Origin of the sequence: Thalassotalea sediminis (genome assembly GCF_030295915.1) — a bacterium.
Classification (GTDB): Bacteria; Pseudomonadota; Gammaproteobacteria; order Enterobacterales; family Alteromonadaceae; genus Thalassotalea_C; species Thalassotalea_C sediminis.
This window is the reverse complement of the sequence record NZ_AP027361.1, coordinates 3,806,321-3,863,991: the sequence shown is the minus strand read 5'-3', so window position 1 is coordinate 3,863,991 and position 57,671 is coordinate 3,806,321. Positions and strand designations below refer to the sequence as shown.

Below are 57,671 nucleotides of genomic sequence, written 5' to 3'. Positions count from 1 at the left end.
GTTTTTTAGATAGGCCTCTAAATAATGACCAAGAGGCTTGATTGTCAGGCGTTATTGTTGTTTCTACAAAGGAGATTTGTGCGTTATTAGGTCTAGCTAATATGGCTAAAAGCATGCGTGTTGCTAAACCAAGTCCGCGTGCCTGTTTATCTATTGCAACCTGCCAGATAAACAAAGTTTCTGGTCTTTCTGGAATAAGGTATCCAGAGATGAAGCCAACAACATCGCCATCAAGTTTTGCAACGATGGATGTATCGGCGAAGTGACCACACTGCAAAAAATTGCAGTACAACGAATTTGTGTCCAAAGGTGGACTGTTGCTGATTAATTCGTTGACTTCTAACCCGTCAATCAGCTCGGGCTTTTTGAGTATTAATTTTTCATTTATGTTCAAAATAACCACGCTTATTTAGTTTTAGAACTAACTAAAGTTGAGAACATTCAAGTGTTTCATCAACTACAATGGTTAGTATACTAATGTTATTTTACTTATGTAACCCTCTTGTATTAAAGTTTTTGTCGTATGAGTGTATCATTAAAACATTAGACATCTAAATATATGTGATGAATGCTTTGCTAGTAAAGACATTAGTGGTCATTTAGAGGATTAAAAATTGAGCGAAAGTCAGTGGATAAGTTTTGAAGTTGCAACGGAACGATATTTACATCCGGTATCGTCAATCAAAGAAATTCTTCCCTTTGAATTGCCAACACCTGTGCCAGGTGCATTGGACATAACTTTGGGGATTCAAAATATTCGCGGTAGCATAGTGTCTATTAATTCCTGTCGTAGGTTGTTGCATGTAGATACTAGGAATGAAGGCAGTGAAGGTAGGATTATTCTTATTGAAAATGGCGATGATTTGGTTGGGGTTGCTGTAGATTCTGTTGGTGAGATCATTAGTGCAGAACAAGAAGAAGTAGATTATGAAAGCAATGAAATTCGTAGTGAGTTTATTAAAGGAACGCTAAATAAAGACGGCGAACTATATATAGTCTCTGACTTTAGTAAGCTTGTTTTTGCAGCAGAGTAATCATTAAAAAATAGCTGTGATGAAAATTTATCGTTATTTGTAATAACTGTTATCGTTTTAAGCAGATTTCTTATTATTTGCTAAAGTTAGAGTACTGTTAAGCTAACAAGTGCAAATTCGATGGATCGACGACATATAAAGTACTTATTTTTTATTATTTATTCTTTTTGCTTCTCTAGCATTGGTGAAACATTCAAAATTTATGGTGTTAATGAACCACCAGCAAGCTATATCTCAAACAATGGTGAAGTCGCTGGTTATGTTGTCGATATTACTAACGCATTACTGCATGAGCTCAATATAAAAGCTGACATTGAAATTCTTCCCGAAGCAAGGGTATTAAATTTTGCCAAGAATAGAAAAAATATTTTGTTATTTAGCTTTTCTAGAACGCCGTTTAGGGAAAAGCACTTCCACTGGATTGGTAAGGTGCTCACAAAAAAATGGCAAGCATTTGCACTCAGTAACAGTTTACTAGAAATAACGTCACTTTCTGATTTAAAGCAAGTTGACCACATTGGCGTTGTGCGTGGCGATGTGCGAGAAGAGTGGCTAGTTAATAGAGGCTTTGATAACTTATATTCAGTTACCTACCCAGATCAAAATGTTAGACTACTTGCTAAAGGTCGGCTGCCGGTCATCATCTATGAACAACAAGGTATGAGTTACCTTTGCCGTCAGTTAAATATTGAAAATAACTTTAAACCTTTATTTACCGTCCATGAATCTGACGTTTACCTACTTATGTCAAAACAAACGTCTATGGCTGTTGTTACTAGAGTAAAAAAAGCATTTGAGCAATTAAAACGAAGTGGACGGTTAGCAGAGATAAGTGAAAAGTGGCTGTCTCAACTCGCAATCGAATATCCAGACATGTATGCGATCAAGGATGATATTCTAACCTTCTAATGCCTTCCTACTGATTATTATGTGATGATAGAACAGAAAAGTACGCTTTTTATTTTAAAAAGGTGAGCTGATACTTTCAGCTTTTTGGATAATTATGCATAAATGATGTAAAAAAACTACAAAAAAGCGTTGTTTTCTAGCTTGAATACCATTGTTAATGTTATGATTACCGAAATAAGCCACAAAAGTGGTGTTTTTTTTCATATTCAAATTATGCTTATTAATCGCTATCGATTACGTAGTAAAATATAATGAAATTTGAGCTAGCAGAAGGATCAAATAGGAGTTAGTTATGTTAACAAATTCACCACAGTGGCAAGCGCTTTTATCGCATTTTCAAGAGATTAAATCGACTCATATGCGCGATTTGTTTGCTGCTGATGAGCAACGATTTAAAAAATTCTCTGTAACAGCTTCCGGTATCACCTTAGATTACTCAAAAAATCAAATTACGCATGAAACAATGGGGTTATTGATCGAATTAGCGAAAAATGCGGATTTAGAACATTATCGAGAGCGCATGTTTTCCGGTGAACCTATTAATATCACCGAACAACGAGCGGTATTGCATACGGCTTTACGCAATTTTTCAGGGGATGCAATCACCGTAGATGGTCAAGATGTTATGCCGCAGGTGCATGCTACGTTAGAAAAAGTAAAACAATTTGTTAATGCGGTATCGAGTGGTAGTAAGAAAGGATATTCTGGTAAAGCGTTTACAGATGTTGTAAGTATCGGTATAGGAGGTTCTTTCTTAGGACCTAAAATTATGTCTGAGGCCCTCAAACCATATCGCCAAAAGCATTTGAATGTTCATTTTGTTGCTAATGTTGATGGTTGTCATTTACAGGATGTGCTAGCGAATTTAGATCCTGAAACGACGATGGTCATTACCTCTTCTAAAACATTAACAACACAAGAAACACTAAGAAATACCGAATCTGCAAAAGATTGGTTTTTACAAACGGCTCGTCAAGAAGATGTACAGTATAATTTTGCTTGTGTATCGACAAACATAGAAGCAGCGCAAAACTTTGGTATTGACCCAGATAATATTTTTCCAATGTGGGATTGGGTTGGTGGCCGATATTCAGTTTGGTCAGCGATTGGGTTACCACTGGCTTTAGCCATTGGTTTTGAAAATTATCGAGAGTTTTTACAAGGTGCATTTGAGATGGATCAGCACTTTACAAGTGCACCGTTAGAAGAAAACCTTCCTGTTATTATGGGGTTACTTGGTATTTGGTATCGTAATTTTCATGGTGCTCAGTCTCAAGTTTTATTGCCTTATTATCACTATTTACGTGGCTTACCTGCTTACGTTCAGCAGTTAGATATGGAAAGTAACGGTAAATCGGTCTCGTTAAGTAATGAAGAATTAAACTATGATACTGGCCCAATTATTTGGGGGAGTGAAGGTACGAACGGGCAACATTCTTTTCATCAACTTATTCATCAAAGTAAAACCCCTATTCCAGTCGACTTTATGTTGCCGTTACATCCTCATCATGATGTTGCAAATCATCATGATATGCTCGCCTCTAACTGTTTTGGTCAGGCGCAAGCACTTATGGAAGGTCAGTCTGAGGAGCAAGTGACGGCGGCAATGAAAAAAGCTAAATGTAGTACTGATGAAATTCAAAATTTAGCAAGCCATAAAGTCATGAAGGGTAACAAGCCAAGTAATACGTTATTATTTGAAAAGTTAGATCCAAAAACTCTTGGAAGTCTCATTGCACTCTATGAGCATAAAGTGTTTGTTCAAGGTGTTGTGTGGCAAATTAACTCTTTTGATCAGTGGGGAGTTGAATTAGGAAAAGCACTTGGAAATCAGGTACTGTCAAAGCTGTCTGATCATGATGAACCCTTAACGATGGATGGCTCTACTAATGCATTAATACAGCTTTTCCGAGAAAGACATAGTTAAGCCTATATTTAGTGCAGACTTTGAAAATCGATGCTGTTAAAAGCGTCGATTTTTTTGTTTGATAGAGCTTGGTTTTCAACTGTAAGTGAGTAGATTTTCCTCGATAAAATAACTTGATGGACTTTCCAGGCTCTTGAATTGTTGCTTTATTTAGGCAGCTGATTATAGTTTAAGTATTGCATTGAATAACGTTGGATTTCAGCGGCTAATGAATGATGAAAAAATAATAAAATTACTGAAAATATCGATAGTTATCGGGATAATTTTATTATTATTGGGTCATTATTTATTAAGCTATGCCAAGTTACCTGAAATTATGGGCGTTAAAGGTATTGTTATCAGTGCTGCTTGTATTGCATTTGGTTTAATCTTTTCATTACCCACTAAAATGTATTTGACCTTTTTGATTATGAAGCGAGAAAACAAGGCAAACCAAGATCAACAGGGAAAATAGCACCACATTTACGGTTTGCATTAATATTCTTCATTATGCCTCAATATTCATCTTTTTATTCCTGATATGATATTCAAGAATTTCGCTTGAACAGCGCGAGTTTTGGTTATTAATAATCAACACTTAACGTTAATCGTATGAAACTTTGGCGTAAAGGAATTAAGATGAAATTAGGTGAAAAAATAAAACAACTGCGACAACAAGCAGGTTTAACGCAACCAGAACTGGCTGAAAAAGCAGGTATCGAGCAGTCATACCTTTCTAAATTAGAAAATGATAAAGGCTCGCCGTCTTTTGAAATATTACATAAGATAGCCTCAGCTTTCGAAACAGATGTTATGCTTTTAATTGCTTCACTCGATAGTGATTATGTACAAACGCAATTAGGTCATTTGCCTGAAGTAGCAGCAGAACTTGGACGCAAACAAGAGAAGGCGCGACATAAAATGCGCACTGGATACATTAAAGCGGCTTTTGCTATTGTGTTTGGTTTAGCGTTTGTCATTCTTTCAAACTCCTCAGGTATATTTTCTCAAACTGTGTTTCAATATAAATCTATGGGGTTAATTAAACCGAATGAGCTTAATAGCCATTATTCCCCTGGTTCTATACATGCTATTAATGAAACACGCGAACATAGAATGGAGCGCATCGCAAAGAATAAGCATCGTATAAATGAACTATTAGTGATGTCGGATCGTTATAGAGGGGAAGGATTTGTGCAGTCTTACGGAGAAGATAGGCGCTATTTTTCTTTGGTGTCTGAGCGTGAACAACAAAGCCCGTGGCCAAGTGTTTTTCTGCTCTTAGGAATGGCAAGTTTAGCCACCGGCGGGTTGTATATGATCTACGTTTTTAAATTTATCCGTATTAAATAATGTATTAACCGCGATTATATTGACGATATTCTGGGTAACGTTCAATATAATCGCACCAGGTGCTAAAATTCTGATAATTATATCGCTTGTCATAAACTGTTATCCATTGTGACGTTGTAAATTGCGGTAAACGAAATTTTTTCTTAAAACCGTCAATTGCAACCCAGCAGGCTAACTCTCTATTTGATTCATTTTTTACCTGCATTCTTGGAAACCCTTTTAAACTATAGCCAAAAATAGATTTTATTTTGGGCTTATTAGCGTATGCCGCCGGTGCGAAGAAGCATGCGCACAGCAAAAGTAACAAAAAAACAGAGAAAATATTTTTGTTACATTGTAGGTGAAAATATGGGGTAATAAACTTCATTATTTTTAGCGAGTTAGGATTAAATACATAAAATAGATATCTAAAGATTTAGCCGATAATTGTTAATATTACTATATTTTTGTTAATTAGCCATTGAAAGCCACGAAAGGTGTCTATATAACTACTTCACTAATAGAAGTTCTGCGACTTATAGATAAAGAATAATACGCAGTAAATAAATGCTTAGAGTGGAATAAACATGACAAATATCGTAGCAGTAAAAAAAGAGCAACACCAAAACGTTAAAGTTGCTACTAAACGTGACTTAAGACAATTTGCAGATCAGCATATTGCACCAATCAATGTACGTGAATTTGCGCAAGCAGCAACAAGTTACCCAATCGTTTTTATTAAAGATCCTGATTCTGGACAATACCGCAGTGTTGTAATGTTAGGTCTTGAATCTGGCGAAAACTTATATCTTGATGGTGAAAAATGGCAAGCCATTTATATCCCACAAGCGATCTCGCTTGTGCCTTTTTCTTTAGGCTTAGATCCTGAAAAAGAAAACACCTTAACGGCTTGCATTGATTTAGATAGCCCATTTGTTGGTGAAGACAAAGACAATGCAATGTTTGATGATAAAGGCGAAGAAACTGAGTTTTTCAAAAACATCCATGACCAGTTAGGTCGTTTGTATGAAAACGAAATGACAAGCCAAAACTTTGTAAAAGTATTAACAGATAACGACTTGTTGCAAGAGCTTGAATTAAATGTATCTTTCTCTGACGGTCAAAATAAAAAGCTTGTTGGTTTATATGGTATCAATGAAGAGAAGCTGCAAGGCTTATCGGATGAGAAAATCGTTGAACTATACAAAACAGGCATTTTCTTACCAATTCACGCTATGTTAGCTTCATCAGGCCAAGTAAATCGTTTAGCACAATTACGTAATGCTAGCAGTAATGGTCAAAAAGTTGCCAATATTCAATATAGTGTAAAGCAACCTGAAGAGAAGTAATTTTCTAGTCGGTTTGTATTAAGGGAGCATATGCTCCCTTTTTTATTGTTAATGGCTGTGCTAGTTTTAAAGGTGGTGTTGGGACATCTGGAATTTGCATGGCAGATAAAAACGAGAATTCACATAGCATTGATAAAAAGCTTCAGGCACTGGCAAGCAGCATTACGCAGCAAGTTTCCGCTATTATTGAAGAGTCTGCTACTGATCCCCTTACGCCACAGCAAATAGACGCATTACCCCAAGTAGTTGCCTTAAAAGAAAAAATTTCTGAATTACAACGACGTCAACAAGAAGATGCTAAAACTTTTGAGCAACGAGAAAATAACTTTCAACAGCAGTTAGCTGATTTATCAAAACAAATATCGTCACAGGCCGACAGTAACGATGTCAGTGCCCTGGAAGCAGAATGTAAATCACTCAAAGAACAATTGGCTGAACAGGTTGCGCTGCAAGAGACTATTGATAAGAATGCTCAGGCTAAAACGGCGACGCTCGATGTTCAAAATCAACAAATTTCCCAATTAAATAGCCAATTAAACGAAGTAACGGCTGAGTTTGAACATTTTCAAGCAAATACGGAGCAACAGCAAGTAATTCAGCAGCAGCAATTATCAGATACAACAGAAGAGCTAAGTAATTTTAAAAAACTTTATGCCGAGAAAGAGCAAGATTTAACAAAACACCTCACAAAGTTTAAGCAATATCAAAAGCAGCAACACGAAAAATTACAAGTACTTGAAAACAACAGTCAGTCGTTAAACGATGAGATAGCAAATAAAAATGAGCATATTGTTTCGCTCATGGCTGAGATTACGCAACATCAAGAAAATACTGAACAGTTAGAAAAAAAAGTAACTGAATTAACCAACGAACTGACAGAGGTTAATCAGCAGTTAGCAACAAGTGAAGATTCGTTAGTAAAACTGCAGCAAGAGGTCACACAACATCAAGAACGCATTGAAAGTCAGCAAGCGAAAAAACAGCAACAAGAAACTGAATATGCTAAAGCGCGCGAAACAATAAAATATTTAAGAGATGAAAACCAAGAGCTGTCGGCTAAATATACGCAAACCGTAAATGAGCTTGAGCAGCAGGTTACGGAGTATCGATTACGATTTGAATATGCGCAGAAAGAACTCGCAAAAAAACAATGATCAGTTTTGTAAACTCAGTATACTGTGCGCCTTTAACAGTAGGTAACATAAAATCATGAGACTTCCCATAAAAAACTTAACGCCTTGGCAACAAATGGCCTTTGCTGCAACACTTATCGAAAGAATGTTACCTAACTATAAAATGTTTAGTGAAGCCACGAAGGTAGGAAATAGCAAAGTATTAAGAAATCAGCTTGATCTTATTTGGCAGCGGCTTGATAAAAAACAAAAAATAAATATTAATTGCGAAGTGCAATTAGAAAAACTTGAGGAGCAAATTCCTGATCCTGAAGCGTTTGAGTTTTTTGGCGTTTTTCCAGCACTCGATGCATGTATGGCGTTGAACGCGTTGTTGCAATACATACAACAAAAGGATGAAGAGTTGATCACGCAGGTTTCTAGACTGTCGTTGAATAGCGTTTCAGCTTATGTAGAGTTGTGCATTCTCGAAGAGCATGAAGAAATGGAAGATGCTGATGAATTATTAATACAACAGCATCCATTGATGACATGGGAAAAAGAGATGCAGAATGCTTTGTTTGATTTGTTACAGGCATCTTCAGAAAATACCAGTACGATTAAAGCGCTAAAAGAAATGGCTCTTGGCCAAGGCTATTCGAGCTTAGGTATCGAGTTATAGTACATCACTATTGTTTGATTTTTTCGATTGTTGCTCGTAAACCTTGCAAAGCAGAAACAGCAAAACCTTGATCATAGAAATAGCGAATTACACCTTGTTCATCAAGTAAGATTACTCGAGCATTATTAGGCTTTTCGTTGCCGGTAAATTGTTGTAGTTTATCACCTTGTTTATAAACCGTAATGACACCGGCCCACAAATCTTTTGGAATGCCTCTGCGCATACCTTCATTAATTTGGGTTTTAAACATTCTTGGAAATAAACCTTGAATCGTCGGAATTTCAAGTGCCTGAATATTAGTTTCGGTCATCTCTAAACCTATAAGCCAACGATCGATATCAAACTGACTATCTTGCTTGTAGCCAAGCAATAAAACGACAGGTTTATGTGTTAAATCTTCAGGCAAGCTTACTGTTTCTTTGAGTAAATTGGTGCCAATAACACTAGGAAAACGCTGATTCGTTAATTCTTTATTTGGGTATGTATTTGAGCACGCGCTTATCAGTAGTGTTAGCAGAATAAAAATTGTTTTTCGAATAAACATAACGTAATACCTTTGTTTTACTGGGCAATACGTTATGAACCAGAGGTAGAGATCACCAGAACAAGTAGAATTAATCGTCGTTTAACTTTTGAAATAATTGATACTTCACTTGTCCAGTTATTTTTTCTTTTATTAACTGCCAATTTTTAGGGATATCGACATCGTTATTTTCGGCTTCTTGTTCAATATAAATTAACGCATTTTTAGTTAACCAACCCATTTCTAAAAGCGATATAACCTTGGGTAAAAGTTGCTGGCGAAATGGAGGGTCAATAAAAACGATATCAAATGCAGTTTTTTCCTGGGTTGTTAAAAACGATAACGTATCGGTATGATAAACCTTGCAAGGCGTTGCTTTTAATAGTGCTTTGTTATTATTGAGTTGCTGTGCTGCCTGCTTATTTAGTTCTAACATGCACACACTGCTTGCGCCACGTGACATTGCTTCAAATCCTAAACTACCTGCGCCAGAGAAACAGTCTAAACAATGACTTTCGTTGATATATGGCATTAACCAGTTAAAGACCGTTTCTTTGACTCTATCTGTGGTAGGTCGTAACCCTTGCGCATCAATCACCGGAAGCTTTCGACCTCGATGTTTGCCCGCAATAATGCGAATACTGCCTGAAGGTTTAGTGTTTTTAGAGTGATTTTTTTTGATGCGAGACATAGGTTCAAGCTTTTGTTTTTTGTCAGCTAGTAAGGTGTTAAACTATCGGCAATTTTATCCTTGTTTAACACGCAATAACAGCCGTTGTTGGTTTTTAAAAGAAAGAAGTTACGAAATGTCAGAAAAAAAAGGTATGTTTTCTTGGTTAGGTTTTGGCAAAAAAGCCGAAAAACCAACAACTGAAGAAGAGCAAGTAGTAGCAGAGCAAGCGTCTGAGGAGACGTCTGTAGAAGAAATCGAAGAAAAAGACTTGCCAACAGCACAGAATCAACAAAACATTGATGAGCCAGAGCCAGAGCCAGAGCCAGAGCCAGAGCCAGAGCCAGAGCCAGAGCCAGAGCCAGAGCCAGAGCCAGAGCCAGAGCCAGAGCCAGAGCCAGAGCCAGAGCCAGAGCCAGAGCCAGAGCCAGAGCCAGAGCCAGAGCCAGAGCCAGAGCCAGAGCCAGAGCCAGAGCCAAAAGTTGGTTTTTTTGCCCGGTTGAAACAAGGGTTAAGTAAAACACGTCAGAATATTGGTGGTGGATTATTCGATCTCTTTCGTGGCAAGAAAATTGATGATGAGCTGTTTGAAGAGTTAGAAACGCACTTATTAATGGCTGATGTTGGTGTTGAAACCACAATGAAAATTATTGAGTCGTTAACTGAGTCAGCATCACGCAGCCAGCTAAAAGATGCAGAAGCACTATACGACTTGCTCAAACAAGAACTGAATAAAATTATCGAACCGGTTAATAAGCCTTTAGATATTCCCAAGAGTGATAGCCCCCATGTAATATTAATGGTTGGCGTTAATGGCGTTGGAAAAACAACGACGATCGGAAAACTCGCGAAGCAATTTCAGGCGCAAGGCAAATCTGTTATGTTAGCAGCTGGCGACACCTTTCGAGCTGCCGCCGTTGAGCAATTGCAGGTGTGGGGGGAAAGAAATGATATCCCTGTCATCGCACAACATACAGGAGCAGATAGTGCATCGGTTATATTTGATGCGATTAGTGCAGCAAAATCTAGAGGGGCTGATGTACTTATTGCCGATACTGCAGGTCGACTACAAAATAAAGCACATTTAATGGAAGAGTTGAAAAAAGTGGTGCGAGTGATGAAAAAGCTCGATGAAAACGCGCCACATGAAGTGATGTTAACCATTGATGCAGGTACAGGACAAAATGCGCTCAGTCAAACACAGTTATTTGATGATGCAGTAGGATTAACCGGACTAACTCTGACAAAATTAGATGGCACAGCTAAAGGCGGTGTTGTTTTTGCCGTTGCTGATAAGTTTGGTATTCCTATTCGATATTTAGGTGTAGGAGAAGGGATTGATGATTTACGTCCTTTCAATGGTACTGACTTTATTGATGCGTTGTTCAGCCAAGAACATAACCAAGAATAAAAATAAATAAGAATCACCATGATCCGTTTTAATCAGGTAAACAAAACTTATCCCGGCGGCTTTATTGCATTGAACAATGTTAGCTTTAGTTTAGCGGCTGGGGAAATGGCATTTTTAACTGGGCATTCAGGTGCCGGTAAAAGTACCTTATTAAAATTGATGTCACTGATGGAAACACCCACTAGTGGTACAGTTCATATTAATGGTGTTAATTTATCTTCCGTTTCCTATTCGCAAATTCCGTATGTACGTCGAGGCATTGGGATGATTTTCCAAAATCATAATTTGCTTATGGATCGTACAGTCTTTGATAATGTGGCATTGCCACTTATCATCGAAGGATTTAGCCACAAAGAAACGAAGAAACGTGTAGAAGCGGCATTGGAAAAAGTACATTTAACCAGCAAGATCCGTTGTTATCCACATATGCTGTCAGGTGGTGAACAGCAGCGTGTAGGGATAGCGCGAGCAATCGTGAATAAGCCTCCTATCCTGCTTGCCGATGAACCTACTGGTAATTTAGACCCTAAACTCTCATTAGAAATTATTAAGCTCTTTGAAGAATTCAATGATTTAGGTGTTGCTGTATTGATTGCCACTCATGATTTAGGGCTTATAGCCCGGCTAAAATATCGGACCTTAACCTTAAAGCAAGGGGCGATGATTGATGATGGTTTAGTTGAAGGTTTGCAAGGAGTTCATGATGAATAAACGTAATACGTCATCAAAGTCTAACTCGTCAAAGCCTAATATTAATTTTTTACAGAAAATTATCGCTTACTTTGTCCGTCATCTACAACAAAGCGTCGGTAGTTTAGGTGATTTATGGCGCACGCCTTTTACATCGGTTATGACCATACTTGTGCTTGGTATTAGTCTTACATTACCGGCCACATTGCATGTATTTGTTAAAAATGCACAATCAGTATCCCAACAGTGGGAGTCGGCATCTGAAATCAGTTTATTTTTAAAGCTTTCGGTTACGGATAGTGCTGCTAATAATTTGGTAAAACGCATATCTTTATACCCTGAAGTTGCTAGCGTTACTTATATTTCCGCGCAACAAGCAATGGACGAATTTAAGGAGTCTTCTGGTTTTGGTCAGGCATTAGAATACTTATCGACAAATCCTTTACCTGCTACAGTGCTCGTGATCCCAACTCAACGTTCGAGTCAGCCACAGGCAGCGGAGGAACTTTTACAGAAACTAGAGAATGAAAGAGAAGTTGAACAAGGAAAGCTTGATTTAGAATGGCTAACTCGCTTACAAGCTATTGCTACATTAATTGAAGATATTGTTATTGGTATTGCCATTTTGTTGTGTGCATCGGTTGTCTTAATTATTGGCAATACCATTAGGTTAGCGATTTTAAATCAACGTGACGCTATTGCCGTTATGAAACTTGTTGGAGCAACTGACAGCTTTATTCAACGGCCATTTCTATATGCTGGTATGTGGTATGGTGTGCTAGGCGGCATGGTGGCAGTACTTTGCGTTGCAGCGTTAGTACATTATTTCTCGTTATCAATGATCGCACTTACCGATCTATATCAAAGTAATTTTCGTTTGATTGGTTTAAGTGGTAGTGAAATGTTGTGGTTGTTATTCTTTGCAGTAGTGTTAGGGTTATCAGGTAGTTATATTTCGGTACGAAAACATATTCGTGCTATTGAACCTACAGCAGAATAGATTGTCTTATTGTGTGCAGGGAAATGCTATTGTACTCCGATGTTATGTTTCTTCGCTAATTTCACAAAAAATTAATTTATCAATCAGTGAAAGATGTTAGCTTAATTCCCTGTCTATAATAGTAATGATCGTTAAATTAGCTATCGATCAATTAAATTCTTCGTGTTATTATCGCGAGCCAGGTCTAAAAAAGGGTGACTTAAATGAGTGATACAATGCAATCGATGGCGCTATCAGTGCCGCAAAGCGGCAGCATTGAAGCCTATGTACAATCAGCTTATAGCATTCCTATGCTTTCCGCTGAGCGGGAGCATGAGCTAGCGACTCGTTTACATAGTGAAGACGACTTACAGGCGGCGCAAGAGTTGATTATGTCGCACTTACGTTTTGTTGTTCACGTAGCAAAAGGATATGCAGGATACGGGTTAGCTCAAGCTGATTTGATCCAAGAAGGTAATGTAGGTTTGATGAAGGCAGTTAAGCGGTTTAACCCTGAAGTAGGTGTACGCTTGGTGTCATTTGCTGTTCATTGGATCAAAGCGGAAATTCACGAGTTTGTTTTACGTAATTGGCGTATCGTGAAGGTAGCTACAACCAAAGCGCAACGTAAGTTATTTTTTAATTTACGTAAAAATAAGAAACGTTTAGGTTGGTTTAGCAATGATGAAGTAAGTCATGTTGCTGAATCTCTTGGTGTATCTAAGAAAGACGTGATGGAAATGGAATCACGTATGACAAGCCAAGATCAAACGTTTGAAATGTCGAATGATGACGATGATAGTTCAATGGGCAGTAGTTTTGCTCCAGCTCAGTATTTAGAAGATGCTAGTTCAGACATTGCTCAGCAAGTTGAAGAGAACAATTGGGAGCAACACGCGAATAAGCGTTTGGCCAATGCATTAGTTGCACTTGATGATCGTAGCCAAGACATTATTAAAACACGTTGGTTGGAAGAAGATAAAGCAACACTTCAAGAGTTAGCTGATAAATACCAAATTTCTGCTGAGCGCGTACGCCAGTTAGAGAAAAATGCGTTAAATAAATTGAAAAACGGTATGGCTGCATAATTTGCCTACCGCTATAGAAAAAAACCGGCATTTGCCGGTTTTTTTGTTTTTAGCGAAAGGTGGTAGGATGCTTAGGTCTGGTTACCCTAAATAGGCCTTTCACTTCAAATACGCTGTTTTGAAAAGTGAGGCATATTTATAAAAAGCAAAAATGTCAGGCACTTATGTACGCTGAATAAGTAAAAAACGGGTTAATTGTAAATTAATGGTTGTTTTTTGTACTTTTACACTAGTCAAATCAAATAAATTTGATAGACTAAGTCGCACAATAATAATACAAAATAAATAGATGGGTTAGCCTTAGATGGATGTAAAGGCGAGTACAGATATTCAAGCAGCGCGCCAATTACCTAAATTGAAGTCGCTGTTAAAAAAATATCGACAAGTAAAAACGATGCAATCAGGATTGTTGCGACTGTCAGAGTTGGCAAGCACGGTAAATGATATGTCGTCGTTTTATTGTGCCCTAGAATCAGTGATCAGGTCGTTATTGATTACTGATAGTTTCCACATTGTATTATTGAATAAATCACGTCAACTTTCACTCGCCCATGCTCATAATATGAAAGAGCAAAGGCTACTAGAGCACTTAGAAAAAAACCATTGGCGTCAGAGTTTAAGTCATATTGTATTTGATGAATGTGATGCAATACATTGCAGCTCTGCAGAGAGAATGGCATTGGCAAAAGCTGAGAAAATAGCCCTTTATGGTTCATCTTGTGTGGATTGGTTAGGCGTACCATTAAAGCGTGGTCATCAAGTCATTGGTGTCATTGCCTTACAAAGTTATGATGAGAAGCTTTATTTTGATGACCGGGATTGCCAATTACTTGAATTCATTGCTGAACATCTAGTAACCGCTATTGATAGAGTGAGAAGTAGAGAAATACTCGAGCAAAATATACGTCAGCGCACACAAAAGCTAACGGAGACAAATCGTAAGTTACAACAGGAAATTGGCGAACGCCAAAAGGCGGTTAAACTTTATAAAGCGATGCTATCTATTTCCGAGTTAACTGCCACTAATCAAGATATTCAGTTGTTTTATCAGTCATTACATCAAGAAATAAATGCGTTATTACCTGCTGATAATTTCTATGTTGCGCTCGTAAATGAAGCAGAAAGGTCATTAAGTTTTCCATATTACGTTGATGAAAAAGTTACGCACCCACAACCGAGAAAAATAGGTAACGGCTTAACAGAATTAGCGATTTCTAAAGCGCAACCTTTGATGGTCACCAATGGCAGTATTTATGCTTTAACAGAACAGGGTGATATTGAACAAAAAGCCTTTACGATGCAGTATCCTGCAGATCGTTTACCTAAAGCTTGGTTAGGCGCACCATTACTAGCACAAGATCGTGTCATTGGTGTATTTGCTATTCAACATTATGAAAACCACCATGCGTACAGTCATCAAGATTTGGAGCTTGTTCGCTTTGTTAGTCAACATGTCGCTTCTGCAATTTTACGTAAGGAAGCCTTAGCTGCCTCACAACGTAGTCATGATGAACTTGAGCGCATGGTAAATCAACGTACCCAAGAGCTCCAAGCGACAAATTTAAATCTACGGATGCAAATTGAAGAAAGGCGTAAAGCTGAACAACAGCTTTATTTTGAGGCTCATCATGATGCACTTACTAGATTACCTAACAGAGCGATGTTTTCTGATCGACTTAACTATGCATTAAGTCATGTAAAACGTCATCCAAATCATAGGTTTGCTGTATTATTTATTGATTTAGACCGTTTTAAATTAATCAATGATACTTTGGGACATCATGCTGGTGATGAATTTTTAAAAGAAATTGCCAAAAGGCTGACTATTTGTGTTCGTGATAACGATATTTTAGCGCGATTAGGTGGTGACGAATTCGTGGTATTATTGGATTCTTTGCAGTCTCAAGATGATGTAGAAGAAGTCGCTACCCGAATTATTACCGCAATAGAACAACCATTTGATGTTAATGGGCATACACTATATTCAAATGCGAGTATTGGCATTGCTTTGTGTAATCACCATTATAATGACGCCAATGAAATTCTACGTGATGCTGATGCTGCAATGTATCAAGCCAAGAGCATGGGTAGAGGGCGTTACGTCTTTTTTGACGACAGTATGCGTGAACAATTAATCGCTAGCTTAACGTTAGAGCAAGAGTTACGTATTGCCATTAAACAGCAGCAATTTGAGCTGCATTACCAACAAATCAATGATTTACAGAGTACGAATACAATCGGCTTTGAAGCGTTATTGCGTTGGCAACATCCCACTAAAGGCTTGTTAACACCGAGTGAATTTCTTTTTATGGCAGAAGAAACTGGCATGATTTTAGAGATTGAAACCTGGGTTATCGAGCAAGTTTGTTTGCGCTTGAAACAATGGGAGTCTCATGCGCACTATGAGAATGCTTTTATCGGCGTTAATTTGTCTGGACGTCATTTAACCCAAGCAAATCAATTACACTTATTGATTGATTTGATCAAATTGAACACGGTTCAACCGGAACGTTTAATTTTGGAGTTTAATGAAAATGCGTTTGCACAACATACTGAGTTAGCATTGAAAGGTTTGAAAAAACTGAAGAAGTTTGGTGTAAAATTAGCGCTAGATGATTATGGCGCAGGGTTGTCGTCATTTAACTTTTTACATAGCTACCCTTTTGAGTTTATTAAGCTGGACCGCAGTCTAATTCATTCTATTGGTTGTAATAGCGATAATATAACCTTGGTTAAAGCGTTACATGATTTAGGCAGTCAGTTTGGTTATCGACTGGTGGCTGAAGGCATTGAATCACAGGAAATGTTAGACAAGCTTAATGATGTTGGCTGTGAATTTGGTCAAGGGTACCATATTGCGAAGCCGAAAAAATTTGCAGATGGCTGTGATATTGAAGAAAACGACTCGAAAGCGCGTGCTTAAGTTATCCTCGAGAGAAAAAACCTTCTATTCTTAGCGCAATACCGGGTGTGGTAGTATAATTTTCTTTCTCTGGCCATTCCAAAAAAGGCTCGATTTCAAAAAATATCCAACTGCGTAAAGCATTAAATCGATATCGATGGCTGAGGCGGTATTTATCGATGACAAACCCGCGTTCGCCATTACGTTCACCTTCTGCTTGAATCGTTGTGATAGAAGCCGATTTTTGATCTAGTTGGTGTAAATAATAAGCACCATGCTTCCACCTTAGGCCACTATATTCCGCTGAACCTCGAACACTATAATTAATTCTTAATTGTGTTTTCTTGTTCATTTGATAGTCATATTCTAATAATAATTTGGCACCTAGCCCATCATCGAGAAAATAATAGACTGAGGGTTCTATTTTAAAGCTGTTTTTTTCATTCCATGTAAAGCGCCTATTGTGTTTCACGCGAAAAAAAATATCACCACCAGATATACCGATACGGGACTCCAAGATACGATTTTTTGAACGACGGTGTGTATAACGAACTGCAGCTGAAAAGCTTTCATCTTCAAGGTCTTTTCGTGTGTCAGCTGACTCTAAAGGCAGAGAGCTTTGTGTGTTGTCATCATCATCTGAAAAAATTAAATCAACCCTATCTTTAAAATGCGGTAGTCGTACTTTTACTCTAAAACGAGTATCAAATTCTGCCCAGTCCCTCGCTTTTGGCTCCCACCCTAGCCTAATCCTAGCGGTTGTTTTTGGTGTTTCTTGTTCTAAACCTTCTTCAAGAAAAAAATTATCAAACCACAGTGCAGACTGATATACACTGTTGGAAACAGTGTGGTGGAAGCTTTCCATCCAATGTTCATTTTTTTGTGTGGGTAATGGCGGCTTAATGCAGTCTTGATCTGCAGGTGGTTTTTGTTGTTGCTCTTGTTTTGACGAGTCTGATTCTTGTGCAACACACCACTCAATTGGGTTTATTAACACGAACAAAATTAACATTTTTATGATTTTCAAAGACGCCAATTTAATCAAACGACTAATTCTCCCTAATTTAAAACAGTGAACTGATGCTTTTTTAAAATATAACTTTATAATGTCTGTATCTGAATTATAGGAGTTTTTTTTATGGGTGGAATAAGTATTTGGCAATTATTGATTGTTGCTGCAATTGTTATTTTATTGTTTGGTACCAAAAAGTTACGCAATTTGGGTTCTGATCTAGGTTCTGCTGTTAAAGGTTTTAAAAAAGCTGTAACAGAAGAAGAGAAAGAAGATAAGCCAACAGAGTCTCTTGCAAACAAGTCAGCCGCTGAAGAAAACGCTGAAACAACGAAAGAAAAAGATAAAGTTTAGCGCATGTTTGATATCGGTTTTTGGGAGCTTTTATTAATTTCCGTCATAGGGCTTGTGGTCTTAGGGCCTGAACGTCTACCTGTAGCTATTAGAACGGTAAGTGACTGGATAAAAGGCGTAAAGAGCTTTAGTCGCAATGTGCAAAATGAGATCTCTCAAGAATTACGTATTCAAGAACTACATGCAGATTTAAAAAAAGCTGAACAATCAAAGTTTGAAGATTTGTCGCCGGAAGTCGCTAATTCTCTTAAGTCTTTAAAGGAAGCGGCAGAGTCTGTTCAGCAACCATACCAAAAAAATGATGAAAACAAGGTGTTAGACGACGAAAAACCAAGTAAAACTGAAGATAAAAAAGAAGCTGATCAGTAATGGATAATACACCGCACTATACTTTATTTGATCACCTCATTGAGTTACGTGATCGTTTACTTCGAATGGTACTCGCTGTGCTCATTGTATTCTGCTCTATGGTTTATTTCGCCAATGACATTTACGAGTATGTTTCTAAACCTTTATTGGCCGTAATGCCAGAAGGTGGCCAAATGATTGCGACAGATGTGGCATCGTCTTTTTTCGCCCCTTTTAAGCTCACTATTGTACTCGCAGTTTTCATTGCCATGCCTTACATACTTTATCAAATCTGGGCATTTATTGCGCCTGGCTTATATCAGAAGGAAAAACGATTAGTTGCGCCGTTGTTATTTGGCAGTAGCTTTTTGTTTTATGCCGGCATTACCTTTGTTTATTATATTGTTTTCCCAATTGTTTTTGCCTTTTTCACTTCGGTAGCGCCCGAAGGCGTGAATATTGCGACAGATATCAGCAGTTATTTAGATTTTGTGTTGAAGCTGTTTTTTGCTTTCGGTTTGGCATTCGAAATACCCGTGGTGATTTTATTATTATGTTGGACTGGCTTTACTACACCAGAGAAGCTTAAATTAAAACGTCCTTATATTGTCGTCGGCGCTTTTGTCATGGGGATGTTATTAACCCCACCCGATGTTATTTCGCAAACCTTATTAGCGGTGCCGATGCTATTGTTATTTGAAGTAGGTGTATTTATCGCTGGTTTCTATCATACCGATGACGAGTCTGAAGAAGATCAACGAGAACCCGATGCAAAAAGTGAATAATATTTATTAATAAAAGTTGCAGATATTTTGATCGATATAGGTGTTAACTTAACAAGTAGTCGCTTTGATAAGGATAGGGCTGATGTAATTTCGCGAGCTAAGGCTGCGAATATTTCAGGGCTATTGGTGACGGGCACAAACGTTAAAGAAAGTAAACATGCACTTGCGCTATGTCAGCATGATCCTTATTTTTTATATGCAACAGCGGGTGTTCATCCACATGATGCCGATCATGTAGAACACGACTATATCGAACAATTACGACGACTAACCCTTGATTCAAATGTTAAAGCTATTGGTGAATGTGGCTTAGACTATAATCGGAATTTTTCTACGCCAGACAATCAAAAACAGGTGTTTTCTGAGCAATTAGCGTTAGCTGCAGAGGTTCAATTGCCGGTTTTTTTGCATCAACGAGACGCTTTTGAGCCCTGGTTAGAAATTATTTTGCCATATGTTGATCAGATCCCTAATTTTGTTTCGCACTGTTTTACAGGCAGTAAGTCTGAGTTAGATAAGTGTCTGGAACATGATATGTATATTGGTGTGACGGGTTGGGTATGTGACGTAAAACGTGGAGGTGATTTAAGAGAAGCCGTTAAACATCTGCCATTGGAGCGTCTGATGATCGAAACTGACGCGCCATATTTAACGCCTAAAACCATTAGACCTAGACCAAAAAGTAGTCGCAATGAGCCTGCTTATTTATCTTATGTTGTGCAAGAATTATCGGTGTTAACGGGGTACTCAACGCAATCTATTGTTCAGTATAGCGAACAAAATAGTCGTCGAGTTTTTGGCTTGGAGCAATAAATGAGACTTGCTTTTTGTATCGTGATGGCGATTAGCTACTTGTTAATGTTTAATACTAGTCATGCAACAGCTAGTGCTACATTTGGTAACAAACAGTTATATAACAGCACTACCAAGATCGAATTTTTCAAATTATCAGCCCAAAAACAAGCGCTGACGATAAATCAGATACAAAAGACGAAAGCGTCACAATGGCTTCAACTATCTAGTAACAATGTAAATGTTGCTGAAGGTAACAATTGGCTCAAAGTGGTGCTGACAAACACTTTAGATAAAACGGTTGATACGCATCTTGTTATCGATGGCCGTCAGTTTTTGTATCAATTTATCTTCTATCAAGTAAATATGGGTACGAAAGATTTATCTTCACCGTTATTGTTATCGAATACGCGACAACTTAATAATGTGGTTACTACGCAAATTACCTTGCATAAAAGTGAACAAAAGGTGCTTTACATAAAGTTATCATCATTAGCTGATCGAGTTGTCCAAATTCGTGCGTTGAACCAATATCGATTTACCGATTATATTAGCGAAGATAATTTCATCTCAGGCATTGCCATTGGCGGATTGTCAGCTATGGTACTTATTTTGTTATTTGTTTTTCTTTCGACTTTTAACCATGCCATTTTATTGTTGGCTGCATATTTAGCCGCGTTAGCGGGTAATTTAGCTGCAATGTATGGTGTGAACTTTTCAATCTTATTTCCGCATTATCCTGAGATACATGGCAAAGCGCTGCCTTTATTTACTACGTTAGGTGCTGTTTTTATTTTATGGTTCTGTAGTGAATTATTTAAGTTAGCTACGCAGTCTCGATATCTTTATTGGAGTTTTCACTTAATTGGCTGGAGTTTGCTCGCTTATGCTGGCATTAGCTTTTTCTTATCTTTCAATGAAAATATATTCATTAGTAACATTATACAAATTGTAACGGCGTTGTTCCTTGTTGCACTTGCTATACATTTAGCTAGGTGTAAGCACCAACTCGCACCTCTTTTTGCAGCGTTTGTTGTGGTTCAGGGCTTTATTGTTGCGATCAATATAGGTTTTTATGATGGATACCATTTTAATACGCAAATATATACGGCCGGGTATTGGGTAACCGGGTTGCTCATTGTTTTTATTCTAGGGCGACAATCAAGTTATGAAAAGTATGAAAAGAATGCCGCAAGGCAACAGGCATTAGAAAGCGCTATTCAGTCTAAACAGGCGCAGGATGAGCTATTATCGTTGCAAAATGAAAATCAAGAACAGTTAGAACTAGCGGTACAAGAGCGAACATTAGAGCTTAATATTGCCTTACAAGAGCTTGAAGAAGCTAATAGAGAGTTAGAGCAAAAGAACACTCAAGATGAGTTGACCGGTTTATTCAACCGTCGCTATTACGATCAAAAATTATTGGCTGAGTTTCGTCGCAGTCGTCGAAACCTTACGCCGTTAAGTATGATTGTTATTGATATCGATCATTTTAAGTCGATTAACGATAAATATGGTCATACAGCTGGCGATGTTTGTTTAGTCACGCTTGCGCAACTTATTAAGCAAACGCTACGACGTAGTAGCGATGTTGGTTGCCGTTATGGTGGTGAAGAGTTTTGTTTAATTCTGCCTGAAACCGACGCTAAAGGAGCAATTTCTTTAGCTGAAGAAATACGAGAAAAAGTCATGACTACGGCGTTTTCTATAGAAGGACAGCAATTATCTTTAACGGTTTCTTGTGGTTTAACAACCTATCAGCAACAGGCAGAAGTATCGCCTGTTGACATATTTAACACGGCTGATCAGGCACTCTATCTCGCTAAGGTGCAAGGCCGTAATCAAGTTGTTGTTAAGGCGATGGTGTCTAATGCGACAAATGCAGACTAAGGAGCATGAAATGAGTGGCCAATTTGGTAAGTTTCCAGCGCGTCGTATGCGTAGAATGCGCAGAGATGTATTTTCTCGACAATTAATGGCTGAAAATCAATTAACGGTTAATGATTTGATTTATCCTGTTTTTGTATTGGAAGGCGAAAAGCAGCGAGAATCAGTGAGCTCTATGCCTGGTGTTGAACGTAAAAGTATTGATTTGCTTTTACAAGAGGCAGCTGAGCTTGTTGAGTTGGGTATACCTGCCATCGCTTTATTTCCTGTAACACCAGAAAATAAAAAATCACTACTGGCTGAAGAAGCTTATAACCCAGACGGTTTAGCGCAGCGAGCAGTACGAGCGTTAAAAGCTAATTTTCCAGACTTAGGTGTTATTACCGATGTTGCGCTTGACCCGTTTACTGTTCATGGTCAAGACGGCATTTTAGGTGCGTCAGGTAAAGATGAAGGGTATGTATTAAACGACGTAACAACGGAAGTTTTAGTTAAACAAGCGCTTTCTCATGCCGCAGCTGGTGCTGATGTTGTTGCCCCATCTGACATGATGGATGGTCGTGTCGGGGCAATACGTGAAGCGTTAGAGTTAGCAGGTCATGTGAATACACGTATTCTTGCCTATTCTGCCAAATATGCATCTAACTACTACGGTCCTTTTAGAGATGCAGTAGGTTCGGCAGGTAATATCAAGGGGGGTAATAAACAATCATATCAAATGGATCCTGCCAATAGTGATGAAGCGATGCATGAAATAGCACAAGATCTTGAAGAAGGTGCAGATATGGTTATGGTAAAACCGGGTATGCCCTATTTGGACATAGTACGTCGTGTTAAAGATGAATTTAAAGTACCAACGTATGCCTATCAGGTAAGTGGTGAGTACGCGATGCATATGGCTGCGATTCAAAACGGTTGGTTAGCAGAGAAGCCTTGTATAATGGAAGGATTATTAGCCTTCAAGCGTGCTGGCGCTGACGGTATTTTAACCTATTTTGCTAAGCAAGTAGCCGTATGGTTGCAAGAGCAGGAATAGCTTTAGTTGACTAGTTATCGACAAGCATTTGCGGCGCTACATAGCGCCGTTTTGTTATTTGCATTGTCTGGCCTATTTGCAAAGTGGCTATCATTAACACCGATAGACATTGTTTTTGGCCGAGCGTTTTTTGCAAGCATTGCTATCGCGTTAATTCTTATTTTTAAACGACAAAGTTTTCTAATTTCTACGCGCCGGTTTATCGCATTGTTGATAACTGGCGCGATACTCTGCTTTCATTGGGTTAGTTTTTTTACTGCCATTCAAATGTCGACAGTGGCAATTGGCTTATTAACGTTTGCAGTCTTCCCTGTTTTTGTCGCGTTACTCGAGCCTTTGTTTTTTCGAGAGGCATATCGTTGGGTTACATTTATACAAGCAACAATTACCGTTGTAGGTGTTTACTTCGTTTTACCAAGTTCCACTGATGAGTCACCCATTTTAGCTGGGGTAATATGGGGGTTAATGTCGGCTTTATCTTTCGCATTATTAACGATACTAAACCGTAAATTTGTGGCAGATATTAGTGCGAAGAAAGTGGCGTTTTATCAGAACAGTTTTGCAGCCCTGCTGTTATTACCTTTAATAGAGCTTTTTTCTGTAGCAGTTACCAATCAACAATGGGGATACTTATTGATATTAGGTGTTGTTTTTACTGCATTGTCACATTCAATGTTTAATTTTTCGTTAAAGCGTTTAAAAGGGCTTACTGCGAGTATTGCTGTTAGCTTAGAACCTGTTTACGGCATTATTGCTGCTTATTTCTTACTTGGAGAACAGGTAAATACGCAAATGATTGTTGGTGGTTGTTTAATATTATCAGCTAATATATGGGCACTTAAACAAACCATAACTAACTAATGTATTGGCTTAACATTGTATGTTAAGTGATAACCCAATCTTGTTTAGGTAAGCATGTTCTTGATGAAGTTCATCTGCGATTAATGGGTGTTGAGCTAACCAATCTTTTGGTAAGCAAAGGGTTATTCCATGTGTTGTCGCACGGCTTTTATAGACTGGAAGTACGTCGTCTTTGCGTCGTCTGCATAAAATGACGGCAAGACGGATAATAGCGAGCAAGTAATAGGCCGTTTGCTTTTTACAAGCTGATTGGCGTGCTAATAACGTAGGGTCGATATCTGCTTTATATAATTTGACTAAAGCGCTTAGCAGTTGTTTATCTGATTGATCGAAACCTGGTAACTGGCCTTGTTCAATAATGTATGCGCTGTGTTGCTGATGGTGTTTAAACTCTAGCAATAATCCAATTTCATGGAGCTGACAAGCAGCCTTTAACATGGCTAACGCATTATCGTCATCTATCTGCCAGCACGGGTTGAAGCCTTCATATAGCGTATTAGCTTGGGTTAACACATTACATGCATGATGATGATCAACGTGAAACTTCTCCATGAGCGAGTTTATTGTTCGTTGACGAATATCGACTTTTTGGTCATCTGGCAGCATTTCATATAACAACCCTTCACGCAAAGCACCACTAGAAAGTTGTAACTGTTGAACATTAAAGGTCTCAAACAATGCAATTAAAATGGCAACACCACTTGCAATAACCGGCTTACGTTCGCTTGAAAGTCCTGATATTTCAATGGCATCAAAATGGCCGCAATGAATGAGTTGAGCTTTAATTTCGAGTAGAAACTCATGGCTAATTAAAGAGGGCTTTCGGTGAAACATAAGTACTTCTGAAAGCGCTTGCATGGTACCTGAGCCACCTAATACTTTTTGCCAACCAATAGCGTTAAATTCGCTGGCAAGTGACGCAATTTGTCGCTTTGCGCCTAAGATAGCTTGATTAAAATTATCGTCATTAAGTCTTTGATCATAAAAGTATTGTTGATTAAATGTTACACAACCAATATTCACACTTACAACTTTATTGGCTTTTGTCTCTTTGCCGACAATAATTTCAGTACTTGCGCCACCAATATCAAAGACTAAACGCTTAGATTCACCATAACTGGTGTACGCTACGCCCTGATATATGTAGCTTGCTTCTTCAACACCTGACAAAACATGAATTTTCTGACCAAGTATTTTATCGGCTTGCTGTAGAAATGCCGCTTGATTTTTAGCGATTCGAATTGTTGCAGTGGCAACGATACGTACATTTTGCTCAGGAATATCTTGTAATCGTTCAGCGAAAAAGCTCAAACATTCTAGCCCTCGGGCAATGGCTTCTTCACTGAGTACATGATCTGTATCTAGACCTGATGCTAATCTTACCTTTCGTTTTACTTTGTCAACAACTTGCACACTGTTAGCTAGCTGGCGTGTAATCAACATATGGAAACTGTTAGATCCTAAGTCGATTACGGCATATAACGGTGATTGAGTTGTTGACATGTTATTTTCTTTGCCTATTACTTCCGGTAACCACCTGGTCGGCCGCGGTTTTGTCCAGCTTGATTAGGCTTATGTCGTCTTTGCCGAGGTTTTGGTTTTGCAAAATCAGTGATTAACGCATCATGATCATACTTGCTTACAGGGAGTGTATGTTCAATATAGTCTTCAATAGCTGGCAGATTAAATACATATTCTTCACAGGCGAGACTGATAGCATGGCCTGTTTCACCTGCTCGGCCTGTTCGACCAATGCGGTGTACATAATCTTCACAATCATCAGGCAGATCGTAATTAAAGACATGCGTTACCTGTGGGATATGTAGACCACGTGCAGCAACGTCTGTTGCGACGAGAATATCCAATTGACCAGCGGTGAATTGTTCAAGAATTTTTAAACGTTTCTTTTGTGGTACATCGCCGGTTAATAATCCAACACGAATACCGTCGGCAATGAGATGATTATAAATATTTTCACAACTGTGTTTTGTATTGGCAAAAACAATAGCCTTATCTGGCCACTCTTCTTCTATTAGTGTTTGCAGTAGTCGCATTTTATCTTCATTTGAAGGATAAAATAATTCTTCTGAGATGCGAGTGTTTGTTTTTTGCTCTGGTGCAATTTCTACACTTACAGGGTCATTCATATGTTCAAATGCAAGCTCTTTAACACGGAACGACAAAGTTGCTGAAAATAGCATACTTAAGCGTTCGGTCGCAGGAGGCATACGTCTAAACATATAGCGAATATCTTTGATAAAGCCTAAATCGAACATACGATCTGCTTCATCTAGTACAACAACATCAATGTGATTTAAATGGTAAATGCCCTGTTTATAGTAATCAATTAACCGACCACAGGTGCCAATAAGGATATCTACGCCACTTTCGAGCGATTGACGTTGACTATCATAACCTTCGCCACCGTAAACTACCCCTAAACGTAATCCTGTTGATTTCGCCATTTCTAAAGCATCACGGTGAATTTGAATCGCCAATTCTCGTGTTGGTGCCATAATTAAAGCACGTGGTTGATTGTGTTCAGCCTTACCTTTAGATAGCAAATGATGGAAAGTGGCGGCAAGAAAGGCAATTGTTTTTCCTTCACCTGTCTGTGCTTGACCTGCTATATCTTTACCTTTAATTAAAATAGGTAATGATTGTGCTTGAATATTCGTGCATTGCTCGAATCCCATAGCAGTTAAGCCTGCTGTTACTGTGGGCTCAAGGCCTAATTCGATAAATGTTTTATCTGATAAATGTGTTTTGTTCATAGCCGCTAAGCTTAACAGGTAAATGTCGTAATAAATACATCCAAGGCAATAATTCACCATAAAACAGCCAATTATTTCAATCCTTTTTACTAACCTTCGGTGAAAAACTAGCAGTAATGTGATAAAACTGCTGTTAAATTGAATATATGCTATTAACTTTTAGCTATGGTAATTCCATTGTATACGCGTATAATCTCGATCAATTTGGCAAAGGGCCAGCACAAACGGAGAGAAAAATGAGCGATAAAATTGTTCAACTATCAGATGACAGTTTTGAAGCTGACGTCATCAATGCATCAGGTCTAGTATTAGTTGATTTCTGGGCTGAATGGTGTGGACCTTGTAAAATGATTGCACCGTTACTTAATGATGTTGCTGAAGAGTATGCAGGTCAGGTAACTGTAGCAAAATTAAATATCGATCAGAACGATGCGACACCACCTAAGTATGGTATCCGTGGCATTCCGACATTATTGCTGTTCAAAGATGGTGCCGTAGCAGATACGAAAGTTGGTGCATTATCGAAAACACAACTTAAAGAGTTTATTGACGCAAATCTATAAACTTTACGTCGATTTAAGGCTCGCCAATTGCGAGCCTTTTAATTTATGTGATTTGTAACTTTACGCTTTAAAAATTTAATGCTAACTTTATAACTCAACAGAAAAGAACATATCTTCAAATCAAACCCTATTCAAACAACAAGCCAGCAGGCCAACATAAACCGTAAACAGCCTAAGAACTTCACTATGAATCTTACCGAACTTAAAGAAAAATCCGTCAATGAATTGGTTAAACTAGCTGAATCAATGCAGTTAGAAGACCTTGCTAGAACACGTAAACAAGACATTATTTTTGCAATACTTAAAAAGCACGCCGAAAATGACAATGACATTTTTGGAGGTGGTGTTTTAGAAATACTACAAGATGGCTTTGGCTTTTTACGTTCAGCTGATTCATCGTATTTAGCTGGTCCAGATGATATTTACGTTTCTCCCAGTCAAATTCGACGTTTTAGCATGCGCACCGGTGATACCATTGCTGGTAAAATACGCGCGCCAAAAAAAGGTGAACGTTATTTCGCACTCTTAAAAGTAACGGAAGTTAATTTTGACCGTCCAGAGAACTCACGTAATAAAATCTTATTTGAAAATTTAACGCCGATTCATCCAAATCAGCGCATCACCATGGAACGTGGTAATGGCTCAACTGAAGATATTACTGCGAGAGTACTTGATTTAGCGTCACCGATTGGTAAAGGCCAACGTGGTTTGATTGTTGCGCCGCCAAAAGCAGGTAAAACGTTATTACTACAAAATATTGCGCAAAGTATTGCTTACAATCACCCTGAAGCAGAGCTTATGGTGCTATTAATTGATGAGCGCCCAGAAGAAGTAACTGAAATGCAACGCCTAGTAAAAGGTGAAGTTGTTGCTTCAACCTTTGATGAGCCAGCTAACCGCCATGTGCAAGTAGCAGAAATGGTCATAGAAAAAGCTAAACGTTTAGTTGAGCATAAAAAAGATGTGGTGATTTTACTTGATTCAATTACCCGTTTAGCACGCGCTTATAACACCGTTATTCCTTCATCGGGTAAAATTCTTACCGGTGGTGTTGATGCGAATGCATTACATCGTCCAAAACGCTTCTTTGGTGCAGCACGTAACATTGAAGAAGGCGGTAGCTTAACAATCATTGCAACGGCACTGATTGAAACTGGCTCTAAGATGGATGAAGTTATTTACGAAGAGTTTAAGGGTACCGGTAATATGGAATTACACCTTTCTCGTAAAATAGCTGAGAAGCGTGTATTCCCAGCTATCCATTTTAACCGCAGTGGAACACGTCGCGAAGAGTTATTGACTAAGCCTGATGAACTGCAAAAAATGTGGATACTACGCAAAATCGTACATGAAATGGGTGAAATTGACGCTATGGAGTTTATGATAGATAAACTTGCCATGACTAAAACCAATGATGAATTCTTCGATTCGATGAAGCGTAAGTAAGATTATTTAAAAAACGTCAGCAACGCTGACGTTTTTTATTTCTGTGTTACGGCTTCATACAAACCATCAAATACCGTCACCCATGTACTGCCATTGTCTTGGCTACTTTGCCAAAGTTGTCTTACCTTGCCACCCTTTAAGGGGGTCCAGGTGATTCTATTTAAGACCTGATTGCCCTTTTCGCTTGTCGTGCCTGTCATGACCATACTATCTTGTTGCATACCGCCTGACAGCAGTAATAAATTTCCCTGACTATCAACCCACGTTTGATGCCAACGTTTATTTTTCCGGTCGTATATATTGAGGCTTTTACCCGTGAATCCGTCTGGTGTTGAATACTGTTCTAATAGCGTACAACCTTGATTAATGGAAACGACTGTATTATGCCTAACTATCGTGTCCGTTTGGGTTGTGACTTGCCAATTACCAAGCCAAAAATCAAACTCTCTATATTCAGCGTCGTTACAAGCCGCGTTTACGTTTACTGTAAAAAATAATAATAAGATTACTGAAATATACTTATTCATTGGTAGCGCTCCTTTTCCCTACCGTTAGTATAAGGTGTTATTTGTTTATCGATCACCATCATCGCTTATTAATGCAATATTTAGTGCATTAATTTGATTACTCAGCCTATAAATTTGTTGTGTTTTTGAACGACAAATCACCCACAATGGTGTAGTATTCGCGCCTTAATGTGAATACTGACAGCAAACAAAGTAATCAATGAAATATAGCGATTTACGAGACTTTATCACTCAACTTGAAAAGCTAGGTCAGCTCAAGCGGATCAGTATGCCTATTTCGACTGATTTAGTGATGACTGAAATAAGCGACCGTACGTTAAGAGCGGGTGGTCCTGCGTTATTGTTTGAAAACCCTGAAGGTTATGATATTCCAGTATTAACGAACCTTTTTGGAACACCTGAAAGAGTTGCTTTGGCAATGGGACAACAAGATGTTGCTGCTTTGAGAGATGTAGGCAAATTACTTGCTATGCTAAAAGAGCCTGAACCACCGAAAGGTTTTAAAGATGCGTTGGCGAAGCTTCCTGTTTACAAGCAAGTATTGAATATGCCTGCTAAGGTTGTTAAAAAAGCGCTGTGCCAAGAAGTTGTGTTATCGGGGAATGATGTTGACTTAACTCAGTTACCTATTCAAAAATGCTGGCCTGGTGATGTTGCTCCACTTATTACTTGGGGGTTAACAGTGACCAAAGGACCGCATAAAGCGCGTCAGAATTTAGGTATTTATCGTCAGCAATTAATTGGTCAAAATAAAGTGATCATGCGCTGGTTATCACATCGTGGTGGCGCACTCGACTTTCAAGAGTGGAAACAAACACATCCTGGAGAGAAATTTCCAGTATCTGTTGCCTTAGGTGCTGATCCTGCGACTATTTTAGGGGCGGTTACGCCGGTACCTGATAGTTTGTCAGAATATGCCTTTGCTGGTTTATTACGTGGTAGTAAAACAGAAGTTGTTAAATGTATTAGTAATGATTTAGAGGTTCCTGCCTCAGCTGAGATTGTTTTAGAAGGCTACATTGACCCTGAAGAAATGGCGCCAGAAGGGCCATATGGAGATCACACGGGATATTATAACGAAGTTGATGACTTCCCTGTATTTACAGTTACGCATATTACGCAACGCCAAGCGCCAATATATCATAGTACGTACACAGGTCGGCCACCTGATGAGCCAGCCATATTAGGTGTAGCACTAAATGAAGTATTCGTGCCTATTTTGCAAAAGCAATTCCCCGAAATTGTCGATTTTTATTTACCACCAGAAGGTTGTTCATATCGTTTAGCCGTGGTCACCATGAAAAAGCAATACCCCGGACATGCTAAAAGAGTAATGATGGGCGTTTGGTCTTTCTTACGACAGTTTATGTATACAAAATTTGTCATCGTATGTGATGATGATATTAATGCTAGAGATTGGCAAGACGTTATCTGGGCGATGACCACACGCATGGATCCCGCCCGAGATACAACGATGATTGAAAATACACCGATCGATTACCTTGACTTCGCATCACCTGTATCGGGGTTAGGTTCTAAGATGGGCATGGACGCAACAAATAAATGGCCGGGTGAAACAGAAAGAGAATGGGGAGAGCCCATTGTTATGGATGAAGCCGTTAAGTCGGCAGTAGATGAAATTTGGTGTGATCTTGGTATTGAAGACTCACTCGAAAAACAAGAGAAACAGTAGCGCATTATCGCGTTCAATAAAGGTTATTAAATGAAGCAAGTGCAATGTAAAGTTGAGTCGGTAACATCGTTAACTAAACATGTATATAAAGTGTTATTACGACCAGAAATTAAGGTAGATTTTCTTCCTGGGCAATATTTGAACTTTGTTATGGACGAAAGCGATAAACGGCCATTTTCTATTGCCAGTTCACCAAAGCGTGAGTTAATCGAATTGCAAATTGGCGCATTTGGTGCTGACAGTTATCCAATGCAGGTAATCGAACGTATTAAAGCGAATGAAACCGTACAAGTTGAAATACCTCTTGGCAATGCAGAACTCCGTCAAGAAAGTGATCGCCCTTTATTATTATTGGCAGGCGGTACAGGTTTTTCTTATATTAAATCGATGTTTGAGTACCTTGCTGATACAGGTTGTGAACGAGAAGTGCTAGTGTATTGGGGATTACGTGACCCAAGTGCATGCTATGAGCTTGAGCAAACAGTTAATACCATTGCTAAGATAGCCAATGGCAAATTTATTCCTGTTGTTGAAACTCCGCATGATGACTGGGCTGGTAAAGTTGGTATGGTGCATAAAGTTGTCATGAAAGATATTGAAAACTTAAATAAGTATGATATCTATGTTGCGGGTCGATTTGATATGGTTGGTGTTGTACGTACTGACTTTGTTGCAAATGGTGCAGATATTGACCATATGTTTGGCGACGCCTTTGCCTTTATTTAAACGATATGTATTTAATAAAAAAAGCACCGAATGGTGCTTTTTTTATTCATAATGAATACTCGCGGTTTTGCAATGTCTAAGTAAAGCCGAAAATTCTGTTAATGATCGATCGACATTGCCATCAGTGATAAATAGGTGTGAACCAAGTGCTGCTTTTAATGTTTGGCATTGATGAAGAAACCCTGCGATTGGTCCTTTGATTTTGTCGCCATTTTCACACCGATATGGTTCAAAATTAATCACGGCCTGTTCTGGTTTAATCAGTTTATTCGCAACGCAATAAGTAACTAAAGGCTGTTGCTCATGTATTAGGTGGTTAGCAAGCCGAACTGAGATCTTATCTTTAATGCTCTCAATATTATCCAGTGTTAAGCCAATATAATTAAGCTCATCCAATACAATCCCTTTTGCGTTGGTTAGTGGTCTAATTGACATAATATGCTGCCAACTCAGTTGCCATTGCCCTTTACGGTGCTTAAATTTAAGGTATTTGGGCGTAATATAAAAACTTACTTTGGGCTCAAGTAATTTAACAACGCCAAGTGTTACTCCCGCGATAGAGGCGAGAATCAAAAACATTAAAACAAACTTTGCGTCTTGCCAATAAAATTGACTAAAGAGCGTAATGATCAGTAAAGCTAATAAGCTTATTAGGGTAATGAATAAACCATGGCATTTTATTTTTGGTTTGATCAAAATTATTGGTTGAGTCATTGATGAAAAAATGTATCTTTTTTATTCATGCTGTTTTTATAATAGCGAGAATTTATAAAAGAGGAAAAGTTATGAGTAAAAAAGACAATAAAAGTTATGCATTAGCGCACGAAAGAGGTGAAATTAAAGCTAATTATTTAGCTGCTTTAGTAACGTCAAAGGCCTTTAAAACGCAAGTGGTAAAAGCGAAAAAAGGTAAAGGTTCATTCAAGCGAAAAGCTAAACATCAAGGTCGAGAGCCTTATTTAATGGCAGCGTAAACGCTGGAATTAAATAAGGCTTTCTTGGCTTATGTCATCAAGTTGTCATTAATTATTGGTAATGTAATTGGTTTTGCGAAAAGAGGTTGAGTTACTTTGTGGCAAATATTTATTTCATTTCTGTTACTTGGCTGCTTGTCTTTTGGCGGGCCTGCCGCTCATATAGGCTACTTTCATCGTACTTTTGTTAAAGAAAAAAAGTGGTTGTCAGCGGAAGAGTATGCCAATTTAGTGGCACTTTCACAGATTCTGCCTGGGCCGGGTTCGAGTCAAGTTTGTTTTGCGATTGGCTACCAACAAGGTAAATTAATTGGCGCATTTTTGGCATTTTCGGCGTTTACTTTACCGTCATTTCTTCTCATGTCAGTATTTGCGATGTCATATGCTGCATTCAATCAACACCCTTTTATTACTGCCTTGATTAGTACATTAAAAATTGTTGCTGTAGTCGTTGTAATTGATGCTGTATATGGCATGTTTCGTCAGTTTTGCCAAACTAAAATGACGCGAAGTATATGCCTTTGCTCCGCGATTTTCTTACTCCTTTTTCCTTCGCCGGTTAGCCAAGTGATTGTTTTGGTTTTTGCTGCTGTCATTGGAGGCTTGCTGTTAACAGCAAATAAATCTACTGAGGCTGAGGTTTCGCTCTCATTTGTTGGGCGTAATATTTGGTTTTGGCTATTTTTAGTGCTGTTAGGAGCGAGCTTGCTACACTACGAGCAAACAGTAATATCGCTTTTCTCTCGTTATTTTCAAGCGGGAAGTTTAGTGTTCGGTGGTGGGCATGTTGTTTTACCTTTACTGCAATCGTTGACTGTTGATCAAGTGAGTAACGATGCCTTTATGGCAGGTTATGCTGCTGCCCAAGGAATACCGGGGCCAATGTTTACCTTTGCAAGTTTTTTAGGCAGCGTAGAGTTAACAGCTGAGCCGTTTCTTGGTGCGTTAATTGCGACAGTAGGGATCTTTATGCCTGGGTTTCTATTGATGTTAGCTTTTTTGCCGCATTGGCATCAGCTTTCAGCGCAGCGCCATATTGCCGGTGTAATTTTAGCGGTAAATGCAGCTGTGGTAGGGTTATTACTTAATGCGCTCTATCAACCTTTGTTTGTTAGTGCGGTAGGCTCGGCAAGTGATGTTGCGATGATATGTGCTGGATTATTGATATTAAAAGTATTCAACTGGTCTGTATTACGGCTATTAATGATAGCCGTGGTTAGCGCTTTACTAACCACGTATATGTAAAACTTTTATTGTGATTCAGTGTCATTAAGCATCAATGCTTTTCTTAATGCAGACAGTGCTTGTTCAGGTTTATTCTGTTGTTCTAAAACGTGTGAGAAAGTCAATAAGTCAAACTTGTCGACAGCACCATCGTCTAGGTGCAATCTTGCATTAAATGCTTTTTCTGACATATCCCATTGTTTATCCATCGCAGCTAAATGCGCCAAGGCTGTTAACCATTTGGCACTTTTAGCATCATGATGTAAATGCTTTTGCACTGCTTGGATAAGTGCTTCAACGTGGGTAAGCGGAAGCCGACGCATTTCACTCAGTAGTTGATCATTAGCGCCTTTCTTTATTATAGGTAATAAAATTTTAGTCAATGGCTCGTTAATGCGATTTTCTGCAAGTACGTGACAATATGCTAGTAATACCGATTCTTGTTGTTTTACTTTGCGTGAAAAGCTATTCCAATAATCATTCAACGCTTGATTATCACCTTCTACAATCTTCTGCGTAAAGGCGCCCGTAAATGCTGCTTTTTCCCAATCAGCTAATTGTTTTGGTGTAAATATTTTACTCTTTCTCGCTTTATTTAGTTGTTCCACGACATAGTAAAAACGCTTTTCAATTAAGCTTAAGTTTATTTCTAAACCTAGCAGACGATCATCGTGTCCGATAAACTTATGGTATTTGTCGATAAGCGCTCGCGCTTGTTTAAACTCTTGATGACTCATCAATAGCTTTATGGTGACTAAAATAGATTCTAAGCCTGTCTCTTTAGCATCTAATGTATCGCCATTAAGTTGCGTTAAATAGTGTTTGGTATTGTCAGGTAATCCTTGCAAGTCCGCTGCACTTGCAGCCATTAAATAGGCTATTTCGGTAAAAGGGGTAGCCTCTGCAGATTTAATGAGTAAATGCTCTGCTTGCTTATTATCGCCAAGTACATAGGCCGATATACCTTTCTGTAAGTTTCTTAAGGCGCGACGTTGGCCTGCAAACCTTACTTTATGCCAGGCAGTGAAACTTAATGATAAGCCGCCACGAAGTACCTTTATCGTGATCAATAAACCAATAAATAATAGTACGAGCAAAATCAACGCAGTGACGACCGTCGATTCAATGGTATATTCTCCCATTGCAACAAGAATGTAGCCTTTTTCACCAATTAAAATTGGACTCAGTGCAACTGCTGCAAAGAAAATAACTAAAGCTAAGATGAGGCGTTTCATATAGTGTTTCCACCTTCTTCTTGATTCGTGTTTTGTGCAGGTTTAACTTGCTCCCCTGATGGTTGCTCAGTATGATTTTCGTCGGGTAGTTTTTCTAGGGCTGGCTTACGCAAAATATTTCTTATCGCATTGAGTGACTGTAATGTTGTTGGGTAGTCAAACTTTATTGTCTCTGACTTTAACTTTTGTAATACATTGTTAAATTTAATTGTTTTTTCTTGGCTTGTATCAAAATAACTAAATAGCCAAGCTTGTGCTTTATCTAATAACGCAATATATAACACTTCATTTTCTTTACTTGCGGCCCATTGTGCTTGTTGCAACTTTAACGATAAATTTTCTTTCAAATTTTGTTGGTGACTCGGCGACATAAGCGGCTCTACACTGCCATTGCGTCGTCTGATAGTGATAAAGTCTTCTTTAAAACGATGCCATGTTTTTGCTAAATTTTCACGCCAATCTGCTGTGCTATTAGACAGTGTTAAATTATCTTCATCTTTCACAGGCTCTGGCACTTTGGCCATCGCAAGAGGCAATTGCCAAATCTGCTCTTCTAGCGCGATAAGTGTTAGCGTTACTTCTTCGGTTGCTAATGTAGGTAACTGCTTTAACGTTTCAATATCTTTGCGTATTTGTTGTCTAATAGGTAAAAACTTTGGCGCATTGAGTTCTTTGAGCCGTTCATCAGCGTCGGATAATAGGTTTATTGCGGCAATGGTGTCTCTCTCTAGCCACATCGTTCTACTTGCAACACGAATAAGATATTCTGCTTCGTGTATGAGCCAGTCTTGTGGTGAAGACTGCGATAATCGAGAGATTTGTGCGTTTAATTGAGCAATGCGGTTGTCATTCGTAGCTTGAACTGTGTCTAAAGCTTGCTTTAACGTTTCGTTGAATCGTATTTTTTGTGTCTCTAAGCGCTGCTCAATGAGCGTTAAAGCTGCACGATTAGACGATTGTAGTTGTGCTTCTATTAGCGTTTGTCTTTCTGCAGCGACCTGTTGTTGCCAATAAAATAACGCACCGATACCTGCAAGTGCTACGATAGATAATAACACTGCAAACACTGCCGTTTTGGAAATAGTATTGCTAGTATGCTTAATTGGAGCGGCACTAGGTGTGCTTTTTTTCACATCTTCTCTTTTAGTGTCTACCGTTGTTTTTTCGCTGTTGTCTTTATCTGAGCCAAGGGCTTCTTTCTTGCTATTCGGCGTTTTATTATCAGGAGAAGTGGGAGCTGTCATGTGGTTATTCCATGCCTTTTAAAGTTTTCACGATGGCACTGTCATTGGCGCCGTCACTGATCAATATGTTTCGTAAGCCTAACGAGTGACCTGTTTCTGCAATACGTTTACTAGGGACGACAAACGTACATTTGTTAGCCCAATAGTCGTTTACTGGCGATAGCAGTTCAACCATGCGAATTAATTGTGATTCACTTGTGATGACCATAGCGTTTATTTGCTTATTTTTCCAGACTTTGTCTTGTTCTGCAGGAATATTTAGCCAATTTCGCTGATAACTTTCAAAATAATGTACGTTCGCACCACGTGCATTCAAGGTTGTTGCTAAATGTTCTCGGCCGCCATTGCCGCGTATAATAAGTACGTTGCTATTTGAAATGTAAGGAGAAGATAATGGCGATAATGCTAGCATGCCTTCGCTATCATGGCGTTTAGGACATATTGCTTGTAGCCCCAACGTTTTTAGCGCATCTCGAGTTTTATTTCCAACGGCAATTAACGTGGTTTCTGGCGTTAACCAATCGTGAAGTGGCCATGTGTTATTTGTAAAGTCGACAGCGGCTTGACTGATAAAAATGACAATGTTGGGCTTAACTTCGTTAACGAGTGATTTTAGTACTTTGCTAGAACTATTTGCCTGATACTCAAGTAAGGGTTGGCAAATGCTTTTAATACTCGCATTATCAAGCGCCTGCTGTAATTGCCAGCAGGCGGGTTGTGGGCGGGTATTGAGAACGTACAAGCTATTGCTCATATACCTGCTTTAATATTTTATCGGCGCCTTGCGCAAGTAACTTTTCAGCGAGTGCATTGCCGAGTTGTTCTGCATTTTCGGCGTCCCCTTGTACTTCGTCACTTATGATTTCACTGCCATCAACGGCCCCTACTAATCCTCGAAGGTAGATGTGTTTTCCATCTAAGGTTGCATAGCTGCCAATAGGCACCTGACACCCTCCTTCAAGTTTACTATTCATGGCGCGTTCTGCTAACACACGAATACGTGTTTCATGGCATTCAAGAGGGGCTAATAGCGCTTTAATCGTCTCATCATTTGTACGGCACTCTATGCCGACAGCACCTTGGCCATTTGCGGGTAACATAACTTCAGGTGGAATATATTGACGAATGCGGTCTAACATTTGTAGGCGAATAAGCCCTGCGGACGCTAAAACGATGGCATCAAACTCGCCAGCATCTAATTTCGCTAAGCGTGTATTCACATTACCACGTAAACTACGGATCACTAAGTCTGGGCGTCTAGCCCGCAGTTGGCTTTCTCGGCGTAAGCTAGAGGTACCTACTATTGCGCCCTGTGGCAGTTCGTCAATACTATTGAAATGATTAGAAACGAAAGCGTCACGAGGATCTTCACGTGGACAAATTACCTCTAACCCTAATCCTTCAGGGAATTCAACAGGTACATCTTTCATCGAATGAACGGCAATATCTGCATTACCTTCTAGCATCGCCACTTCTAACTCTTTGATAAAAAGCCCTTTACCGCCTACTTTTGCCAATGGAGTATCGAGAATAATATCGCCTTTTGTCGTCATTGGAACGAGCTCCACGGCAAGGTTGTCGTGAAAGTGTTCTAATTGAGCTTTTACATACTCTGCTTGCCACAACGCTAAAGCACTTTTACGTGTAGCAATGCGAATGATCTGTTTTGTCATGAGGAGTCCTAACTATTATGCGCTTAGAGTGACTTGAGCGTCTGCTTGTTTTGAAACAGCGTCAGAAATAAATTGCCAAAATTCACCGCCGCCGCGTTTATCATGCCACTGGTTATTATCGAAATGAAAATGGTGGCCATTAAACTTGGTTGCTACCCATATTTCATGAAGCGGCGCTTGTTTGTTGATGATGATTTTGCTGGCATTTTTGAAGGTAAGGGTTAACATGCCACCAACACCTTCGTAATCGATATCAATACCACAATCTTCTATTGCTTCTTCGAGGGTCAATAACAGTTCGTCGGCCATTAGATTGTATTGTGTATCGTTCATTGAGTGATCCTTTTATTGAATCGAAAAAATTCACTATCGATTCGTTGGTATTTGATGGTCATGAGATTATAAAACGTCTATCATGGGAAAAAAATCGAATTAATCAAAAATGCGTAAACAAAATTCAATTATATTCGGTGGCTTACTGTCAATAATGCTGTTATCCAGTTGTGGAATGCCTGGTCCTTTATATCAAGAATCGGACGAGAAAAAAACAAAAGAGCATGCAACAGTAGAGCGACCGGCAGAAAAACAGGAACAAGAATAGTGGATTTCTTCAATCGTCGTGCGGCACAGCTGTATGCCGAAGATTGCGCTGTATCGGCGTTAGCAAAACAATATGGTACGCCTTTGTTTATTTATTCTCGCGCTACCATTGAGCGTCATTGGCATGCCTTCAATAATGCAGCGGCAGGACGAGAACACTTAGTTTGTTACGCGGTAAAAGCTAACAGCAATTTAGCGGTGCTCAATATTTTAGCTAGATTAGGCTCTGGTTTCGATATTGTATCAAAAGGTGAATTGGCAAGGGTACTTGAAGCAGGTGGTGATCCAGCGAAGGTCGTTTTTTCTGGTGTTGGTAAAAAGTCTGATGAAATAGCGTACGCGCTTGATAAAGGCATTTATTGTTTTAATGTTGAGTCTGAAGCCGAATTAGCACGTATTCAACAAGTTGCAAAGTCGATGGATAAAGTAGCTCCAATCTCGTTACGTGTAAATCCAGATGTTGATGCCGGTACTCATCCTTATATTTCAACGGGGCTAAAAGAAAACAAATTTGGTGTCAGTATTGACGATGCATACCGAATATATGCGCATGCAGCGACGCTGTCGCATATTGATGTTAAAGGCATTGATAGTCATATTGGCTCCCAGTTAACAGAAATTTCCCCTTTTTTAGATGCGCTTGAACGCATTTTGTTGCTTGTTGATAATTTAGCTGAACAAGGTATTCATTTGTCACACATTGATGTAGGTGGTGGGCTCGGGGTGTGTTACCAAGATGAGCAGCCTCCCCACCCACAACAATATGCAGAAGCGATTGCACAAAAGCTTGCAGATAGAGATATTACGTTGATCTATGAACCCGGTCGCGCCATTATGGCAAATGCGGGTATTCTAGTGACTGAAGTAGAGTTTATTAAAACAAACCAAGAGCGTAATTTTGCCATTGTTGACGGTGCCATGAATGATTTAATACGCCCTGCACTGTATCAAGCATGGCAAAATATTATTCCTGTGATTGAAAATAATAGTTTGACTACAAGGTCATACGATATTGTAGGCCCAGTGTGTGAGACGGGTGATTTTCTTGGCAAAGATCGCGCTTTAGCTATTGAAGCTGGAGATTTACTCGCTGTAAGATCGTCAGGAGCTTATGGGTTTACCATGAGTTCTAATTACAACAGTCGTCCTCGCGCCGCAGAGGTGATGGTTGATGGTGATAAAGCCTTTGTTGTTAGAGAGCGTGAGACGCTTGAAAGTTTATGGCAAGGAGAAGCCTTGCTTCCTTAAGAGAGCGACATGTTAGTAAATTTTTCGAAAATGCATGGTTTGGGTAATGACTTTTTGGTGCTCGATAATGTGACACAAAATGTTTATTTACCTAATGACCAAATTAAGCTGCTCGCTGATAGAAATTTTGGCATTGGCTTTGATCAGTTGTTGGTAGTTGAACCGCCCTATGATCCGGATTTAGATTTTCATTATCGTATTTTTAATGCTGATGGTAGTGAAGTGAGTCAGTGCGGTAACGGCGCACGCTGTTTTGCACGTTTTGTTAAAATGAAAGGTTTAACAGGCCGACATAAAATACGTGTATCCACACATTCAGGTAAGATGACGTTGTTTATTGAGCGCGATGGTAATGTCACCGTTAATATGCCCGTGCCGCAGTTAGAGCCAAACAAAATACCTTTTACTGCACAAAAAGCAGAAGGAACCTACATATTACGTAGTGAAGATGAAACCGTGCTATGCGGAGCGGTTTCGATGGGTAATCCACATTGTGTTATTACGGTTGATGATATTAAAACCGCGCCTGTTGAGTCTCTTGGGGAAAAGCTAGCGACTCATGAGCGATTTCCTCAAGGAGCCAATGTTGGTTTCATGGAAATCGTTTCACCTGAATTTATTAAACTACGCGTATTTGAACGTGGTGCAGCTGAAACATTGGCTTGCGGAAGTGGTGCTTGTGCAGCGGTGGTGGTTGGCCAAATTCAGAAAAAACTCGCTAAACAAGTAACAGTACAATTACCCGGTGGTAAATTAAAAATATACTGGAAGGGCCCCGGAAATCCTGTAAAAATGACAGGTCCAGCCGTTCATGTATTCGATGGACAAATTCATATATGAGTAAACAAGATACCCCATTATCTGCAGAGAAAGGGTCATTAGATATGGTGACAGCAACCGATGTGGATATTCAACTGACAGATGAACTTATTGTTACCTATTTACAAGAAAATCCTGAGTTCTTTAATCGTCATCCAGCGTTAGTGACCAGCTTACGTTTATCAGACCCTCACAGAGGTGCAATTTCATTGGTTGAACGTCAACAATTGGCGTTACGCAATAAAGTGCAGACACTTGAAGAAGAGATCACGCATTTAATGTCTGTGGCTAATCAGAATGAGCAACTCTTTTCGTTGTACAGTGATTTGTATTTACGGTTACTCGATTGTGAAAGTGGGGCAGAGTTATTAGATTGTTTGCATCAAGCTACGACAGAACTCTTGTCACTCAAGGCGCTAAAACTATGGTTAGTGTCACCAAACACGCTTGAACACTCGTGTATCGCTAAAAATGATTGTCGAGAGATTATCGCGAATCGACTTAATGAAGAAGATTATTATTTTGGACGTATTCAACAAAGTGAACAACAGTTGATCTTTGATGAACGGTGCGAAGGTTCGGTAGTTTTGATTAAGCTTGAACATCATCAAGAGTTGATTGGATTTATTGCGATCAGTTCACAAGATACTGACCATTTTGAGCCACGGATGGACACGTTATTGCTTAATCAATTTAGAAAACTGGTGGCCAAGTTACTTGTTCAATTACAGGCAAAGTAATGCGCTTTAATCGTCGTCTATTGCCGTTCAAGGCGATTAGTTTTGATCTAGATGATACTTTATATCATAACGCGCCTGTTATGTTAGCGACTGATGCTAAGATGCGACAGTATTTTAACGAATTGCTGCCTGTCGGTGAATATGATTATCATTTTTGGTTTCGCTTTCGCCAACAAGCACTCTTGGAAAACAGTAAGCTGATACACGACGTCGGAGAACTTAGGCGGAAAAGTTACCACTTAGGCTTTATCGCCTTGGGTTATGACTCATCGATTGCTGGTGACATGGCACAGAAAGCGTTAGACTTTTTTATTACGCAGCGCAGTAATTTTAAAGTACCTGAAGCAATTCATAAATTACTTAGCCAACTGGCTAAAAAATGGCCTTTAGTCGCTATTTCAAATGGAAATGTTGATACTCAGGCCATTGGGTTATCTCAGTATTTTACCCAAATACATCATGCCGATTTATCAAAAAAACAAAAGCCAGCACCAGATATGTTTGCATTAACATGTCAACAATTAGCCATTAAGCCACAGGAGCTTTTGCATATTGGAGACTGTGGTCTCAATGATATTTATGGTGCCACAACGTTTGGCTGCCAAACGGCATGGGTTTCTACATATGATATTGGTAAACCTATTACGCAATTAGCGACAGTAGAGCTACGTGATATAACAGAATTAAATCGCTTACTTAATTAAGATTAACAATACGAGAGAGTACTTAATGGATGTATCTGAACTACTAGATTCACTTAATGATAAACAACGTGAAGCCGTAGGCGCGCCGCTGCAGAATATGCTGGTGCTGGCGGGTGCTGGTAGTGGTAAAACTAGGGTACTAGTGCAACGAATAGCTTGGTTAAAACAAGTTGAACAAGTCTCTCCTCACAGTATATTGGCGGTAACATTTACGAATAAAGCAGCAGCGGAAATGCGTGCGCGTGTCGAGCAAATAGTTGGCGGTAATATTCATGGAATGTGGATCGGTACTTTCCATGGCTTAGCACATCGCTTGTTACGTATGCATTTTCAAGAAGCGAATTTACCGCAAAGCTTTCAAGTACTTGATTCAGATGATCAACTAAGGTTAGTAAAACGTGTACTTCGGGCTTTAAATTTAGATGAAAAACGTTGGCCTGCTAAGCAAATGCAATGGTATATCAACGGTAAAAAAGATGAAGGATTACGTGCCAATCATATTGAAACGCATTACGATCAAACGGAAGAAACGTTTGTAAAAGTATATCAGGCCTATCAAGATGCATGTGATCGAGCGGGTTTAGTCGACTTCGCGGAATTGTTACTACGCGCACATGAGCTTTGGTTAAATCACCCAGTATTATTGCGACATTACCAACAACGCTTTTCGCAAATACTCGTAGATGAATTTCAAGACACAAATGCCATTCAATATGCGTGGTTAAACTTACTGGGACGAGAGCAAAGTAATGTGATGATTGTTGGTGACGATGATCAATCTATTTATGGCTGGCGTGGCGCTAAAATTGAAAACATTCAACGCTTTTTAGATGACTTTGAAGACGCAACGACAATACGGCTAGAACAAAACTATCGTTCTACGGCAAATATTCTTACAGCGGCCAATAAATTGATCGGCAACAACAATAATCGATTGGGTAAAGACTTATGGACGGATGGCGCACAGGGTGAAAAAATTGCCATATACACTGCTTTTAACGAAATTGATGAAGCACGCTTTATTGCTGGGCGTATTGAACAATGGCGGAACGAAAACGGTGACTTGAATGATGTCGCCATTTTATATCGTAGTAATGCTCAGTCTCGTATATTAGAAGAAGCCCTATTGCAGGCTAATTTACCTTATCGTATTTATGGCGGCTTACGCTTTTTCGAGCGTCAAGAAATCAAAGATGCATTAGCTTATTTAAGGTTAATTAATAACCGCGATGATGATGCTGCATTTGAGCGCATAATCAATACGCCAACGCGAGGCATTGGCAATCAAACACTAGCATTGGTACGTGATGCAGCGCGTAGTATGGAAGTTACATTGTGGCAGGCTTGTCAGGCAATGTTGGCCAGTGATCAGCTTAAAGGTCGTAGTGCTAAAGTTATTCGTGTTTTCGTTGATCTTATTGATCAACTAGAAGATGACAGCAAAGACTTAGACCTTGATCAACAAGCGAATTTTGTTATTCAACAAAGCGGCTTAAAAGCGATGTATCAGGCAGAAAAAGGTGAAAGAGCAGAAGCTCGGATTGAAAACCTAAATGAATTGGTCACTGCGTGCCAAACATTTGAAATTGACCCTGAACTTGAGCAAGAACAGACGAAATTGACCGGTTTCCTTACACATGCAGCGCTAGAGTCAGGGGAAGGTCAAGCAGATGAATTTGAGAGTGCCGTGCAATTAATGACCATGCACTCAGCCAAAGGTTTGGAGTTTCCATTAGTCTTTATAGCTGGTTTAGAAGAAGGGATGTTTCCGTCGCAACAGTCGATGGAAGAAATAGGTCGCTTGGAAGAAGAACGTAGGCTCTGTTACGTTGGTATGACCCGAGCAATGGAAAAGCTGTACCTATGCCATGCTGAAAGTCGACGCTTATATGGACAAGAAAAAATTCATCCAGCAAGTCGATTTTTAAGGGAGTTGCCAAGCGAATGCGTTGAAGAAATTCGAATGCACAATCAAGTTTCTAGACCCAAGTCATCGGGAAGATTTGCTAATGCTATTTCACTCGAAACATTTGAAGGTACTGGCTTTAAACTAGGACAGTCTGTATTGCATCAAAAGTTTGGTGAAGGGGTAGTGTTAAACTATGAAGGTAATGGTGCTCAAAGTCGAGTTCAAGTTAATTTTGCCGATGCAGGTAGCAAATGGCTTGTTGTCGCCTATGCTAATTTAAAGCCGTTGTAAAAAATTAATAAGAGTAAAGTTGTGGCAGATAGACTGTTAGTTGTTGAAGATAGTAATGCGATAGCCGCGGTTATCAAAAAAATTGGGATAGCTTTGGGATATGAGGTGACAACTGCAAGTACGTTGTTAGAGGTCGAGCAAATATTGCAGGGCGATACAGATTTTTTTGCCGCAACACTTGATTTTAATTTACCAGATGCACCCAATGGTGAAGTGATTGAAACGGTACTGAGTCACGGTATTCCAAGTGTGGTTATAACGGGGAAAATGGATGATACAACACGTTCCACGATTTTAGCTCAGCCCGTTATCGATTATATTCCCAAAGAAAATAGCCAAGCCTACATGTACCTTAAACGTATTTTATACTGGCAGAAAGCGAATAAAGGCACTGGTGTTCTGGTCGTTGATGACTCCCGCTCTGCGAGAAACTACATTGTACAATTGCTAAAACGGCGAAACTTTACCGTCTTTGTTGCAGAGACTGGTCAAGCTGCATTAGAAACACTAAAACAACACAGCAATATAAAGCTTGTGATCACCGATTTAGAAATGCCGGTAATGGATGGCATAGCATTAACCAATGAATTGCGTAAACATTATAGTCGAGAAAAGTTAGCAATTATTGGTATATCGGGCGCTAAAAATCCAATGTTGTCGGCACGTTTTATTAAAAATGGTGCCGATGATTTTCTTCGCAAACCTTTTTGTACTGAAGAATTCTATTGTCGTATGATGCAAAATATAGAAAATTTACACAATATTGAACAAATTCAAACGGCTGCTAATACCGATTATTTAACGGGGTTGCCGAATCGAAGAGCATTCTTTTCTGAAGTAAAATCGCGCTTACAGGGTTTTATTGAGGCGGATTTCAGTTATGGCTTGGCGATGATAGATATTGACTATTTTAAGCAGATTAATGATCGTTATGGACATGATGCAGGTGATTTCATTCTCAAGAATTTAGCGTCTAAAATGCGTAAAAAATTGCCTGAGGCTTTATTAGCACGAATAGGTGGGGAAGAGTTTGCGATTTTATTATCAGGTGAAAGCCAAACGGCTATATATGATACTTTAGATGACTTTCGTCGAGAAGTTGCCATATCAACTGTTGATTTTGATAAGCAAAATATTAATTTTTCTATCAGTTTAGGTGTAGTATTTAATTGTCAGCTGCCGCTTGCCGAACAGATGACGCTTGCCGATAAAGGGCTGTATGCATCTAAAGAAAATGGCCGTAATCAAATCACCGTAGTTGATTCATAGCGCAAAACATTAAAAATTAATCGACATCTCTACAGTGAACCATCGACCTTTTTGTTGGTAGGGGTGCATTGTTGTGCCTCCTTGTTTATATTGCGTATTCAGTACATTGTCGACCCGTACACCAAATGAAAGTTGTTCGTTTACGTTGTAACGCATATTCGCATTCACTAAAAAGACTGCTTTTTCAGTGTTTTTAGGCGCATAAAAATCAACACCTTGTTCAGGAAAGCGATCAGTAAGCACTTTACCATTGCGCTGAATTACTATTGGTGAGTACTGCTTGCCAATATAACGAACGGCGAGATGAAGATCTAACTGTTCTGTTAGTGAGAAGTCAGTAATGATATTGGCAGTAAATTTAGGTACGTGATGCACATAGCCGTTATTTACGGGTATTTTTTCACTACTAACGGCTCGTCTAAATGTGGCGTTGGCTCTAACGTTTAGTACAGGGGTTAAATAGCTTAATTCTTGCTCAATTCCCCAAGTTGTGAGTTTCCCAGCATTACTGTAATTAACTTCTGTCGCCATATTGTCTCTAAATATTACGTCTTCCGACTGGTCATAGAACACATTACTTGTCAGTTGCAGGTCTGCGTCGGGAAAATTTATTGATGGTGATATTTGTAATGAACGCAGTTTCTCAGGCTTTAAGTTTGACGCGCCGACAAAAGAAGTAAGTTTTGAAAAACGATTCCAATACGTGGCATCTACAAAGGCTTCTGAATAACCAAATTTTATACTAACGTCTTGATGTTGGTATACGAAACCCAACCTAGGACTTATTTGGTTGATATTGTTCGTTGCCTTTCTATTTTTATAATCGTAGCGCAAACCTAAGTTTGCTCGCCAATTTTTAGTTAATGGGTATTTATATTGTAAAAAACCGGAATAGTTACTTTCAGTGCCAGAAGGGAGTAGGTTGTTATCAGTCATGGTGATTGAATAACTGGTGTTACCTGTAGGGAGCTCTCCTGCATAAACTTTGTAATTCTCAAGCTGTATACCAAGTAAAAGGTCTCCTGTTAGCAGCTTAGTTTCTAGGGTACTAGAAAGCCCCAGTGAACGTTCTTTCCATGCAGGTGCTAGGTAAGTTGGTGTTAAAGGTTCAACAACAACCGCTGTTTCGACAAGATGTTGATCATAATAGACACGTATTTCACTTTGCCAGTCTTGATCAGAATAGTTGTGCTTATATTCAGCATGAGTGGCAACGTATCCAAATCCAGGCCCAGTACCATTTACTTTTTCAAAGCTATCGTAATCATATGGTTCGCCGCTTAAACCGCCCGCACTATAAGGTTCAATATAGTGGCTTCGTCTTTGATTAAATAGCCAGTCACCAATATCTGTCGTGATACTCAAACCAACATCAAAAGGATGTTTATCTTTGATGCCATAAATAATCGCTTGGCTATTAGGTTGAGGATGCTCACTATAAATATTTTCAGGTGTTAGCTTTATTTTTTCACCGTCAGCGTGAAACGTATCTGCCCAAAAGATAAAGTCTGCATATTTTAAAGAGTTACCAAGCAGTAGGTTTGCAGATTTTTGACCATAATTGCCGACGGCGACAGTGGCTTGTTGATGCGTCATATCTTGCGCGGATTTCAATATGATATTAATGGTCGCGGTTAGAGAAACATTGCCATATAACGAAGAGGCGGGCCCTCTTAATACTTCGATTTGTTGCACTTTATTTAATGAAATACTGTGATCAGGCGTAGCCATTGAATAGCTTCTGCTATTTAAACGATGACCATTAATCATAATCAGTATTTTTTGTTGAGCAGAGCTAAAGATACCGCGTGCAGCAATATTTATTTCATTTTGGTCTTCAACATTGGTAAACCCAGGTACATAGGAAAGTAATAATTCTTTCAGGGTTTTAGCGCCGCTTTGTTTGATCATGTTTTCTGTGATCAAGGTCACAGGAACGGGTGCTTGTGCAACGGTTTCTTCAGTAAGTGAGGCTACAGTGACTCGTGTATCAATTAATTGCTGTAGTGAAAAGTTAAGAAAGTCGTCACGTGCAGGAGTAGCTGCTGACGCTAGTATCTCACCATTTACTTGATTCGTTAGACTTAACAGTAACAGCCAGACTATACTTAAGGTAGACTTGTTAAGCATTTACTTCTTATTGTTATTTTTCTGTGATTTTCAGACTAACCTATCTTGAGCTTATCGGTCAAATTTAGCAGGTGATTTCTAGTTAAAAAGTCAGTAAAGTACGGATAATAATAATAAAAGGGTTAAATATCTATGCCTTGTTCTTGGGTCAAGAAACTCGGTTTGTTAATAATGTATTTAATGACGCAATTTTGCATTGTTACGCATGTTCACGCTCAGCAACTAAATAGTGAACAAATTAAAATAGCTTACTTATACAATTTCTTAAAGCACGTCACTTGGCCAGAAGAAAACCAAAAAAAATCCTTCACTATTGCTGTTTATCAAGATAGCAACTTTTATAAAAATGTATTACGCGAACTGGGTGACAGACAAGTAAAGCAAAAACCCATTAAAGTCACGTTTGTTAGTGTGGTGCAAAATGCTGCTAGTGCAGATCTAGTGTTTGTTGACGTAAAAGATAATATTGATACTGCTTTAATTGCCTCAGATTTGAGGAAAACAGATACATTGCTTGTCACTTATAACAGTAAAGACAAGCATAATGCGATGATAAATCTTTTTCTAAACAACGATACATCGGTGATTGAATTTGAAGTCAATAAATCGAACATTGTTTATGAAGGATTAACAACATCAAAAGAGTTATTGTTACTCGGAGGTACAGAAATAGTTATCGCTGAACTTTACCGAGAAACCGAATTGGCGATGCAAAAGATGCGACAACGAGAAGCCGAACTGCATAATGACTTACAACAGCAAAGTGAAACGCTTAAAGCAACAGCGAAAAGGCTTCGGTTACTTGATAGTCAATTGGAAGAACGGCAAAAAATTGCAGAGCAACGACAAGTACAATTAGTTGCGTTGCAAAAAGATATTGAACGGCAAAAACAAGCCGTTGATATTAAAGAAAAGCAGTTGAACGACATGGTTAATCAATTAACGAAGGTAAAAAAAGAGCTCGGCATTCAACAGAAAGCCGTTGAGGCGAAAGAGCGAGAAAGTAGCGATATGGAAAGCCGAATTGCTTATAACCGCGATTTGATCGCCAAGCAAAAATCGCAAATAGACCAACAAGGTCAGCAACTCAATCAGAAAAATGTCGAATTAGAAGAGCGCTCAGAGCTCATTGCACAACAACAATTTTATCTGATGGTATTGGCGATTGTTATTTGCGTTGCTGTATTTGTTACGATTCTGTTGGTTTGGTTATTCGCAAAAAATAAACGAACAACACGCAAGTTGAGCTTAACACTTAACAACTTGAAGGAAATGCAAAATCAATTAGTGCAATCAGAAAAATTGGCGTCATTAGGTAAACTGACTGCAGGTGTTGCACATGAAATTAACACTCCTCTAGGCATTGCATTAACCTCGACGAGTTCTGCTTTAGAGAGTACACGAGCGATCAAAGAAGACTTTGAAGAAAACTGTTTGACTAAATCACAAATGAAGAAATTTTTCGAAGCAACAGAACAAGCTGCTGATTTAAATATGTCGTCATTAAATCGCGTGATTGAATTATTAAATAACTTTAAACAAGTCGCAGCAGATCAAGTTGTTGGTGAGGCAAGAGAAGTAAACCTGGTTGATTATATTAATGAGATCATGCGCACCTTGTCTGCTGAAATGAAAAAACATCGTGTTACTTACGAGGTTAGCGGACAAGAACATATTGAAGTTAAAACGGTACCTGGGGCATTAGCTCAAGTATTCACTAACCTGGTGACTAACTCGTTGAAACATGGTTTCGAAAATAAATCGTCAGGCAATATTTCGATAGATATTTCAGTACAAACGAATCTGGTTAATATTACTTATTCGGATAATGGCAATGGCATGGCGCCAGAGGTCTTGCTAAATATATTTGAACCCTTTTATACCACTAAGCGAAATAGCGGAGGTACTGGGCTAGGAATGAATATTGTTTATAATATTATTAAACAAAAATTGCATGGCGATATTACTATTGAAAGTAGCCCAAATAAAGGCGCAACATTCAATTTAACGATACCTACTTCCATTGATCAAGTGACCTGACGCTGTCGGCTTTGATAAGAATCAATACAGTAGATAATCAGTGCAACCCAAATAAATGCGAAGGTCATCAGCTTTTCACTATTAACCTGCTCTTGATAATAAAACGTTGCCAAAATAAACATAATACTCGGGCCAATATATTGGAAAAAGCCGATTGTAGATAAGGTTAAACGTTTAGCCGCTGCAGTAAAGCACAGTAGTGGCGCGGTAGTTACAATGCTCGTAGCTATTAACAACAGGTTTAAAGACACGTCATTATTTATCATATTGCTTGTGTCTGAATCAACGAACAAAACCCAGTAACATAGTGCAACAGGTGTCATGATAAAAGACTCAATAAGTAGGCCGACAATTGAGTCTACATGGAGTTTTTTACGTAATAAGCCGTAAATGGCAAATGATGTCGCTAACGTTAGGGAGATAATCGGTAATGTGCCCAAGGTGATAATTTGAATCAATACCCCCATGATCGCTAGGCTAACAGCAATACCCTGCCATTTTCTTAGTTTTTCACCAAGAAATAACATGCCAAACGCCACATTAATCAGTGGGTTAATATAATATCCTAGGCTGGCATCTAGCATATGACCATTATTGACTGCCCAAATAAATACAAACCAGTTGAAAGATAAAAAACAAGCACTTAATGCTAGTTTTCCGATCACAGTAGGTGATTTTAAAAGTGAAGAAGCTATACGCCATTTAGGCGTAATCAGTACAAAGCTGAAGAGTAACAAACATGACCAAATGACACGATGTACCATTATTTCATCTGCCGGTACATGTTCAATCAACTTAAAATATATTGGTGCTAAACCCCATAAGAGGTATGCGGCTAGCGCGTTAATAACGCCTAACTTTTGTTCCTGAGCAGTCATGGCATGCAATAATGACAAAAAGGGTATTTTATCACGGTAACGTTAATTTAAGGAGGGTTTCAACCAATAAACATTAGCCAACCATATAGGTACCTGTGCCAAACGCGATATGTACGTTTTCTTCATTATGTAACTCCATTCGCGCTACTGCTACTTTACTGCCACTTCGAATGATATGAGCGGTGGCGATAAATTCTTCGCCACGACCAGGACGGAGAAAATCAGTGCGAAGATCTATTGTGCCGAGCTTGCTCAAGCTACGGGCAATATTTTCTTCGGACGTATCATCTAAATGTTGAATAATATTTGCAGCGGCAACAATACCACCTGCGAGATCTAACGCTGATGCTGTTACGCCGCCGTGTAGTATTTTTTGCATTGGATTGCCAATAAGTTTGTCTTGCCATTTAAACCTTATTTCAGAGGTTTGAGTGTCAAATTTTTTGATTTCTAGGCCAAGTAATTGGTTAAACGGCATACCGTTATTCCAGAAATGGGCAATTTGTTTAAAGACATCAGCTTGATTCATAATACCTGGTCGGATGAGAGTGTTAAGCTAAGTGTGCATCGTTTTATAAGAAAAAGAAAGTTTTCTTCTCATCTGTATATTCGGGTAAAATACTCCCCTTGTTATTTCGAGAAGACTTTACATTGAGTGAACTATCCATTGCTGAACCAATAAATACGTTACAAAAAAACTTACAAGAAGTTTTTGGGTATTCTGAATTTAGGGCTGGTCAGCAACACGTTATTGAGCAAATTTTATCAGGAAGAGATTGTCTGGTATTAATGCCTACCGGTGGTGGTAAATCACTTTGCTATCAATTGCCTGCAACTTTGCTAGATGGCATCACTATTGTTGTTTCACCGTTAATTGCGTTAATGAAAGATCAAGTGGATAGTCTAAATCGACAAGGTATTCCGGCTGCATTCGTCAATTCCACGTTATCGAGCCAAGAGGTTCAAGAGACATTTTCACGTTTGGCTAATGGTCAATTGAAGTTACTATATGTAGCGCCAGAGCGCTTGACACAGCACTATTTTTTACAAGGGCTACATGCGCTGCCAATTCGTTTATTTGCTATTGATGAAGCACATTGCATTTCTCAGTGGGGGCATGATTTTCGACCGGCCTACACACGATTAGCTATACTAAAATCACAGTTTCCTACGATTCCGGTGATTGCGCTCACAGCAACGGCGGACGTAACAACACGAAAAGATATATTACAGCAGTTGAATTTACATGATCCGTACATTCAACTTGATAGTTTCGATCGACCTAATATTCGTTTAACAAAGGCTGATAAGTATCAAGGTGTGATGCAGGTGATCAGCTATATCAAAAAGCGTGGACAAGATGCAGGCATCGTCTATTGTAGTAGCCGTTGGCAGGTGGAAAAATTAAGTGAAGCGTTGGCAAAGTCAGGTATAAACTGCGCTGCATACCACGGAGGGATGGAAAATGACATTCGTGCTGTAGTTCAAGATGGTTTTGCTAAAGACAATATTCAAGTGGTTGTTGCAACTGTTGCATTCGGTTTAGGTATAAACAAACCCAATATTAGATTTGTTATTCATTTTGAACCGCCTAGAACATTGGAAGCTTATTACCAAGAGATAGGTCGAGCGGGAAGAGATGGGTTAGCAGCAGAGGCGTTATATTTGCATGATGAGAAGGATGTTGAGCGCATTCAAAAACGTATTAATGACACCGAAAATGAACATAAGCGGCATGTTGAATTACAGCGCTTTGCTGCCGTAAGCGACTTTTTAGAATCTCAAACGTGTCGACGTCAGTTAGTGTTGAATTATTTTGCCGAGTTTACAACCTCAGGTTGCGGAAATTGTGATATTTGCTTAGATCCACCAAGTCAGTTTGATGGATTAAAAGTTGCACAAATGGTGCTGTCATGTGTTTATCGCTTAGAACAAAGGCACAATGCTAAATACCTTGTTGACGTATTAAGAGGTCAACACAATGAAAAAATTGAACAGGCAAAACATCATAAGTTATCTACTTTTGGGCTTGGTAAAGATAAAACGCCAGGATTTTGGTATGCAATTATTCGTCAACTCAATCATCTAGGTTATTTACAGCAAGATATTTCTAATCACTCCGCGCTGATGTTAACAGAAGCATCGAGAGCTATTTTGAAAGGTGAACAAGCGTTAAGTTTAGCGACACCAAGATTACAAAAAGCTAGTTATTGGCGCCAAGACAAGCGTGGTGGTCAATATGATAGAGCGTTGTTTGCTAAGTTACGTGAATTAAGGAAAGACATCGCAGACAGTGAAGATATACCGCCTTATATTGTATTTAATGATGCAACCTTATCAGAGTTAGCGCGCTTTAAGCCTAAATCATCAGCTGAGATGCTAAATATATCAGGTATCGGACAAACTAAATTAGCGCGTTATGGCGAGCCCTTTTTAAGTCTCATTAAGGCGCACGATAACTAAGTATTCGGGTAAAAAAGCGCTCTTTTGAGCGCTTAAAAATAAGAATACTTATTTTAAACTCGCGTAATATGCCGCTAAGTTTTTCATATCTTCGTCTGTTAATGACATTGCTTGACCAGACATCATCGGATCTTTACGAGCACCTGATTTAAAATCTTTTAACTGCTTGTATAGGTATTGCTCTTTTTGCCCTTTTAAGTTTGGCCACATACTGTTTGTAGAAACGCCTTCTGCACCGTGACAAGCACCACAAACCATTGCTTTTGCTTTACCTTTGGCGATGTCGCCTGCGAATACCGGAGATGCCATCATCACAGTAGCAGCAACTGCTAGCGTAAATTTTTTCATGCCCATATCTCTCTTGTGTTTGATTAGAAAATTTAATTGCCTACCTCGATTATATGAAAAAAGATCAAAGCTGTCTCAGATTTTTTGTATTATATGCAACCGATTAACATTTCTTTGGGATAGATCAATTGTCTTGGTGTGTGGAAAAAATTAAATGGCAACAGCTTAATAACATTATTTGTATAGATAATGAAAAGTCGATAGATGCATTTAACAGTGATTGGTCACAAGAAGACGTGGCGCATTACTTCGAGTCACTACTCGAACGATATCGTGAAATTTCGTTGGATAATGTTCACCTTGGTGCTGACAGGGTCAGTTATGATGTAACTTGGCGACAGTCCCATTATTGGCTACATTTTGAATGTTATAGCCAGTCTATATGGTTTGAAGCGATAGACTTGATCTCGGAAGAAAATTTAAACGCTTTTTATCGATATTTAACTAACGGTCAATAATGGAAAAAATACTAGTAAGTGCATGCTTGATGGGTGAGTTGGTAAGGTATGATGGTGGTCATCAGAAACTTATCAATGAGGTAATAGAGCGCTGGCGTCATCAAGGTCGAATAATACAAGTTTGTCCTGAAGTTGCAGGCGGTTTGTCTATTCCTCGTTTACCAGCTGAGCGAGTAAATGGGTTGATTATAGACACCTCAGGTAAAAACGTTACCGATGCTTTTGTAAAAGGTGCTAATCAGACACTAGATATATGCAAAAAACATGGAATTAAATATGCGTTGTTAAAAGAATCTAGCCCATCCTGTGGTAGTAATACTATTTACGATGGTTCGTTTAATGGTACGAAAATACCTGGCCAAGGAGTTACTGCTGCATTGTTACAACAACATGGTATAGAAGTCTTTAGTGAACAAACATTGATGGCGCTAATTGCTAAAGTTGAATCGATGTCTGATTAGGTTGCGACGGTAATTTTGTTCGCAGTATGACGCTGCATGTCTGTGACTAAGTTTCGGGTGTAATTAATGACGGACTCTACATTTTGTGACAGGTTAAAATCGTTTACACCCAGTGAAATAGTCATGTGTGGTAATCTAACCCCTGACTTACTACTAACAAATCTTAATTTCTCTACACCCTGACGAATTTTTTCTGCTATCTCGCTTGCGATGCCTCGTTCGATCTCTGGCAATAAAATAAGAAACTCATCATGACCAGAACGCACAGGTAAGCCACTATCCCCTACATAAGTACCAATTTTATTTGCTATTTTAGACAGCAAAACATCACTAATTAATCCGCCGAATTTATCACTAACTGCAGATAGCTTATCAACATTTACAACTATCGCGGCAATTTGTTTGTTTGGATCTTCAAGCGTCCACTGTTCTAAATTCTTATTCAATGCTTTTCGATTGTACAATCCAGTCAATGGATCTAAGTAGACTTCTTTCTTAATTTCAGCCAGCTCAGACTTTAATGTTTGTGATTGTTTTTTTGATAATAAGAGTTGTTTAGCGAGTTGTTGCTGTTTTTGTCTAAAACTCTTTGAAGCATGTTCTATTTGTTGAACGGCATTGGTAATGGCTTTTTGATTATTAGACTTGAGATCAATAATATTATGGTCAAGTTTGCGAAGTAAAGTATCCGCACTGTGCATTGATTGTTGATTATTAGTAGCTAAATTATCAACTAGGTCATCAATATCGGTGATTATCTCTTCTCGAAAATTACTCTGACCGAGTATATATTGTTTATATAACTCTTGAATGAAATATTCGTCTAACTTTTTGCCGAGTGATAACTGCTGTTTAATTTGTCTATTTAGCTCAGGTGTTTTGCCAATGATATACTCATAACAGACTGAATAGTTTATCGGCGACGCTGGTAGGTGCCATAAGTTTAGTTGCTTAATGGTTAGCGTTGATTTTTGTTCAGCTTGTTTGATGGAATCATGGTATTTCAAAATCACCCATCCCCTAAATATTACTGCGAGTTATCTTTATTGTTATAACTTCATTCTCTAGTAATTTTTCACAAAGTGCTAGCGTTTATCGCAAATTATTGTAAATAAATTGCCTCATGACATTTATCTGATTTTAGCTATAACAAAATACTGGAAATAAAGGAGTGTTATCAGCGATAAAAGAGGACAAGGGAGCACGCAAAGTTAGTGCTAATAAAGAAACATATAGCTTAAGAAATGCCTAAAGTAGACAAGCCCCCACTATGTCTAAATTTGGTAGTTCCGCTGCCGTAGGTTTCCCCTTAGACCGGTAACTTTGCGTCTCTAGCTTTCGCTAGATTTGCCCTTATCGAGCTTTAGCTGCTCAATTGCCATTATAGACAGAGAATATAACTTGTAAACCATAAATATTATTTATATGGTAAACTTCATACGATATTTTTAATAACTCCTTGAAATAAAGGAAGATGAAAGCTCATCCGATGATCCGCACGCTATTTGTCTTTGCCATTATAATCAGTACCCTCAGCACAGGTTTAAACGCCGAAGAGCGTGCTAGCGTTGGTATTGTTGAAAATATTAACTGGGTTAACAAATTATACGATAGTGATAGTGAGTCGATACCATACAATGAAGTATTAACCTTGTCTCAGCGCGTGATTAAACAAAGACAGTTTTATAACAATAATACCTTGGCGAAAGTTTTCACGTTACTTGCCGATGCCGCCGCAAATACAGGTGATCTCGCGAAGTCGTTACAATTTGCACAAGATGGCGTGTCGCTGCTGAATGTAGATAAGCAGATAAACCTGAGGCTATTATTAAAAGTGGCGGCAGGTTATTACTACAAAGGTAAATTTAATAGCGCTAAAGAAGTCGCTGAGCGCGCGGTTGCTATATCGAAAAAGCACAATAATGTAGAGTGGTTAATCTATGCCATCAGCTACCGTGCAATGGCAAACGCATTGCTAGCTCAACATGACAGTGCATTAAATGATATAGAAAAGGTTGAACAGTTACTTGAACAACAACCTAGCCTATCCGATAGAATTGCTTTGATTAACTTACTGGCAAGTGCGCATTATTATTTAGGTGATAATAACACGGCAATTTCTTTGTATAATAAAGTGCTAAAGCTTCGCTTTGAATCAAAAAGAGTGGTAAATATTGATCAGACGTATTACCACTTAGCCCGTTCTTATTTGGCATTAGGTCTGTTAGATGACGCTTATAATGCTTTTTGGGAAGCACTTAGCTTTGCGAAAAAAAGAAATGCACCCATTCGTGTTGCATATGCCCAATCTGGTCTTGGTAAAACGCATTATTTACAACACGAATATCAACAGGCGTTGGCATTATTTAATAAAGCTGAAAAAGGGTTTCAAGGTTATAATTTAACGCAGCCTTATTTAGCGGTTTTAGTCGACCTTGCTAAAGTTCACCAACAGCTTAATAATAAAGCGCTGCAGTATCGTTATATTAAGCAAGCAGAACGGATTTCTGTGACTACTGAGTTAACAGAAGTGCAAAATGAATTGCATTTGATGGCTGCTCACATGTATCGAGATTTAGGGCAGTTAGATAAAGCATTAGCGTCATACTTTAAGTATACGGAAAAAGAAAAGCTTTTCGATCGTAATCATCGTCACCAGACAAACTTAAATCAACCGAATAATGCGACTAGTCAAAAACGTCGAGATTTTTCACTTCAATTTGCCAATCAATCTACGTTGACTCAAGAATATCAAGTAAAATACCAACAACAACGGCAGTTGATCAGTGTATTAATTGTGTCTATTGTCCTGTTGTTTTTACTATGTCTTTGGTTAGGGTTTAAATTACGAAAAATCAAACTTAAACACCTATACGATGAAGTTGAAAAACCGATTGATTACATTGCAGGACCGAGTTATAGCAAAAAATTGTATCAATACCATTATAAAATGGCGCGACGTTTCGAGTACCCGTTAGCAGTCGGTTATTTTACCATTGATAATTGGAATGAGCTTACTTTCCTATTTAATAAAAAAGTTGTTGCGGAAGTTGTATCTGCGCTTGCCATACTTATTAATGACATTAAGGAAGAGTTTGTAAAAGTGGGGGTGATAAATGAAGGCGAATATTTGTTTTTAGCTCCACATCAACGCCCAGAAGACCTTCAACGTAATTTAGATAAACTTGCAAAAGCAGTAAAACAGCAACTTTTTGCAAACTTGGGTGAGTTTTCGTTAAAAGTTAGGTACGATTGTCAGTCGCCAAGTGTACAGGATATTGATCCTTACATCTTTTTATCTCGAATTAGTGATTCGACCGCCCCAGATAGTAATTATAATTTGTAGTTGTAGGTTTAATTATGATGTTTTTATTGGCTGTTTTAGCCGTTTTTATTGGTGTTAGTATTTATTTTTATTTTAGGGCTGAAGCTTTGCAGCAGCAATTAGTGGCGGCTAAAAGAGATGCCACTAATGCTAAAAAAGAATCAAAAATATTATTTGAGTCTGTCGCAGTTATTGCACGAAAAAATGAAGAGATAGTAAAAAACCGAGCTAAATTGTTACAAGAAAA

Annotated in this window: 58 protein-coding genes and 1 riboswitch (2 of these 59 running past the window's edge); of the genes, 39 read left to right on the top strand and 19 right to left on the bottom strand. The window is 38.8% G+C overall.

Going from position 1 to position 57,671, the window contains the following annotated elements; translation table 11 throughout:
- A protein-coding gene (ectA, locus tag QUE09_RS17415; protein WP_286234147.1) for a diaminobutyrate acetyltransferase crosses the window boundary here: on the bottom strand, nt 1-394 show its 5' portion. 110 nt of this gene lie to the left of the window's left edge; the window shows 394 of its 504 coding nt (coding positions 1-394); its start codon is at nt 392-394; its stop codon lies off the left edge, out of view.
- Between the two features lie 220 nt (nt 395-614).
- Between ectA and QUE09_RS17410 the strand changes: the two genes are divergently transcribed.
- The 5 genes from QUE09_RS17410 to QUE09_RS17390 all read left to right on the top strand — a co-directional run bounded on the left by QUE09_RS17410 (nt 615) and on the right by QUE09_RS17390 (nt 5,202).
- The gene (locus QUE09_RS17410; protein ID WP_286234146.1) at nt 615-1,034 is read left to right on the top strand and encodes a chemotaxis protein CheW; all 420 of its coding nucleotides are present in this window, start codon (nt 615-617) and stop codon (nt 1,032-1,034) included.
- Nucleotides 1,035-1,154: 120 nt separating this feature from the next.
- Complete coding sequence (locus QUE09_RS17405) at nt 1,155-1,943, top strand: substrate-binding periplasmic protein (protein WP_286234145.1); 789 nt, start codon at nt 1,155-1,157, stop codon at nt 1,941-1,943.
- Between the two features lie 292 nt (nt 1,944-2,235).
- Entirely contained in the window at nt 2,236-3,870 is a 1,635-nt protein-coding gene (pgi, locus tag QUE09_RS17400; protein WP_286234144.1) for a glucose-6-phosphate isomerase, read from the top strand.
- Nucleotides 3,871-4,078: 208 nt separating this feature from the next.
- Complete coding sequence (locus QUE09_RS17395) at nt 4,079-4,324, top strand: hypothetical protein (RefSeq protein WP_286234143.1); 246 nt, start codon at nt 4,079-4,081, stop codon at nt 4,322-4,324.
- Nucleotides 4,325-4,488: 164 nt separating this feature from the next.
- Nucleotides 4,489-5,202, top strand: coding sequence for a helix-turn-helix domain-containing protein (locus QUE09_RS17390; RefSeq protein WP_286234142.1), 714 nt, complete (start codon nt 4,489-4,491; stop codon nt 5,200-5,202).
- A 4-nt stretch (nt 5,203-5,206) separates the two neighbouring features.
- On the opposite strand, the gene QUE09_RS17385 is transcribed toward QUE09_RS17390, so the two are convergent.
- Nucleotides 5,207-5,407, bottom strand: a complete 201-nt coding sequence (locus QUE09_RS17385; RefSeq protein WP_286234141.1) for a hypothetical protein — start codon at nt 5,405-5,407, stop codon at nt 5,207-5,209.
- A gap of 361 nt (nt 5,408-5,768) precedes the next feature.
- Here QUE09_RS17385 and QUE09_RS17380 point away from each other — a divergent pair, with 361 nt between their 5' ends.
- From QUE09_RS17380 to QUE09_RS17370, 3 genes are all read left to right on the top strand, one after another.
- A complete protein-coding gene (locus QUE09_RS17380; RefSeq protein ID WP_286234140.1) occupies nt 5,769-6,530 on the top strand; it encodes a SapC family protein in 762 nt (253 codons plus the stop codon).
- 98 nt (nt 6,531-6,628) lie between these two features.
- The gene (locus QUE09_RS17375) at nt 6,629-7,684 is read left to right on the top strand and encodes a coiled-coil domain-containing protein (RefSeq protein WP_286234139.1); all 1,056 of its coding nucleotides are present in this window, start codon (nt 6,629-6,631) and stop codon (nt 7,682-7,684) included.
- Nucleotides 7,685-7,739: 55 nt separating this feature from the next.
- Complete coding sequence (locus QUE09_RS17370; RefSeq protein ID WP_286234138.1) at nt 7,740-8,324, top strand: YjaG family protein; 585 nt, start codon at nt 7,740-7,742, stop codon at nt 8,322-8,324.
- 7 nt (nt 8,325-8,331) lie between these two features.
- Here the strand turns inward: QUE09_RS17370 and QUE09_RS17365 are convergent, their stop codons facing one another.
- Nucleotides 8,332-8,868 carry a hypothetical protein gene (locus tag QUE09_RS17365; protein ID WP_286234137.1) on the bottom strand — a complete coding sequence of 179 codons (537 nt, stop codon included), beginning with the start codon at nt 8,866-8,868 and terminating at the stop codon, nt 8,332-8,334.
- Nucleotides 8,869-8,938: 70 nt separating this feature from the next.
- Nucleotides 8,939-9,529, bottom strand: a complete 591-nt coding sequence (gene rsmD, locus QUE09_RS17360; RefSeq protein ID WP_350226395.1) for a 16S rRNA (guanine(966)-N(2))-methyltransferase RsmD — start codon at nt 9,527-9,529, stop codon at nt 8,939-8,941.
- Between the two features lie 124 nt (nt 9,530-9,653).
- Here rsmD and ftsY point away from each other — a divergent pair, with 124 nt between their 5' ends.
- From ftsY to QUE09_RS17335, 5 genes are all read left to right on the top strand, one after another.
- A complete protein-coding gene (gene ftsY / locus QUE09_RS17355) occupies nt 9,654-10,928 on the top strand; it encodes a signal recognition particle-docking protein FtsY (protein ID WP_286234135.1) in 1,275 nt (424 codons plus the stop codon).
- An 18-nt stretch (nt 10,929-10,946) separates the two neighbouring features.
- The gene (ftsE, locus tag QUE09_RS17350; RefSeq protein WP_286234134.1) at nt 10,947-11,639 is read left to right on the top strand and encodes a cell division ATP-binding protein FtsE; all 693 of its coding nucleotides are present in this window, start codon (nt 10,947-10,949) and stop codon (nt 11,637-11,639) included.
- Nucleotides 11,632-12,618: a permease-like cell division protein FtsX gene (gene ftsX, locus QUE09_RS17345; protein WP_434017579.1), complete on the top strand. Its 987-nt coding sequence runs from the start codon at nt 11,632-11,634 to the stop codon at nt 12,616-12,618. The genes ftsE and ftsX overlap by 8 nt, the downstream gene beginning before the upstream one ends.
- A gap of 203 nt (nt 12,619-12,821) precedes the next feature.
- Nucleotides 12,822-13,685 (top strand): RNA polymerase sigma factor RpoH, encoded by an 864-nt coding sequence (gene rpoH, locus QUE09_RS17340; protein WP_286234132.1) that lies wholly within the window; start codon nt 12,822-12,824, stop codon nt 13,683-13,685.
- Nucleotides 13,686-13,989: 304 nt separating this feature from the next.
- Nucleotides 13,990-16,608, top strand: coding sequence for an EAL domain-containing protein (locus tag QUE09_RS17335; RefSeq protein WP_286234131.1), 2,619 nt, complete (start codon nt 13,990-13,992; stop codon nt 16,606-16,608).
- A gap of 1 nt (nt 16,609) precedes the next feature.
- Here QUE09_RS17335 and QUE09_RS17330 read toward each other — a convergent pair whose 3' ends face one another.
- A complete protein-coding gene (locus QUE09_RS17330) occupies nt 16,610-17,599 on the bottom strand; it encodes a hypothetical protein (RefSeq protein ID WP_286234130.1) in 990 nt (329 codons plus the stop codon).
- 126 nt (nt 17,600-17,725) lie between these two features.
- Between QUE09_RS17330 and tatA the strand changes: the two genes are divergently transcribed.
- The 7 genes from tatA to QUE09_RS17295 are packed head-to-tail and all read left to right on the top strand — an operon-like array spanning nt 17,726 to nt 23,662.
- Nucleotides 17,726-17,953 (top strand): Sec-independent protein translocase subunit TatA, encoded by a 228-nt coding sequence (tatA, locus tag QUE09_RS17325; protein WP_286234129.1) that lies wholly within the window; start codon nt 17,726-17,728, stop codon nt 17,951-17,953.
- 3 nt (nt 17,954-17,956) lie between these two features.
- Nucleotides 17,957-18,322: a Sec-independent protein translocase protein TatB gene (gene tatB / locus QUE09_RS17320; RefSeq protein WP_286234128.1), complete on the top strand. Its 366-nt coding sequence runs from the start codon at nt 17,957-17,959 to the stop codon at nt 18,320-18,322.
- Nucleotides 18,322-19,086: a twin-arginine translocase subunit TatC gene (gene tatC / locus QUE09_RS17315; RefSeq protein WP_286234127.1), complete on the top strand. Its 765-nt coding sequence runs from the start codon at nt 18,322-18,324 to the stop codon at nt 19,084-19,086. The genes tatB and tatC overlap by 1 nt, the downstream gene beginning before the upstream one ends.
- A 27-nt stretch (nt 19,087-19,113) precedes the next feature.
- On the top strand, nt 19,114-19,899 hold the full coding sequence (locus QUE09_RS17310) for a TatD family hydrolase (protein ID WP_286234126.1): 786 nt from the start codon (nt 19,114-19,116) through the stop codon (nt 19,897-19,899).
- Nucleotides 19,900-21,768: a sensor domain-containing diguanylate cyclase gene (locus tag QUE09_RS17305; protein WP_286234125.1), complete on the top strand. Its 1,869-nt coding sequence runs from the start codon at nt 19,900-19,902 to the stop codon at nt 21,766-21,768.
- Between the two features lie 10 nt (nt 21,769-21,778).
- Nucleotides 21,779-22,801, top strand: a complete 1,023-nt coding sequence (gene hemB / locus QUE09_RS17300; RefSeq protein ID WP_286234124.1) for a porphobilinogen synthase — start codon at nt 21,779-21,781, stop codon at nt 22,799-22,801.
- Between the two features lie 6 nt (nt 22,802-22,807).
- A complete protein-coding gene (locus tag QUE09_RS17295) occupies nt 22,808-23,662 on the top strand; it encodes a DMT family transporter (protein WP_286234123.1) in 855 nt (284 codons plus the stop codon).
- A gap of 9 nt (nt 23,663-23,671) precedes the next feature.
- On the opposite strand, the gene QUE09_RS17290 is transcribed toward QUE09_RS17295, so the two are convergent.
- Both QUE09_RS17290 and rhlB read right to left on the bottom strand, forming a co-directional pair.
- Nucleotides 23,672-25,165, bottom strand: a complete 1,494-nt coding sequence (locus QUE09_RS17290) for a Ppx/GppA phosphatase family protein (protein WP_286234122.1) — start codon at nt 25,163-25,165, stop codon at nt 23,672-23,674.
- Between the two features lie 17 nt (nt 25,166-25,182).
- Nucleotides 25,183-26,436: an ATP-dependent RNA helicase RhlB gene (gene rhlB, locus QUE09_RS17285; RefSeq protein WP_286234121.1), complete on the bottom strand. Its 1,254-nt coding sequence runs from the start codon at nt 26,434-26,436 to the stop codon at nt 25,183-25,185.
- Nucleotides 26,437-26,672: 236 nt separating this feature from the next.
- Between rhlB and trxA the strand changes: the two genes are divergently transcribed.
- Nucleotides 26,673-26,999: a thioredoxin TrxA gene (trxA, locus tag QUE09_RS17280; RefSeq protein ID WP_286234120.1), complete on the top strand. Its 327-nt coding sequence runs from the start codon at nt 26,673-26,675 to the stop codon at nt 26,997-26,999.
- Between the two features lie 186 nt (nt 27,000-27,185).
- Nucleotides 27,186-28,445, top strand: a complete 1,260-nt coding sequence (gene rho, locus QUE09_RS17275; RefSeq protein WP_074496772.1) for a transcription termination factor Rho — start codon at nt 27,186-27,188, stop codon at nt 28,443-28,445.
- A 35-nt stretch (nt 28,446-28,480) separates the two neighbouring features.
- On the opposite strand, the gene QUE09_RS17270 is transcribed toward rho, so the two are convergent.
- Nucleotides 28,481-28,972 (bottom strand): hypothetical protein, encoded by a 492-nt coding sequence (locus QUE09_RS17270; RefSeq protein WP_286234119.1) that lies wholly within the window; start codon nt 28,970-28,972, stop codon nt 28,481-28,483.
- A 199-nt stretch (nt 28,973-29,171) separates the two neighbouring features.
- Between QUE09_RS17270 and ubiD the strand changes: the two genes are divergently transcribed.
- Nucleotides 29,172-30,665 (top strand): 4-hydroxy-3-polyprenylbenzoate decarboxylase, encoded by a 1,494-nt coding sequence (ubiD, locus tag QUE09_RS17265; protein WP_286234118.1) that lies wholly within the window; start codon nt 29,172-29,174, stop codon nt 30,663-30,665.
- 30 nt (nt 30,666-30,695) lie between these two features.
- A complete protein-coding gene (gene fre, locus QUE09_RS17260; RefSeq protein WP_286234117.1) occupies nt 30,696-31,391 on the top strand; it encodes an NAD(P)H-flavin reductase in 696 nt (231 codons plus the stop codon).
- Between the two features lie 42 nt (nt 31,392-31,433).
- Here fre and QUE09_RS17255 read toward each other — a convergent pair whose 3' ends face one another.
- Nucleotides 31,434-32,105, bottom strand: a complete 672-nt coding sequence (locus QUE09_RS17255) for a DUF2982 domain-containing protein (protein WP_286234116.1) — start codon at nt 32,103-32,105, stop codon at nt 31,434-31,436.
- Nucleotides 32,106-32,176: 71 nt separating this feature from the next.
- On the opposite strand from QUE09_RS17255, the gene arfA reads away from it, so the two are divergent.
- Both arfA and chrA read left to right on the top strand, forming a co-directional pair.
- Entirely contained in the window at nt 32,177-32,365 is a 189-nt protein-coding gene (gene arfA / locus QUE09_RS17250; RefSeq protein WP_286234115.1) for an alternative ribosome rescue factor ArfA, read from the top strand.
- Between the two features lie 96 nt (nt 32,366-32,461).
- Nucleotides 32,462-33,610 (top strand): chromate efflux transporter, encoded by a 1,149-nt coding sequence (chrA, locus tag QUE09_RS17245; RefSeq protein WP_286234114.1) that lies wholly within the window; start codon nt 32,462-32,464, stop codon nt 33,608-33,610.
- A gap of 5 nt (nt 33,611-33,615) precedes the next feature.
- Here the strand turns inward: chrA and QUE09_RS17240 are convergent, their stop codons facing one another.
- Genes QUE09_RS17240 through cyaY form a run of 5 tightly spaced genes read right to left on the bottom strand, consistent with a single transcriptional unit; the run spans nt 33,616 to nt 38,074 of the window.
- On the bottom strand, nt 33,616-34,824 hold the full coding sequence (locus QUE09_RS17240) for a heme biosynthesis HemY N-terminal domain-containing protein (RefSeq protein WP_286234113.1): 1,209 nt from the start codon (nt 34,822-34,824) through the stop codon (nt 33,616-33,618).
- Entirely contained in the window at nt 34,821-36,068 is a 1,248-nt protein-coding gene (locus QUE09_RS17235) for a uroporphyrinogen-III C-methyltransferase (RefSeq protein ID WP_286234112.1), read from the bottom strand. Before QUE09_RS17235 ends, QUE09_RS17240 begins: the two co-directional genes overlap by 4 nt.
- 4 nt (nt 36,069-36,072) lie before the next feature.
- The gene (locus QUE09_RS17230) at nt 36,073-36,822 is read right to left on the bottom strand and encodes a uroporphyrinogen-III synthase (protein WP_286234111.1); all 750 of its coding nucleotides are present in this window, start codon (nt 36,820-36,822) and stop codon (nt 36,073-36,075) included.
- Nucleotides 36,812-37,741 (bottom strand): hydroxymethylbilane synthase, encoded by a 930-nt coding sequence (gene hemC / locus QUE09_RS17225; protein ID WP_286234110.1) that lies wholly within the window; start codon nt 37,739-37,741, stop codon nt 36,812-36,814. Before hemC ends, QUE09_RS17230 begins: the two co-directional genes overlap by 11 nt.
- Before the next feature lie 15 nt (nt 37,742-37,756).
- On the bottom strand, nt 37,757-38,074 hold the full coding sequence (gene cyaY, locus QUE09_RS17220) for an iron donor protein CyaY (RefSeq protein ID WP_286234109.1): 318 nt from the start codon (nt 38,072-38,074) through the stop codon (nt 37,757-37,759).
- A gap of 109 nt (nt 38,075-38,183) precedes the next feature.
- Between cyaY and QUE09_RS17215 the strand changes: the two genes are divergently transcribed.
- From QUE09_RS17215 to QUE09_RS17185, 7 genes are read left to right on the top strand one after another with little or no spacing between them, the layout of a single operon-like run.
- A complete protein-coding gene (locus tag QUE09_RS17215) occupies nt 38,184-38,342 on the top strand; it encodes a lipoprotein (protein WP_286234108.1) in 159 nt (52 codons plus the stop codon).
- On the top strand, nt 38,342-39,589 hold the full coding sequence (gene lysA / locus QUE09_RS17210; RefSeq protein WP_286234107.1) for a diaminopimelate decarboxylase: 1,248 nt from the start codon (nt 38,342-38,344) through the stop codon (nt 39,587-39,589). Before QUE09_RS17215 ends, lysA begins: the two co-directional genes overlap by 1 nt.
- A 9-nt stretch (nt 39,590-39,598) precedes the next feature.
- The gene (gene dapF / locus QUE09_RS17205; RefSeq protein WP_286234106.1) at nt 39,599-40,429 is read left to right on the top strand and encodes a diaminopimelate epimerase; all 831 of its coding nucleotides are present in this window, start codon (nt 39,599-39,601) and stop codon (nt 40,427-40,429) included.
- Nucleotides 40,426-41,148 carry a DUF484 family protein gene (locus tag QUE09_RS17200; protein WP_286234105.1) on the top strand — a complete coding sequence of 241 codons (723 nt, stop codon included), beginning with the start codon at nt 40,426-40,428 and terminating at the stop codon, nt 41,146-41,148. The genes dapF and QUE09_RS17200 overlap by 4 nt, the downstream gene beginning before the upstream one ends.
- Entirely contained in the window at nt 41,148-41,852 is a 705-nt protein-coding gene (locus QUE09_RS17195; protein ID WP_286234104.1) for an HAD-IA family hydrolase, read from the top strand. The genes QUE09_RS17200 and QUE09_RS17195 overlap by 1 nt, the downstream gene beginning before the upstream one ends.
- A gap of 25 nt (nt 41,853-41,877) precedes the next feature.
- Nucleotides 41,878-44,052 (top strand): DNA helicase II, encoded by a 2,175-nt coding sequence (gene uvrD / locus QUE09_RS17190; protein ID WP_286234103.1) that lies wholly within the window; start codon nt 41,878-41,880, stop codon nt 44,050-44,052.
- A 21-nt stretch (nt 44,053-44,073) separates the two neighbouring features.
- Entirely contained in the window at nt 44,074-45,321 is a 1,248-nt protein-coding gene (locus QUE09_RS17185; protein ID WP_286234102.1) for a diguanylate cyclase, read from the top strand.
- A gap of 9 nt (nt 45,322-45,330) precedes the next feature.
- Here QUE09_RS17185 and QUE09_RS17180 read toward each other — a convergent pair whose 3' ends face one another.
- The gene (locus QUE09_RS17180) at nt 45,331-47,451 is read right to left on the bottom strand and encodes a TonB-dependent receptor (protein WP_286234101.1); all 2,121 of its coding nucleotides are present in this window, start codon (nt 47,449-47,451) and stop codon (nt 45,331-45,333) included.
- Between the two features lie 180 nt (nt 47,452-47,631).
- Between QUE09_RS17180 and QUE09_RS17175 the strand changes: the two genes are divergently transcribed.
- The gene (locus QUE09_RS17175; protein WP_286234100.1) at nt 47,632-49,491 is read left to right on the top strand and encodes a YfiR/HmsC family protein; all 1,860 of its coding nucleotides are present in this window, start codon (nt 47,632-47,634) and stop codon (nt 49,489-49,491) included.
- Here QUE09_RS17175 and rarD read toward each other — a convergent pair.
- Both rarD and QUE09_RS17165 read right to left on the bottom strand, forming a co-directional pair.
- On the bottom strand, nt 49,479-50,369 hold the full coding sequence (rarD, locus tag QUE09_RS17170) for an EamA family transporter RarD (RefSeq protein WP_286235961.1): 891 nt from the start codon (nt 50,367-50,369) through the stop codon (nt 49,479-49,481). The genes QUE09_RS17175 and rarD overlap by 13 nt on opposite strands.
- Before the next feature lie 73 nt (nt 50,370-50,442).
- The gene (locus QUE09_RS17165) at nt 50,443-50,898 is read right to left on the bottom strand and encodes a thioesterase family protein (RefSeq protein ID WP_286234099.1); all 456 of its coding nucleotides are present in this window, start codon (nt 50,896-50,898) and stop codon (nt 50,443-50,445) included.
- A gap of 122 nt (nt 50,899-51,020) precedes the next feature.
- Here QUE09_RS17165 and recQ point away from each other — a divergent pair, with 122 nt between their 5' ends.
- Entirely contained in the window at nt 51,021-52,832 is a 1,812-nt protein-coding gene (recQ, locus tag QUE09_RS17160) for a DNA helicase RecQ (protein WP_286234098.1), read from the top strand.
- A gap of 48 nt (nt 52,833-52,880) precedes the next feature.
- Here recQ and QUE09_RS17155 read toward each other — a convergent pair whose 3' ends face one another.
- Complete coding sequence (locus tag QUE09_RS17155) at nt 52,881-53,180, bottom strand: c-type cytochrome (RefSeq protein ID WP_286234097.1); 300 nt, start codon at nt 53,178-53,180, stop codon at nt 52,881-52,883.
- A 140-nt stretch (nt 53,181-53,320) separates the two neighbouring features.
- On the opposite strand from QUE09_RS17155, the gene QUE09_RS17150 reads away from it, so the two are divergent.
- Nucleotides 53,321-53,638, top strand: coding sequence for a DUF3630 family protein (locus QUE09_RS17150; protein WP_286234096.1), 318 nt, complete (start codon nt 53,321-53,323; stop codon nt 53,636-53,638).
- A complete protein-coding gene (locus tag QUE09_RS17145) occupies nt 53,638-54,099 on the top strand; it encodes a 2-thiouracil desulfurase family protein (protein WP_286234095.1) in 462 nt (153 codons plus the stop codon). Before QUE09_RS17150 ends, QUE09_RS17145 begins: the two co-directional genes overlap by 1 nt.
- Here QUE09_RS17145 and QUE09_RS17140 read toward each other — a convergent pair.
- Nucleotides 54,096-55,106: a GGDEF domain-containing protein gene (locus tag QUE09_RS17140; protein ID WP_286234094.1), complete on the bottom strand. Its 1,011-nt coding sequence runs from the start codon at nt 55,104-55,106 to the stop codon at nt 54,096-54,098. The two genes, QUE09_RS17145 and QUE09_RS17140, sit on opposite strands and share 4 nt — an antisense overlap.
- A 272-nt stretch (nt 55,107-55,378) precedes the next feature.
- Nucleotides 55,379-55,461, bottom strand: a riboswitch (cyclic di-GMP riboswitch).
- Nucleotides 55,462-55,573: 112 nt separating this feature from the next.
- Between QUE09_RS17140 and QUE09_RS17135 the strand changes: the two genes are divergently transcribed.
- Complete coding sequence (locus tag QUE09_RS17135) at nt 55,574-57,445, top strand: tetratricopeptide repeat protein (RefSeq protein WP_286234093.1); 1,872 nt, start codon at nt 55,574-55,576, stop codon at nt 57,443-57,445.
- Nucleotides 57,446-57,459: 14 nt separating this feature from the next.
- On the top strand, nt 57,460-57,671 hold the start of the coding sequence (locus QUE09_RS17130; RefSeq protein ID WP_286234092.1) for a hypothetical protein. It continues 268 nt past the right edge of the window; 212 of the gene's 480 nt are visible here — the first part of the coding sequence; the start codon lies at nt 57,460-57,462; the stop codon falls past the right edge of the window.

What these genes read in the sequence shown, in the direction of transcription:
- QUE09_RS17405 (WP_286234145.1), top strand. Translation starts at nt 1,155, where the DNA reads ATGGATCGACGACATATAAAGTACTTATTTTTTATTATTTATTCTTTT.
- pgi (WP_286234144.1), top strand. Translation starts at nt 2,236, where the DNA reads ATGTTAACAAATTCACCACAGTGGCAAGCGCTTTTATCGCATTTTCAA.
- QUE09_RS17395 (WP_286234143.1), top strand. Translation starts at nt 4,079, where the DNA reads ATGAATGATGAAAAAATAATAAAATTACTGAAAATATCGATAGTTATC.
- QUE09_RS17390 (WP_286234142.1), top strand. Translation starts at nt 4,489, where the DNA reads ATGAAATTAGGTGAAAAAATAAAACAACTGCGACAACAAGCAGGTTTA.
- QUE09_RS17385 (WP_286234141.1), bottom strand. Translation starts at nt 5,407, where the DNA reads ATGCAGGTAAAAAATGAATCAAATAGAGAGTTAGCCTGCTGGGTTGCA.
- QUE09_RS17380 (WP_286234140.1), top strand. Translation starts at nt 5,769, where the DNA reads ATGACAAATATCGTAGCAGTAAAAAAAGAGCAACACCAAAACGTTAAA.
- QUE09_RS17375 (WP_286234139.1), top strand. Translation starts at nt 6,629, where the DNA reads ATGGCAGATAAAAACGAGAATTCACATAGCATTGATAAAAAGCTTCAG.
- QUE09_RS17370 (WP_286234138.1), top strand. Translation starts at nt 7,740, where the DNA reads ATGAGACTTCCCATAAAAAACTTAACGCCTTGGCAACAAATGGCCTTT.
- QUE09_RS17365 (WP_286234137.1), bottom strand. Translation starts at nt 8,868, where the DNA reads ATGTTTATTCGAAAAACAATTTTTATTCTGCTAACACTACTGATAAGC.
- ftsY (WP_286234135.1), top strand. Translation starts at nt 9,654, where the DNA reads ATGTCAGAAAAAAAAGGTATGTTTTCTTGGTTAGGTTTTGGCAAAAAA.
- ftsE (WP_286234134.1), top strand. Translation starts at nt 10,947, where the DNA reads ATGATCCGTTTTAATCAGGTAAACAAAACTTATCCCGGCGGCTTTATT.
- ftsX (WP_434017579.1), top strand. Translation starts at nt 11,632, where the DNA reads ATGAATAAACGTAATACGTCATCAAAGTCTAACTCGTCAAAGCCTAAT.
- rpoH (WP_286234132.1), top strand. Translation starts at nt 12,822, where the DNA reads ATGAGTGATACAATGCAATCGATGGCGCTATCAGTGCCGCAAAGCGGC.
- QUE09_RS17335 (WP_286234131.1), top strand. Translation starts at nt 13,990, where the DNA reads ATGGATGTAAAGGCGAGTACAGATATTCAAGCAGCGCGCCAATTACCT.
- QUE09_RS17330 (WP_286234130.1), bottom strand. Translation starts at nt 17,599, where the DNA reads ATGTTAATTTTGTTCGTGTTAATAAACCCAATTGAGTGGTGTGTTGCA.
- tatA (WP_286234129.1), top strand. Translation starts at nt 17,726, where the DNA reads ATGGGTGGAATAAGTATTTGGCAATTATTGATTGTTGCTGCAATTGTT.
- tatB (WP_286234128.1), top strand. Translation starts at nt 17,957, where the DNA reads ATGTTTGATATCGGTTTTTGGGAGCTTTTATTAATTTCCGTCATAGGG.
- tatC (WP_286234127.1), top strand. Translation starts at nt 18,322, where the DNA reads ATGGATAATACACCGCACTATACTTTATTTGATCACCTCATTGAGTTA.
- QUE09_RS17305 (WP_286234125.1), top strand. Translation starts at nt 19,900, where the DNA reads ATGAGACTTGCTTTTTGTATCGTGATGGCGATTAGCTACTTGTTAATG.
- hemB (WP_286234124.1), top strand. Translation starts at nt 21,779, where the DNA reads ATGAGTGGCCAATTTGGTAAGTTTCCAGCGCGTCGTATGCGTAGAATG.
- QUE09_RS17290 (WP_286234122.1), bottom strand. Translation starts at nt 25,165, where the DNA reads ATGTCAACAACTCAATCACCGTTATATGCCGTAATCGACTTAGGATCT.
- rhlB (WP_286234121.1), bottom strand. Translation starts at nt 26,436, where the DNA reads ATGAACAAAACACATTTATCAGATAAAACATTTATCGAATTAGGCCTT.
- trxA (WP_286234120.1), top strand. Translation starts at nt 26,673, where the DNA reads ATGAGCGATAAAATTGTTCAACTATCAGATGACAGTTTTGAAGCTGAC.
- rho (WP_074496772.1), top strand. Translation starts at nt 27,186, where the DNA reads ATGAATCTTACCGAACTTAAAGAAAAATCCGTCAATGAATTGGTTAAA.
- QUE09_RS17270 (WP_286234119.1), bottom strand. Translation starts at nt 28,972, where the DNA reads ATGAATAAGTATATTTCAGTAATCTTATTATTATTTTTTACAGTAAAC.
- ubiD (WP_286234118.1), top strand. Translation starts at nt 29,172, where the DNA reads ATGAAATATAGCGATTTACGAGACTTTATCACTCAACTTGAAAAGCTA.
- fre (WP_286234117.1), top strand. Translation starts at nt 30,696, where the DNA reads ATGAAGCAAGTGCAATGTAAAGTTGAGTCGGTAACATCGTTAACTAAA.
- QUE09_RS17255 (WP_286234116.1), bottom strand. Translation starts at nt 32,105, where the DNA reads ATGACTCAACCAATAATTTTGATCAAACCAAAAATAAAATGCCATGGT.
- arfA (WP_286234115.1), top strand. Translation starts at nt 32,177, where the DNA reads ATGAGTAAAAAAGACAATAAAAGTTATGCATTAGCGCACGAAAGAGGT.
- QUE09_RS17240 (WP_286234113.1), bottom strand. Translation starts at nt 34,824, where the DNA reads ATGAAACGCCTCATCTTAGCTTTAGTTATTTTCTTTGCAGCAGTTGCA.
- QUE09_RS17235 (WP_286234112.1), bottom strand. Translation starts at nt 36,068, where the DNA reads ATGACAGCTCCCACTTCTCCTGATAATAAAACGCCGAATAGCAAGAAA.
- QUE09_RS17230 (WP_286234111.1), bottom strand. Translation starts at nt 36,822, where the DNA reads ATGAGCAATAGCTTGTACGTTCTCAATACCCGCCCACAACCCGCCTGC.
- hemC (WP_286234110.1), bottom strand. Translation starts at nt 37,741, where the DNA reads ATGACAAAACAGATCATTCGCATTGCTACACGTAAAAGTGCTTTAGCG.
- cyaY (WP_286234109.1), bottom strand. Translation starts at nt 38,074, where the DNA reads ATGAACGATACACAATACAATCTAATGGCCGACGAACTGTTATTGACC.
- QUE09_RS17215 (WP_286234108.1), top strand. Translation starts at nt 38,184, where the DNA reads ATGCGTAAACAAAATTCAATTATATTCGGTGGCTTACTGTCAATAATG.
- dapF (WP_286234106.1), top strand. Translation starts at nt 39,599, where the DNA reads ATGTTAGTAAATTTTTCGAAAATGCATGGTTTGGGTAATGACTTTTTG.
- QUE09_RS17200 (WP_286234105.1), top strand. Translation starts at nt 40,426, where the DNA reads ATGAGTAAACAAGATACCCCATTATCTGCAGAGAAAGGGTCATTAGAT.
- QUE09_RS17195 (WP_286234104.1), top strand. Translation starts at nt 41,148, where the DNA reads ATGCGCTTTAATCGTCGTCTATTGCCGTTCAAGGCGATTAGTTTTGAT.
- uvrD (WP_286234103.1), top strand. Translation starts at nt 41,878, where the DNA reads ATGGATGTATCTGAACTACTAGATTCACTTAATGATAAACAACGTGAA.
- QUE09_RS17180 (WP_286234101.1), bottom strand. Translation starts at nt 47,451, where the DNA reads ATGCTTAACAAGTCTACCTTAAGTATAGTCTGGCTGTTACTGTTAAGT.
- QUE09_RS17175 (WP_286234100.1), top strand. Translation starts at nt 47,632, where the DNA reads ATGACGCAATTTTGCATTGTTACGCATGTTCACGCTCAGCAACTAAAT.
- rarD (WP_286235961.1), bottom strand. Translation starts at nt 50,369, where the DNA reads ATGACTGCTCAGGAACAAAAGTTAGGCGTTATTAACGCGCTAGCCGCA.
- QUE09_RS17165 (WP_286234099.1), bottom strand. Translation starts at nt 50,898, where the DNA reads ATGAATCAAGCTGATGTCTTTAAACAAATTGCCCATTTCTGGAATAAC.
- QUE09_RS17155 (WP_286234097.1), bottom strand. Translation starts at nt 53,180, where the DNA reads ATGAAAAAATTTACGCTAGCAGTTGCTGCTACTGTGATGATGGCATCT.
- QUE09_RS17145 (WP_286234095.1), top strand. Translation starts at nt 53,638, where the DNA reads ATGGAAAAAATACTAGTAAGTGCATGCTTGATGGGTGAGTTGGTAAGG.
- QUE09_RS17135 (WP_286234093.1), top strand. Translation starts at nt 55,574, where the DNA reads ATGAAAGCTCATCCGATGATCCGCACGCTATTTGTCTTTGCCATTATA.